Consider the following 56,271-nt stretch of genomic DNA (forward strand, 5'->3'; position numbering starts at 1 on the left):
ATCACATCATCATCAATGACCATTTGATCGCTTTCCGTGGTTGTTGCAACGCTTTCATGGGTGCCCTCAGCAACGATCACAGCGTCCTCTATGACATTAATCATTGTAGGTGCTGGCGGTTCCAGGTGTTCTGGTGCATCCCAATTCGGTGCATCATCCGGCGTTTCCTCTGCGGTAGCTGATTCAGGCGCTGCCTGGTGTATCACTACGTCAGAAATGATATCAGGCTGCACTGTCAGTGCTTCTGGTGGAGTAATGTGCGCATCAGTGATCGGAAACGTGCGGTAAACTTTGGAACGATAACCAGGGTTTTTCTCTTTCGTGATTAGCCCTGCATCTTGCAGCTTCTGAATGAGTTTGCAGGTGTGCTCCCTGGATAAATCGATCACCTTTCCAAGTTCTGTCTGGCTTTCGTAACAGAAATTCCCTGAATTTTCCCATCCCTGAAAATAACAGTACAACTTTTGCGCCTTCGGGCAAAAATCCATGAAACCATTTTCGAGATTGGGAGAATAAATACGTGGAATCTCTCGGAAGTAATGCGGGATGTTGATTGTACGATCTCTTACTTTTCCATCTTTATCGGTGTATTGGTATTTTGGATCTGCCTTAATCTCGGCGAGGGTTTTTGCCATTGTTCTATGCTCCTATGTATGCTCAGTAAATTACGAATGCTCTTCATTTGGGTTTTCTCCGCTTCTCATTCGTGGGGGGATGTAAATGCTGTTTCGTAGTTGTTACGCGCCAGCTTTCGAATATTTAACCGCCAGGTTTTGACACTCTTCAAGAAGTAGTGCGCTTACGCTCATTTTTCGTCGCTTTGCTTCTTTGAACAGAATCTGGAATGTGGCATCCGGGATCATTAACGATGTGGACGGCGGTAGTTTGGTTTTCTTCTCGATCATTCTGGTTTCCTCCTTCTGGTTTATTCGTTGGTGGTCGAAGTGCGGATTTCATCCCAGCGCTTCAATACTTCTGTGAGAAAGGCTTCCCTCTCGTGGTATCCACGAGCGCGGCAAGCGTTGCGTAGTGCTCGGATGCGGTAACGGTTGGTGGTTCCGTCTTTCAATTGTTGAAGTGTGTCTTCAACGTCAAAGTATCTCAGTGTGGCCTCCTATGGTTGGCGTAAATAAAAAGACACCTTGCAGCCTGACGGCTCAAAGTGCATTAAGAGATTATGTGGATAAAGTTTTATGCTATATGGGTATTCTAACCTATTTCTAAACTTTTGTCAACCCCTTAACGGTGATTATTCGAAATTTTTTTGATCATTTTCAATGCGTTGTATTTCTGCTTTGCGATTTGTGCTCTTTATACACAAAATAAACAATGGATGTCAATCTGTTTTTGTGGTAGAACTTGCCACCAGAGAAGACAGCCACAAGAACAACGAAAAACAGCCTGTAACGCTCTCTGCGGCGTTCTGACGCTTTCAGGCTACCATTGCATTCCCTACACTGTTTAAATCGCTCTACGGGCTTCCTGTGCGCCCTCTGGCACTTACCGAAACCAATAGCACAACTACAGAGGGATAACGGTAGTTATCAGGATAGTAGGTGTTGGTATTGGATTGAGGCTGGATGAACTGGAGCTATCAGCGACCAGTGAAGCCTTAGCCACTGACTTACTGAAACCTTGCATGGGTGAACGTTAGTTCATGAATGGATGGTTGAAGTTAGTCAGCTTATCAGATGGACAATCAACGGTAGTTGGTTGGTCAGATGGTAATTCCGCGCACAGCGCAAAGATGAATTACGCCGTGGGCGTAATGTGCATGTGCCTGACTCACGTCAAGGCCAAAGCCTGGCACAATCCCAACTTGTAAAGAGGTGTAGCTTGCGCAGCGCTGTGAGCGGAACGAGGCCAGCCAACGTAGCCCGAAAGGAAGCGAAGTAAGGCTGCTTGCCAGGAGTGACGGCGATAGGCGCCAGGCAAAAGATCTTTGCGACAAGCGCAAAACCATGAAAGATAGTCTTATAGATCTTAGTATTATAGTTAAGTAGTCTTATAGTGTGACATAACGTCACAGATAACGTGCCCCAGGTGTGACATAACGTCACAGATAGGACGATTAGTATGTGTGACGCTCCGTCACATAGTCGGGTTTTTCCTGTATGTCATCATGCAGACATACGGGTTTTTCCCGTATATTACGAGAGTGACAAAACGTCACTTTCAGCCCTTCACCCAACGGTAGATCGTCGCCCTCCTCACTACGAATCGCACATGCAACAATCCTAAGAACAGCCAGAGGAAAATATTAGGTTATACCTATCAAATACATACATTATTAACGTCAAAACCTATCTTAAATGTCAGGTAAAGATTGCCGTTGTTACAGGGATAAAGTTACCATAGCAATTAAGATAGTAACAATTGAAACTATCACTCACTTTGCGTAAAGCCGCACGGCGCAAGGCTTACAGCGGTCATTGTACACAATGAGCACTTCCATATTCGATGCACTGTGCTGAACGAGCTTTCTAAATTGAAACGATGTTTCTTTTTTCATGCCGAAACCCGCCAATTAATTAGCATTCTAAGCATTTCTTGATGCAATCAACTCAGGTGAGAATTATTATCATCTATCGTGCAATATCGCCCCGCTTCGATACACATTAGTAAAGTGTATTCTGTAACTCATTGATTCTATTCAATCAGTACACTTTTCCATCACTTCACCGTGCAAACAGGGGTAACTCCCCGTCATCGAAAATAAATTTCTTGACAGAACTACCGTTTCATGAATCATGTTATTAAATGTATTTTCATCTATTTTTCAATCACTTACTGATATTTGCCAAAATCTGCGCCTGGAATTGGGGAAGTGCCTCGGGCGCTGTTCGATAGGTCAGGCAACCGCGCACACCTTTTGATCATTTCGTGCTCTTCATAAACAAACGTATCGTGCAACATATTGAAAATGATCAATTTCTGATCAATGATGTTTTCAACGAAACGAACAAGAGGAGGGATAAAGAATGGAAGGTATCGCAGTTGCGCTTAAAAGCGCGGAGGACGTGAAAGCAGTGGCGGCAGAGCTACGACGCAATACCAGAACAAACCTGTTCTACTGTGCATGGGTGATGCAGTATGAGAGCGCATTACGTATCTCTGACCTGTTAACCCTCACCTGGTCACAATTCAGTGCAGGGAAAACGCATATCGAGGTGAAACAGCAGAAATCTAAACGAAAGGCAGATCCTAATAAGAAGGTGAAACCGCTCCGTATCAAGATTACTGACACCATGCGGAAAATCGTAGAGATGCGGAGAGAGGAACAATCCACTATGCCTGTGAAGACGGATTTCATCTTTAGCAAAGGCGATCTCCGTAGCAAAGGCAACGCCGTAACCCGTAACACTGTGTTCACTGAGTTCAGCAAGATCGGGCGTAGAGTGGGGTTCTCTAACGTAGGGTGTCATACCCCACGAAAATCAAAAGGGCGAATTTTATTCAGTGCAGGTGTGCCGATTGAACAGATCGCCCTTCTCCTGGGCCATGCTGATCCACGGTCAACGCTCTTTTATATTGGTTACACGCTCGAAGTAGGCGACGAATTGACAGAGGAGTTTAGCCTTGAAATCTAAATATCTTGTGCTGACGCTGACATTATTACCAGCCGTGGCTAATGCCGGACAAATTACGATGACCAACCCACAGGAAGAACAGACGGAGAACGGAAAAACGCTATGCGTGTATGAGAACACCAATTACCTGTTCACATACGTTACGAGCGCTCAGAGTTGCCTGTATGCAAAAACATTCGATACAGAGGATTCAGAAAATTGAAGAAGGAAGAAGAGCCGATCACCAGCTTTATCTGGTGTGGTGCTACGGTGTGCGTTTATACGCAGGTAGTAAAGTTTGCAGGGACGACGATACAGCGTCACCTGTTACCAACAAACCTCAGAAGAGCAGTTGATCAGCAAGTGGCAGGGGCCGCCAACCACCAAGAAGCCAGCCCCCGCCGTATTCAACATTCCCAACGGAGAGAAGGAAATGGAGAACAGCAGCATTATGGCTTTAGCGCTCGCGCTGTGCAACGTCAAAGCCGGAAGACAGGGTGATGGAGAGATAAAACCTCTCCGAGTGCCAGCTATGACAGGAAGCCAGCTTCATTTGCTTATGATATGGCTACGGGCTTTACAGGGATGATACGAGGGGCGCAATGCCCCCTTTACAGCTGTACCTCCCACGGATAAGTTTTCATTTTCCTCATTGGGTACTCTTGACCATTCACGGTGAAGGTGAGTTTCTCTGTATCAATCTCCCCCTCAACCTCCTTGTAGTCGAATGGAAATTTCACTTTGTTATCATCAATCTTGTATAGGCCGCCTGGAATGTTAGCGCCATGCTCAACCTGCAAATAATCCCCCTTGATTGTCCAGCGTCCATCTACCTGGTATCCAATCGCGCTGCCATGTTCATTAAAGTAAATGCTCATGATGATTCCTTACTCTTTGAACTCGATTTCTTGATCGTCAAATTCCCCTTTGCGAGAAATCTTGACTGAAAAACGTTTGAAGGTTTTGAAAAACTCCTCAAGCGTCATTGTGACTTTTTCCCTTCTTAACCCATGTTCATCGTCTGAAACAAATGCTTCAACATCAAAGAAACGCTCTGCTGAGTAGAAGGAAATACCTTTCACAATCTCACCTTCTTTCAATACCCCTTTGTCTCTCAGAAAGTCGCTAAAGTCTTCCTGATCAGCACTGTCTGCTGCAACGCTTCCCTTCCAGTCGTCATACTGAACGTGCGCTTTAAAGTGTTCTTTTTCCATCTTATTTATCCTTTGCTGTGAGTAATCAAAGGTAGCGTAGCGCAAAATTTGGACAATACAAGCCATAAAGCCCCGTTAGTGGTACAAGCAACAAGCGGAGCGTAGCGACTTCATCAGATAGTCAGAGGGATCACACCTTATCAGGGTGCTCGTGTACCGTTAGGAGCGTGAGCGAAGCGCTGGCAGAGCCTGCATGTCGTGTGCAGGTACGTTTACCACTATTCACCTGTTTACGCAGCCACAAGGCTGCACATCGGGCTTAAATGCGTGTGATCAGTCTGTTTTGGTATAGGTTTAGAGACGGCGGCACGTCTTCCAGCTTCAAAGGGAAAAGCGATACGAGGTTGAGCTTGGGAACTACTCGCCACTATGTGCTAACATACCAAAGCCATTAACAAACACAGTGGCTTTTGTACGTGATGAAGAATAGACATTTTCAACTGGTCAATGAGACGGAATTTTCACACTAACTCATTGATTTAAAAGAAAATAAGGTACTGAATGCCGAAGGCCGGACTCGAACCGGCACGTATTTCTACGGTTGATTTTGAATCAACTGCGTCTACCGATTTCGCCACTTCGGCACTGAAGGGGATGCGGAAACGTTGTGGATTATACCTGTCGCGCGCCGCCATGCAAGCGACGACGCGCTAAACCCGCGCTAAGTGCCCAAAAAACCAGCGCTACCGTCAGTCCAGCTCAGACACCGCCAGCCGAATCACCCTCGCTGCCTTCTGCTCCGGCAGCGCCAGCACCTTGGCCCACATCTCCTGCACCATATCGCAGGAGAGCTTCTCTTTGCCCGCTGCCTTCTCCGGCATCTGCAGCAACTGGATGTCCTCGCCGTACTTATCGGCAAGCGCCTTCATAATCGGCCGCACATCCTCGACAGCCGCCTCGCGTTCGGCCGGGGTCACGGTGTGGCGGTTTTTGCCGTAGGCCGCGCGCATCATGTCGGCGTCGGCCTGCATGCGCCGCGTCATCAGGTCTTTATCCAGCATGCGCATCGGGTTCACGCCGCCCTTCACCATCGGGTAGAGGAAGCGGAAGCAGGCGTCGTCGCTCACCTTCTGGATGGCAGCGGTCTGCTCCATGTTGATGGTCATGTAGTTCACCACGTTGGCGTCCGGGGCGTTCTGCAGGCGCGACATCTGCAGATGCAGGATCTGCGGCTGGATGGTGTCGATAATCTGCTGCTCCGGCTCGCCCGCTTTTTGCAGGGCGGCCATCTGGTCGAGGATGCGCTGATGCAGCGCGGGCTCCTGCTCCTTAATCACCTGCCAGGCGGGCATCGCGTTGAGGGTGGTATCAATCTGGTGTTCGGGGGCACGCTGCTTATCGAAGAATACCCAGAACGCCACGGCGGCAGCCGCGACGACGACAATCACAATACGGGTCCACGTTTTATTCATCTCGCATCCTTATCCTTGAGTTATGCCGGTTTACACCGGCACGCCGCTGTGGAAGCGAAACTCGTTGTCCGGTGTCGAGATAAGTGTGGCTTCAATTTCGCCAAAAAGCTTTATACGCGGTGAGATATCGTCGTCGCTCACCTGCTGGGCCAGCGTCAGGTAGTCCTGATAGTGGCGCGCTTCCGAGCGCAGCAGCGAAAGATAGAACTTCTGCAGGTCGTCGTCGAGGAACGGAGCCAGCGCGGCGAAGCGTTCGCAGGAGCGGGCTTCGATGTAGGCGCCGCAGATGAGCTTGTCGATCAGCGTCAGCGGTTCGTGGGTGCGCACGTCCTTCAGCATCCCTCTGGCGTAGCGGCTGGCGGTGATTTTGACATACGGAATGTCGCGGGCCAGCATCGCCTCGCGCACCTGCCAGAAGTGGTGCAGCTCCTCTTTAATCAGCAGCACCATACTGTCGATGAGCGCCTGGCCCCACGGGTCGTCGGTTTTGGGCATCACGCTTTTGCCAATCTGCCTGTGCAGGGCGATGAAGTCCGGCTCCGGGCCGTCGCGGAAGGTGAACTGTTCGTAGGGTTTGAGCCAGTCGAGCAGCGCGTCGGCACCGCTTTCGTCGGCGACGTATTTACGCACGAGTAATAGCGCAGTCTGGGCGGCCTTGAGCTCGCACACCATGTGGTCGGTGAGCAGCAGCGGCAGGTTCGCCGGGTCGCGGGCTTTATCAATCCATGCTTGCGGGGTCGGGCACTGGAGGAAGTTGAGTACGGGGGCGAGTATCTGCGGGTAATCCATGGTTCTGCCTTGAAAAAGCGGTGGCGCGCGCCACCGCCTGAAACGCTTAGTGACGCACGCCGTCGTCGTCTTCGTCGACGTAATCTTCGTCGTCGCCTTCTTCGCCGTCTTCACCGTTCGGATCTTCGAAGTAGGTTCCCCAGCCGTCGTATTCCACGTCAAACTTCTCGGCCAGGTTCATCAGCTGTTCTACCTGCGCGTCGATCAGCTCCGCCTTCAGCGCGCCTTCGCTCAGGATGTCGCAGCAGATGACGGTGTCGCCCTCTTCCACTTCCAGCTCTTCCGGCTCGGTCACTTCGTAACCCAGCTTGAAGGCTTCCACGGCCATTTTTTCCAGCGCGTCGAAATCATCCGCAGAGAAATGGTGCTCGATGGTGTACAGCGCGTCCGGATCGCTACCGTCTTCCAGCAGCTCTTCAATAATCAGACGCGTCTCTTCGCGTTGCTCTTCCAGTAATTCCGGGTTTGCCATGGCTCAATCCTCTTTAAAGTGCGGCAGATACTTCTATTTTCACACACGGACGGGTTTGCCTCCACCTTTGTTGGAAAGATTTGTGAAACGGGGTTGCAAATGAATAATTACACATATAAAGTGAATTTTAATTCAATAAGTGGCGTTCGCCATGTGAGGATAAAATGTCTGATTTGTACAAGAAACACTTTCTGAAATTGCTCGACTTTACCCCTGCACAGTTCACTTCTCTGCTGACCCTTGCCGCACAGCTCAAAGCCGATAAGAAAAATGGCAAGGAAGTACAGAAGCTTACCGGTAAAAACATCGCGCTCATCTTCGAAAAAGACTCGACCCGTACCCGTTGCTCTTTCGAAGTTGCCGCATTTGACCAGGGCGCACGCGTTACCTATTTAGGGCCGAGCGGCAGCCAGATTGGGCATAAAGAGTCAATTAAGGACACCGCGCGCGTGCTCGGGCGGATGTACGACGGCATTCAGTATCGCGGCCATGGCCAGGAAGTCGTCGAAACGCTGGCGCAGTATGCGGGCGTGCCGGTGTGGAACGGGCTGACCAACGAGTTCCACCCGACCCAGCTGCTGGCGGACCTGCTGACCATGCAGGAGCACCTGCCGGGCAAGGCGTTTAACGAGATGACGCTGGTCTACGCGGGCGATGCGCGCAACAACATGGGCAACTCGATGCTGGAAGCGGCGGCGCTGACCGGGCTGGATCTGCGCCTGGTGGCCCCGAAAGCCTGCTGGCCGGAAGAGAGCCTGGTGGCGGAGTGCAGCGCGCTGGCGGAGAAACACGGCGGGAAAATTACCCTGACGGAAAACGTGGCGGCGGGCGTGAAGGGCGCGGACTTTATCTATACCGACGTGTGGGTGTCGATGGGCGAAGCCAAAGAGAAGTGGGCGGAGCGGATTGCACTGTTGCGTGGGTATCAGGTGAACGCGCAGATGATGGCGCTGACCGGCAACCCGGACGTGAAGTTCCTGCACTGTCTGCCGGCGTTCCATGACGACCAGACCACGCTCGGCAAGCAGATGGCGAAAGAGTTCGACCTGCACGGCGGGATGGAAGTGACGGACGAGGTGTTTGAGTCGGCGGCGAGCATCGTGTTCGACCAGGCGGAAAACCGGATGCATACGATTAAGGCGGTGATGGTGGCGACGCTTGGGGAGTGATTGACTCCTCTGCGGTCTGGTGCCCTCACCCCGGCCCTCTCCCACGGGGAGAGGGAGAAAACCCTAAAAACGACAACAGCGTTATCGTCAGGCAGAAAAATTCATTTTAGTGATGCTTTCTCAGATACGCATTAACCATAATAGATATTTATATTTTTATTAACCATTAATTACTGAGTAGATAATGGTTAATATCAGGTCATTATCAATTACAAAACACCGTATATTATCGGCGTAATATTCCCTTATTGCTGCATTTCGTTAATAAGGATTATTTATGTCATGGAATAAGCATGAAGCTGTGTCATACGCCCGTAGCCACGCACTAACCCATACTGGACACGATTGCGCTCGAGCAATCGCCGCCACCATTCGAGCCGGAGGGCTTAAAATCGAAGGGGCAAACCTATCGCCAACTCCAGCCAGCAATAACCTTATACAGGCATTATTAAAATGAATAAACTCATTTTTCTTGTGTTATTCAGCACAGCCGCATTGGGGGCCGAAGATTTTCAGATACCGATGCAGCGCGCCCTTGAATTCAATCGCTGGTACGTCAAACAAGTGAACAACGATCGTTATCCCATCCAACAGGGAAATGAAATCGATGAGTTCGTTACGGCCAGCACCATGAAAAAATTACGTCATGCAGCCGATCCCCGTTATGCCGACGCTGAATTTTACGAGGCTGATTTTTTTATGAAATCGCAATATATCGGCGAGGACTGGGCTGAGAATGTGGCTATTGATTCGTATGATTCAGACCCGGTCTGTGTAAACGTGAATATCACGTTTGGCAAAAAGACCCAGCACACAGTCATTGATTGCATGATTAATGAAGATGGGGTCTGGAAAATCCAGTCTGTCGCCGCTCGGGATAATAATTGATGTCCCCCGCTAACAATAATGTAGCCGCCTTTGTTGCCGGGTGGCGCTGCGGCCTGATGCCCTCACCCCGGCCCTCTCCCACAGGGAGAGGGAGAACATCGGCGCCATTTCATTGATTTTTCACCCCGAAAAAGGTACGTTTTCGCCTTAATTCCAGCGTGGACATACCAGCATTATGCCGATTATTCAGTCTGTTGAACGTGCGTTGCAGATCCTCGACCTGTTCAACGAGCAGGCCACCGAGCTTAAGATCACCGACATCAGCAAACTGATGGGGCTGAGCAAGAGTACCCTCCACTCGCTGCTGAAAACTCTGCAGCTTCACGGCTATATCGATCAGAACCCGGAGAACGGCAAATATCGCCTCGGCATGAAGCTGGTCGAGCGCGGCCATTTTGTCGTGGGCTCCATCGATATTCGCCAGAAGGCGAAGGGCTGGCTGACGGAGCTGTCTCAGCGGACCGGGCAGACCACCCATCTGGGGATCCTGGACGGGAGTGAAGGGGTCTATATCGAGAAGATTGAAGGCAAGCTGGCCGCCATCGCCTATTCGCGCATCGGCCGCCGCCTGCCGGTTCACGCCACCGCCATCGGCAAGGTGTTGATTGCCTGGCTGGGCGAGGCCGAGCTGAACGCCCTGCTGGAGGGCTATCACTACACCACCTACACCCCTTCCACCCTCGCCTCTCGCGAAGCCTTAATGAACGCCCTGACGCAGACCCGCGAGCAGGGCTATGCCCTGGATAGCGAAGAGAACGAGCAGGGCGTGCGCTGCGTGGCGGTGCCGGTGTGGAACCATGAATCCCGCGTGATTGCCGCCCTGAGCCTGTCGACGCTGACCTCGCGCGTGGACGATGCAGAGCTGGCTAATTTCCGCGAGCAGCTTCAGCAGGCCGGGCTCCAGCTGTCACGCGCGCTGGGCTACCCGGCCTGAGCCGTCAGGCCGGCTCGTAGGTGAAGTAGTCGAAGTCCGCGTGACAGCCGTCGCCGCTGATGTCCTCGCAGTGCAGCCCCACAAACGCGCCGGTGAAGAAGCCGCGCCCGCCGATATAGTCATCCGACAGCTTCCACGCCTCATACGTTACCGGCACGGTGTGCCACGTCTCGCCGTCAAACGAGTAGCTGTAGCGGTAAACCAGCCTATCCACATCCATCCGCAGCCAGACGCTCTCGGCCTGTTCCGGCACCGGAATCGGCTGCTCGTGCAGCGGCCATGACGGCACGTTGTGGTCAAGCTGGATCACCTTAATCGTTCTGCCCTGCCCCTCCTCGTAATCCACAAAGCAGTAGCTCCAGTTTTTGCTGTTGTAGTAGCAGGTCAGCCCCGCGCTCTGCTGGAAGTGGACCGGCGAGAACTGCATCCGCGTCTCGGCCCGGAAGGTGAAATGCTGCCACCGGCGCGCCACGGTCGACTGGGTAAAGGTCGAGTTGAGCGAGTCGTTGCCGTACAACCGTAAATAGCCGGGACGGGCGGTGAGCGAGCCGAGGGTGTCGTCGAACGGAATGCGCAGGGTCTGCAATTCAGGGTCAAGCGAACTGGCGTCGAAATCATCCCGCCAGCTGCCCTGAGCGGCGGCGGGCTGCTCCGCCATCTGTGGGCCTTTCACGGTCAGCTGCGCGTGCTTGCCGCCCTCCACGTACGGCCAGCCGTCGCGCCATTCAATGCGGGCGATGCCGGTCTCGCGCCCCAGCGGGCAGTAGCCGCGTCCGCCGGAGGCCAGCAGCGGCACGCCGGGCAGGCGCAGCGGGCGGCTGGTAAGGTAGGCCATATACCACTCCCCGGTGTGGGTTTGCAGCAGCGAGCCGTGGCCGCTCTTTTGCAGCGGGTTCTCCGGCAGGTGCCAGCTGGTCATCATCGTCACGTCCGGGTGCAGCTCGTACGGCCCGTCGATGGTTTTTGCGCGCAGCACCACGACGGCGTGCTCGTAGCTGGTGCCCCCTTCGGCCACCATCAGGTAGTACCATCCCGCGTGGCGATACAGGTGCGCCCCCTCGGTGTAGCAGAGCGGCGTGCCGGTAAACAGGGTTTTGCGCTCGGGCGAGAGCGTGCCAGTCTGCGGGTCAAACGCCTGCATCACGATGGTGTTGTGCGGGTTGCTGTGGTGGCGCGGCCCCCACGGGCGGTAGAGATAATATTTGCGGCCATCGTCGTCGTGGAACAGAGACGGGTCAAACCCGCCGTTGCCCATCGGGATCGGCTCGCTCCATGGCCCTTCGATGGAGGGCGCGGTAACCAGGAAGTTGCGGCCATTTTTCCACGGCGAGTCGACAATCTTCACGTCGGTGTAGAGCAGCCAGAATGTGCCGTCGGCGTAGCTCAGGCACGGCGCCCAGATGCCGCCGGAGTCCGGGTTGCCCTTCATGTCCAGCATCGACACGCGGTCCAGCGGCGTGCTGACCAGCGACCAGTTTTTCAGGTCACGGGAGTGGTAGATGCGCACGCCCGGGAACCACTCGAAGGTCGAAGTGGCGATGTAGTAGTCCTCGCCCTGACGGCACAGGGACGGGTCCGGGTTGAAGCCGGTCAGAATGGGGTTAGTGATTTGCATAGTGCCTCCGGTTAATGGGATGCGGCTGTCGCGGCGTCGGGAACGGCCTCGCCCTGCGCCGCGCGGTGCTTGATCAGCTGCTGGCTGATGGCCTCCACTCGAGCGTCGGTGAGCTTATAAAACGACAGCATGATGAACATGCCCGCGTAGAGCACCACCGGCACCACGCAGAACAGAATTTTGATGGTGGTCAGCACCTCCAACGGCTGCACGCTGCTGCTGGCGGAGTAGTTCACGTACGCGAGGATCCAGCCCACCACCGCCCCGCCAATTGCCAGGCCAATCTTCAGGCTGAACAGGTAGGTGGAGAACACCAAGCCGTCGAGGCGGCGCCCGCTGCGGCTCTCCTCGTAGTCCACCACGTCAGAGGCCATCAGCCACTGCAGCGGCGTGGTGGTGTTAAAGACGAACAGGAACAGGATGTTGAGGGCGAAAATCAGGGCGATATGTTCCGCCGGGGTGACGAAAATCAGCAGGCTGATCAGCGAGTAGGCGACGATGATCCACTTGAAGGCGGTGACGCGGTCGAAGCGCCCCAGCAGTCGGGAGGAGCAGAGCGAGCCAAACATGGTGGCAAGGCTGCCGTAAAGTAAAAACTGGGTTGCCATCTCCGGGTGATCCATCACGTATTTGACGAAGTAGAGCGTCGCCCCGCCGCGCACCACGTTGGAACAGGTCGCCATCATCTTGAACGCGCACATGATCCGCCACTGGCCGTTGCCGAGCAGCAGCCTGAGATCTTTCGCCACCGACGAGCCCGGCTGCACTTCAAAGGTGTAACGCTCTTTGGTGGTAAAGAAGCAGACGTAGAGCAGCACCACGCCAACAAGCCCCAGCACGCACATGGCGCCGAAATAGCCCACCTGCTCATCCCCCTTGCCGATGATGCTCACCAGCGGCAGCGCGATGCCGCTGATGGCGAGCGAGCCCGCCGCCGCCAGGAAGAAGCGCCAGGACTGCAGGGCGTGACGCTCTTTCGGGTCGGCGGTGATGACGCCCGGCATGGCGCAGTAGGGCACGTTAACGAAGGTGTAGACCAGAGTCAGGAGAATGTAGGTCACGCAGGCGTAGATGATTTTGCCCTGCGCGGAGAAGTCCGGCGTGTAGAAGGTCAGCACGCAGACGATGCCAAACGGGATGGCGCCCCACAGCAGGAACGGGCGGAACTGGCCGTGACGCGTGCGGGTGCGGTCCACCAGCAGCCCCATCAGCGGGTCGGTCACGGCATCGAGCACGCGGGAGATTAAAAACAGCGTCCCCATAATGCCCGCCGACAGGCCGAAGACGTCGGTATAGAAGTAGGCCAGCAGGAACATGGTAGCCTGCCAGACGAAGCCGCAGGCGGTGTCACCCAGCCCGTAGCCAATTTTGTCTTTCATGGTTAATTGCGTCATCAGAATTACACCCTTATGTAGTGTGCTGAATTACAACATCGTGTTAATGGAGTGTAATGAGCTGTTCAATTAACTAGCAATGGTCATATCTTATTTCCGAATTACGTTATTTTGCTTTTGTGACGCCAACGATATATCACAACTTATTGTTTAAATTAGCAAATTACAGACATACGAAAACCGTCCGCGGAATATTTCCCGCAGACGGTTTTATCTTAGAAAATAATTAAATGCCGAGCGCTTTTTTACCGGCGTTAATTACCTCGATAATTTTATCGGTGTCATAAATACAGCCTTTCCAGGTGCCGCCGCTCACCGACTGCAGCGCCGCCCACAGCCGGGTATCGTCCGGCAAAAAGTCGTGGGCGTGCAGGTCCGGGTGCGTCTGCCGCATTGCCAGCTCGCGTGCCCCCTCCTCCGGCGTCAGCGGGTTGTCCGCGGTGCCGATAAAGTTCACGCTGCCCGTTAATGTCAGTCGGTCGACGGCTATCTCGATTATGTCGTTATCGCGCAGCTTGCCAATCGGCCCGCCCGCTAGCGCCTCCGGCGACACGTGGCCGAAGCAGGCGCCCGTCGACACGCCCGAGAAGCGCGCATCGGTGATTAACGACACCGTCTTGCCCCACGAGATATGCTTCAGCGCGGAGGTAAGCTGGTAGGTCTCTTCCATGCCGGTGCCGGACGGCCCGCCGCCGATCACCACCATGATATCGCCCTGCTTGATCTCTTCCCGCTTGATGGCCTTGATCGCCTGCGCTTCCGAGACAAACACCCGCGCCCGGCCGGTGTGGCGGTAAACGCCATCTTCACCGACGACCGACGGGTCGATCGCCGTGGCCTTGATTACCGAGCCTTCCGGCGCGATGTTGCCCGTCGGGAAGCAAACCGTTGAGGTCAGCCCTTTCGCTTTTGCCTTCTCCGGCGGCAGGATCACGTCATCCGGATCCACGCCGTCCTGCTCGCGCAGGCACTGGCGGAAGCGCTCACGGCGCTCGGAGGCCTGCCACCAGTCGAGGTTTTCGCCCACCGTCTGGCCGGTCACGGTCATGGCGTCCAGATGCAGAAGGCCAAGATCGCGCAGGTGAAGCATCACCTCCGGCACGCCGCCTGCCAGGAACGCGCGCACGGTCGGGTGATAGTCCGGGCCGTTGGGCAGCACGCTGACCAGGCGCGGCACCTTACGGTTGACGCGCGTCCAGTGCTCTACGTCTGGGATCGTGCAGCCCGCCGCGTGGGCGATGGCCGGGATGTGCAGCAGTAAATTGGTGGAGCCGCCGAACGCCGCGTGGATCACCATGGCGTTTTCGATGGCTTTATCGGTGAGGATGTCGCGCGTGGTGATGCCCCGGTTATCCAGCTCGCTCACCGCACGCGCCGACTGGCGGGCAATTTCCAGCCACACCGCCTGCCCGGACGGCGCCAGCGCGGAGTGCGGCAGCGCCAGCCCCAGCGCTTCGGCCACCACCTGCGAGGTGCCCGCCGTGCCGAGGAACTGGCAGCCGCCGCCCGGCGACGCGCAGGCGCGACAGCCGAGCTCGGCGGCCTCCTGCAAGGAGAGTTCATGGTTGGCGAAGCGCGCGCCGATGGTCTGGACCTTGCCCGCGTCTTCCCCCACGGTCGGCGGCAGCGTCGCCCCGCCCGGTACCAGAATGGTCGGCAGGTCGTGCATGGAGGCCAGCGCGATCATGGTGGCGGGCAGCCCTTTATCGCAGGTTGCCACGCCGATCACCGCCCGGCGCGTCGGCAGGGAGCGGATCAGGCGGCGAAACACGATCGCCGCGTCGTTGCGGTACGGCAGGGAGTCGAACATGCCGTGCGTGCCCTGAGAGCGCCCGTCGCACGGATCGCTGACGAAGGCGGCGAACGGGATCCCGCCGTTGCGGGTGATCTCCTTCGCCGCCGCCTGCATCTGCATGCCGATCTCCCAGTGCCCGGTGTGGTAGCCCAGCGCGACCGGGCGTCCGTCCCCGGCGCGGATCCCGCCCTGGGTGCCGATAATCAGCACCTCTTTGCCGGTCAGCTTGTTGGCATCCCAGCCCATCCCGGCGTTCTGCGTCATGCCGAACAGGTTGCCGCTGGGGGATTCCATCAGCATCTGCGGGGTCAGCGGCAGCGCGCCCTGCGGCCCCGCCGCGTGGGTGATCACCGCATAAAACGCATCGTCCTGTGGGGTAAAAATTTTCTCAATGGTCATCGTTATCGTCCGGCTCAGCAGAGCTTGAGCTGTTGCAGCAGGGTTTTCAGCTGCGCCTTGCGCGGCTCGTCCAGCGGCGAGGCTGGCGGCAGGACGTGCGTGGAAATCGGACGACCGCAGAGCACAATCGCCTCTTTAATAACGTTCACAAACGGCGTATCCAGCTGATACATCTGCGGGATTTGCAGCAGGGTCTGATGATACTCAGCCGCTTTCGCCACGTCTTTATCCCGCCAGGCTTTCAGAAGATTCACCGACACCTGCGGGGCAAAGTTGCCGCTGGCCGAAATCGCCCCGTCGCCGCCGAGCAGCAGGGTATTAAACAGATGATCGTCGTAGCCGCACAGCACGGTGAAGTGCGGATGGGCGCCTTTAACGGTGTGGATCATGCTGCGCAGGTGGGCGACGGAGTCGATGGTGTCTTTGATGCCGACGATGTTGCTGCGCGAGTCGGCCAGGGTTTTGACCAGCGCCGGGGTCAGATCCTGCCCGGTCAGCGCCGGGAAGTTATAGAGCATCACCGGCAGCGTGACGCTGTCCGCCACCTGCTCGAAATAGCGGATCAGGTTCGCTTCCGACACTTTCCAGTAGTAAGGGTTGATCACCACGATGCCGTCCGCCCCTGCCTGCTGCGCGTGCTGGCTCAGCTCAATGGTTTCCCGGGCGTTGGTGCCGCCGGTGCCGATCAGGACCGGTACGCGACGATCGACATGATCGATAGCAAATTGGGCAATGGTTTTACGCTCTTCGGCGCCGAGCTGGGAGAACTCGCCGCCGCTGCCCAGGAAAAACAGGCCGTCGACGCCTGCTTTGATCAGATCGTCGATCAGCGCGGCGGTGCCCTGCTTATCGAGCTGGCCATCGGCGGTAAAAATGGTGGAGACAGGGGGAATGATACCCGTGAACAACGCGGACTGCGGCATGTGATCTCCTTATTGAATCATTTTGTTCTACATTGTAGAACAGTGTTCATTAAATTAACGATCATACTATGACGCAGGAAAAGCGCAGGTAAATGAGAGATGGAGAGGGAGTGCGGGAAGTTTAAGCTGGATCACATTATGCGTGGGTGCGGTCTGGTGCCCTCACCCCGGCCCTCTCCCACGGGGAGAGGGTTAGGGTGAGGGAAAATTACTCCACCAGCATTTTAACAACCACTTTCCTGACCTTAGCAGGTGCCCCCACCGCGCACAGCGGCTTATGCACCTCACCCGGCCAGAACACCACAAAATCCCCTTCGCTCAGCACCACGGTTTTCTCCTGCTCGCCTTCCGGCAGGAACGCGATGTCTTTGTCCGCCAGCCAGTCGGTGTCCGGCGTACCGTGCGGCAGGGTACTGAAGGTCATCCCTTCCTGACCCTTCAGCACAATCTGAATATCCAGATAGCGTGCATGGTATTCAGCACGACGCTCGGCGAACGGCTGGGTCATGTCCTCCGAAACCAGATAAAACAGGCTGTTGCCATTGATGTCGTGCTTACCGGTCGGCGTTGCGTCGGTGACGTGGGCCTTAACGTGCTCAATGGCCTGGCGCAGCTCTTCTGGCAGCCAGGACTGGAGATGATGAATATTGCCAATAATCATGATACAACCCTCAGATTAAAACATTGTTTCATTTTTATGTTTTATACGAGAATTGCCTCTTCCATACCAGCCCTTTTTTGACAAGATTTGCGTCAGCGCATGTTTATCGGGAAATGTGTTAATCCACTGTTAATTGCACACAGGCATTTATGCAGTGGTTATGCATAACCTCATTTCATGCACTTTGCACATAGGGTCTAACTCACTGAATTTAAAACGTAACTCACAAAACCTGTTGGCATATCACACTTTATCACTTTGGTTATTTCCTTTAAAAATCCATAATTATTTATTGATTTATCTTAAGTGAAAAATAGTTAACTGTCATTATTGCATAGCTATTCCCGAATCAACATTTTATCTATTAAAATCAACCATATAACTAAATATTTCAAAACGTGTAATTCTACAAAATAATAACAAACTCAAATATTGCCACCCGTTCCTGCTTAGCTATTCATCCCGTAATAATATGAAATTAATCATTATCTGATACGAATCATGCAATTGAAAACAAACTCATCAATATCGGTTTTCGCGTGAGCAATGTCACAATAACCATTATTTAAGCGCCTACTATAACTCACGAAATCTATTGAGCTTAGCCGCCATGAAATTAAACACCTCACATGGCGCATGCCCTTTTTATTCTGAAAAAAGTTAAAGGAATAATTATGGAAAAGCATTACGTCGGTTCTGAAATTGGTCAATTGCGTAGCGTTATGCTGCACCGTCCTAATTTAAGTCTGAAACGGTTAACCCCCTCAAACTGTCAGGAGCTGTTATTTGATGACGTGCTCTCGGTTGAACGGGCGGGTGAAGAGCATGACATCTTCGCAAACACGCTGCGCGAGCAGGGTGTGGAAGTCCTCCTGTTGACCGACCTTCTTACGCAAACGCTTGATATTGCGGAAGCAAAAGCCTGGCTTCTTGAAACACAAATCTCCGACTATCGCCTGGGGCCAACCTTCGCCGCCGACGTACGCGGCTGGCTGGCGGATATGCCGCACCGCGAACTGGCGCGCAGGTTAAGCGGCGGATTAACCTACGGTGAAATTCCGGCGGCCATTAAAAATATGGTGGTCGATACCCACACGGCAAATGATTTTATTATGAAGCCGCTGCCGAACCACTTATTTACCCGCGATACCTCCTGCTGGATATATAACGGCGTCTCCATTAATCCGATGGCGAAACCCGCCCGCCAGCGTGAAACGAATAACCTGCGGGCAATATATCGCTGGCATCCCGCATTTGCCGACGGCGAGTTTATTAAGTATTTCGGCGACGAGAATATTAATTACGACCACGCCACTTTAGAAGGCGGCGACGTATTAGTCATTGGTCGCGGGGCGGTATTGATCGGCATGTCCGAACGCACCACCCCGCAGGGCGTGGAGTTCCTCGCTAACAGCCTGTTTAAACACCGCCAGGCCGAGCGCGTGATTGCCGTTGAGCTGCCAAAACACCGCTCCTGCATGCACCTCGACACCGTCATGACCCACATCGACGTGGATACCTTCTCCGTCTACCCGGAAGTGGTGCGCAAAGACGCCCAGTGCTGGACGCTCACCCCGGACGGCCGCGGCGGCCTGCTGCGCACCCAGGAAACCGACCTGCTGCACGCCATCGAGAAAGCGCTCGGCATTAACCAGGTACGTCTGATCACCACCGGCGGCGATGCCTTTGAAGCCGAACGCGAGCAGTGGAACGACGCTAACAACGTCCTGACCATCCGCCCGGGCGTGGTGATCGGCTACGAGCGCAACGTCTGGACCAACGAGAAGTACGACAAGGCGGGCATCACCGTGCTGCCGATCCCGGGCGACGAGCTGGGACGCGGTCGCGGCGGCGCACGCTGCATGAGCTGCCCACTGGAACGCGACGGAATTTAAAGGAGCCATCATGGAACGAAAACCCACTCTGGTTGTGGCCCTTGGCGGCAACGCGCTGCTCAAGCGCGGCGAACCGCTTGAAGCGGACATCCAGCACCAGAACATCGAGCAGGCCGCCCGCACCATCGCCGGCTTAACGGAGCAGTGGCGCGTGGTGCTGGTGCACGGCAACGGCCCGCAGGTCGGACTGCTGGCGCTGCAAAACAGCGCCTACGACAAAGTCACGCCCTACCCGCTGGACGTTCTCGGCGCCGAAAGCCAGGGGATGATCGGCTACATGCTCCAGCAGGCGCTGAAAAACAATCTGCCCCAGCGCGAGGTCAGCGTCCTGCTCACGCAGGTGGAAGTGGACGCCGCCGACCCGGCCTTCAGTAACCCGACCAAGTACATCGGCCCGGTCTACAGCGAAGCCCAGGCAAAAACGCTGGCCGCGGAGAAAGGCTGGGTGTTTAAGGCCGACGGCAGCTACTTCCGCCGCGTGGTGCCCTCTCCGCAGCCGAAGCGCATTGTCGAGAGCGACGCCATCACGGCGCTTATCCAGCGCGACCATCTGGTGATCTGCAACGGCGGCGGCGGCGTGCCGGTGGTGGAAAACGCCAACGGCTATCGCGGCATTGAGGCGGTGATCGACAAAGACCTCTCCGCCGCCCTGCTGGCGCGCCAGATCGAGGCCGACGCCCTGCTGATCCTCACCGATGCCGACGCGGTGTACCTCGACTGGGGCAAGCCAACCCAACGTCCGCTGGCGCAGGTGACGCCGGAGCTGCTCAGAGGCATGCAGTTCGACGCCGGATCGATGGGGCCGAAAGTAGCCGCCTGCCGCGAGTTTGTTGAGGCCTGCGGCGGCATTGCCGGGATCGGCGCGCTGAATGACGGCGCGGAGATCCTGGCGGGCGAGAAAGGCACGTTGATTCGTAACTAAACCCCTCCCCTCACCCTAACCCTCTCCCGGAGGGAGAGGGAATGTAAGCCCCCCTCTCCCCGTGGGAGAGGGCCGGGGTGAGGGCATCAGACAGCTAACAATTTAAAAAGGATTTCCCCATGACCATTAACCTGAAAAACCGCAACTTCCTGAAACTGCTGGACTACACCCCGGCGGAGATCCAGTACCTGATTGACCTCGCCATCGAGCTCAAGGCCGCCAAAAAAGCCGGGCGCGAGAAGCAAACCCTGGTCGGGAAAAACATCGCCCTGATCTTTGAAAAAACCTCCACCCGCACCCGCTGCGCCTTCGAAGTGGGCGCGTTCGACCAGGGCGCGCAGGTCACCTATCTCGGCCCAAGCGGCTCGCAGATTGGCCATAAAGAGTCGATGAAAGACACCGCCCGCGTGCTGGGCCGCATGTATGACGGCATCGAATATCGCGGCTACGGCCAGGCCATCGTTGAAGAGCTGGGCGAGTACGCGGGGGTGCCGGTGTGGAACGGCCTAACCGACGAGTTCCACCCAACGCAAATTCTCGCCGATCTGATGACCATGCTGGAACACTCCCCAGGCAAAACCCTGCCGGAGCTGAGCTTTGCCTATCTCGGCGACGCGCGCAACAACATGGGCAACTCGCTGATGGTCGGTGCGGCCAAGATGGGGATGGATATCCGCCTCGTGGCGCCGAAATCCTTCTGGCCGGAGGCAGGCCTGGTTGAGCAGTGCCGCGCCATTGCGAAAGAGACGGGCGCGCGCATCACCCTCACCGACGACGTGGAAGAAGGCGTGCAGGGGACCGATTTCCTCTACACCGACGTGTGGGTCTCCATGGGCGAGCCGAAGGAGGCCTGGGCCGAGCGCGTCAGCCTGATGAAGCCGTATCAGATAAACGCGCAGGTGATGAAGGCCACCGGTAACCCGAACGTCAAGTTCATGCACTGCCTGCCAGCGTTCCACAACGAGCACACCAAAGTGGGCCGCGAAATCGAAATGGCGTACGGCCTGAAGGGGCTGGAAGTGACGGAAGAGGTCTTCGAATCACCGAACTCCATCGTCTTCGACGAAGCAGAGAACCGCATGCACACCATTAAAGCGGTCATGGTGGCGACACTCGGCGACTAATCACCGCCCGGCGCGCCGCGGGGTGCGCCGGGTTCAGGAGAACATCATGGGCAAGTTCAAGTTTCCCTCCGCTTACACCATTCTCTTTTTTCTGATTGCCGTGGTTGCCGTGCTGACGTGGATTGTTCCGGCCGGGCAGTACCATATGGCAATGAACGAGGCGCTCGGTAAAGACGTCCCCGTTGCAGGCACCTACGCGCACGTGGCAGCGCACCCGCAAGGTCTGGTCTCCGTGCTGATGGCGCCGATTGCCGGGCTGTACGATCCGGAATCCGGCCAGGCAGGAGCCATCGACGTGGCGCTGTTTATTCTGATCATCGGCGGATTCCTCGGGATCGTTACCAAAACCGGGGCGATAGACGCCGGGATCGAGCGCGTCACCACCCGACTGCGCGGCCGCGAAGAGTGGATGATCCCGATCCTGATGGCGCTGTTTGCCGCGGGCGGCACGATTTACGGCATGGCAGAAGAGTCGCTGCCCTTCTATACCTTACTGGTGCCGGTGATGCTGGCGGCGCGGTTCGATCCGGTGGTTGCGGCCTCTACCGTGCTGCTCGGCGCGGGGATCGGCACCCTCGGCTCCACCATCAACCCGTTCGCCACGGTGATCGCCGCCAACGCCGCCGGGATCCCCTTCACCAACGGCATCATGTTGCGCATCGCGCTGCTGGTGATCGGCTGGATCATCTGCGTGGCGTGGGTAATGCGTTACGCCCGTAAGGTGCGCAAGGATCCGTCGCTGTCGATCGTGGCGGATAAGCAGGAAGAGAACCGCGCCCACTTCCTCGGCAACAAGGGCGAGCAGTCGCTGAAGTTTACCCCGGTGCGCAAACTCATCCTGGTGATCTTCGCCCTCGCCTTTGCGGTGATGATCTACGGCGTGGCGGTGCTGGGCTGGTGGATGGCGGAGATCTCGGCGGTGTTCCTCGCCAGCGCCATTATCGTCGGGCTGATCGCCCGCATGAGCGAAGAGGAGCTGACCTCAACCTTTATCAACGGCGCGCGAGATTTGCTGGGCGTCGCGCTGATTATCGGCATCGCGCGCGGTATCGTAGTGATCATGGATAAGGGCATGATTACCCACACCATTTTGCACAGCGCCGAGGGAATGGTCACCGGATTGTCGACGGTGGCGTTCATCAACGTGATGTACTGGCTGGAAGTGGTGCTGTCGTTTCTTGTGCCTTCTTCGTCCGGCCTGGCCGTTCTGACGATGCCGATCATGGCGCCCCTTGCCGATTTCGCTAACGTCAACCGCGACCTGGTGGTTACGGCTTACCAGTCGGCGTCCGGCATCGTTAACCTGATCACTCCCACCTCTGCCGTCGTGATGGGCGGGCTGGCTATCGCCCGCGTGCCCTACGTGCGTTATCTGAAATGGGTCGCGCCGCTGCTGGGGATTTTAACGGTGGTGATTATGGTGGCGTTAAGCCTGGGCGCTTTGTTGTGATTTGCCGGATGGCGCTGCGCTTATCCGGCCTACGGATCGGTGCGGTGCCACCGGTTATTTCGGGAACTGATATGGGAACTATGATGGATTACGAAGAGTACTCTCCCAAAGAGCAACTACAGCTAACGGTCTGCCAGCGTCTGATCGCGGAAAAGAGCTATCTCTCCCAGGAAGAGATCCGCCGCGACTTACAGGAGCGGGGTTTTGAGACCATCAGCCAGTCCACCGTTTCACGTCTGCTCAAGTTGCTTGGTGTCATAAAAATTCGCAATGCCAAAGGGCTAAAGATTTATTCGCTGAATCCCCAGCTGCGCCCGGCCCCCGATGCGGCGCGTACCGTCTCTGAAATGGTGGTGAGCGTGGAGCACAACAGCGAATTTATCCTTATCCATACCGTCGCCGGATATGGCCGCGCGGTGGCGCGTATTCTGGATTATCACCAGTTACCGGAAATTTTAGGCGTGGTGGCCGGAAGCAGTATTGTCTGGGTCGCGCCCCGCGTAGTGAAGCGCACCGCGCTGGTGCATAAGCAAATTAATTATTTACTCAGAACGCATTAATATTCACAAAGAACCGTTTGCATTGAGTAAAGCGTGCATTAAATCGCTTGATCCCAAAAGCGAGCTGCGTATAATGCCCGACAATTTGCCGGGAGGAAGCATGGTCAAGCGTGTACGACACAACGTCTTACCGCGTCTGAAATCAGACGCTGGCCTGCCGTTTTTCTTCCCGTTGCTAAACCTATTCCCAGAGCCCCTCATTTGAGGGGTTTTTTTTGCCCGGCGTCAGGAGATAAACATGAATCCGCTTTATCAAAAACACATCATTTCCATAAACGACCTCAGCCGCGAAGAGCTGGAACTGGTTCTGGAAACCGCGGCAAAACTGAAGGCCAATCCGCAACCGGAGCTGTTGAAGCACAAGGTGATTGCGAGCTGCTTCTTTGAAGCCTCGACCCGCACCCGCCTCTCCTTCGAAACCTCCATGCACCGTCTGGGCGCGAGCGTGGTGGGCTTCTCAGACAGCAGCAACACGTCGCTGGGTAAAAAAGGCGAGACCCTGGCGGATACCATTTCGGTTATCAGCACCTACGTCGACGCGATTGTGATGCGCCACCCGCAGGAGGGCGCGGCGCGTCTGGCGACCGAGTTTTCCGGCGGCATTCCGGTGCTGAACGCCGGTGACGGTGCCAACCAGCACCCGACACAGACCCTGCTGGATCTGTTCACCATTCAGGAGACGCAGGGCACGCTTGAGAACCTGAACATCGCCATGGTCGGCGACCTGAAGTATGGCCGCACCGTCCACTCCCTGACCCAGGCGCTGGCGAAATTTAACGGCAACCGCTTCTTCTTCATCGCGCCGGACGCGCTGGCGATGCCGCAGTACATTCTCGATATGCTGGACGAAAAAGGCATCGCGTGGAGCCTGCATGCCAGCATCGAAGAGGTGATGGGCAACGTGGATATTCTCTACATGACCCGCGTGCAGAAAGAGCGTCTTGATCCATCCGAGTACGCCAACGTGAAGGCGCAGTTCGTACTGCGCGCCAGCGACCTCGAGGGCGCGCGCGACAACATGAAGGTGCTGCACCCGCTGCCGCGCATCGATGAGATCACCACAGACGTGGATAAAACGCCGCACGCCTGGTACTTCCAGCAGGCCGGAAACGGCATCTTCGCCCGCCAGGCGTTACTGGCACTGGTTCTGAATCGCGAATTAGCTCTGTAAGGGGAGACGACCATGACACACGATAACAAACTCCAGGTTGAAGCCATCAAGCGTGGCACCGTGATTGACCACATCCCTGCGCAGGTGGGCTTTAAGCTGCTGACGCTGTTCAAACTGACCGAAACCGACCAGCGCATCACCATCGGCCTGAACCTGCCGTCCGGCGAAATGGGCCGCAAAGACCTGATCAAGATCGAGAACACTTTCCTGACCGACGAGCAGGTTAACCAGCTGTCGCTGTACGCGCCGGACGCCACGGTTAACCGCATCGACGATTACGACGTCGTGGGCAAATCCCGCCCAAGCCTGCCGGATCGCATCGAAAGCGTGCTGGTCTGCCCGAACAGCAACTGCATCAGTCATGCTGAGCCGGTTTCCTCCAGTTTCGCAGTGAAAAAGCGCGCCAATGACATCGCACTCAAATGCAAATACTGCGAAAAAGAGTTTTCTCATTATGTGGTGCTGGCCAACTAATTGAGGTTGGTAATGAAATCCCGGCTGTTATAATGGCCGGGAACATTCTTAACGCTGTAATTCTGGAGAAAAAATGAGCAAAGTACTCGCGACGGAAAATGCACCAGCGGCTATCGGCCCATACGTTCAGGGCGTTGATCTGGGCAGCATGATCATCACTTCTGGCCAGATCCCGGTGAACCCAAAAACCGGTGAAGTACCTGCCGACGTAGCGGCGCAGGCGCGTCAGTCGCTGGAAAACGTGCAGGCGATCGTCGAATCTGCCGGTCTGAAAGTGGGCGATATCGTCAAAACCACCGTGTTCGTGAAAGATCTTAATGATTTTGCGACCGTTAACGCCACTTACGAAGCGTTCTTCACCGAGCACAACGCCACCTTCCCGGCGCGCTCCTGTGTGGAAGTGGCGCGTCTGCCAAAAGACGTGAAAATTGAAATTGAAGCGATTGCCGTACGTCGCTAATTTATTTCAAGAAAGAGAAGGCAGCTCTGGCTGCCTTTTTTTATTTCGACCATTTTTACTCTCTCCGGGAAATGACGCATCCGCCACTCCATTAATAGACTGACGCTGCCTTGCTCTATTCTAATTAATGGATGATGAATGAAACTCTCTAAAATTGCGCTGGCGGTAACCACATTAACGGTTGCGTCTTCCGCACTTGCACACGGATATATAGAATCCCCTGCCAGCCGCGCTTATATGTGTAAGCTCGGCCAGAATATTGACTGTGGCTCTGTACAATATGAACCGCAGAGCGTAGAAAAGACCTCCGGCTTCCCGACGGGTGCGATGCCGCCTGACGGCCAGCTTGCCAGCGCCGGTATTGCCAGCTACTCCCAGCTTGATAAGCAGAGCCTGAACGCCTGGACCAAAAATCCCATGACGGCAGGCCCGCATGAATTTATCTGGCACCATACCGCGCCGCATAAAACCACCAACTGGCGTTATTACATTACCAAACAAAACTGGGACCCCAATAAACCGCTGACCCGTGACCAGTTCGAATTAACGCCGTTCTGTACTATTAACGGAAATGGTCAGGCACCGGCGATGACAAAATCCATGACCTGTAATGTCCCGGAACGTACGGGCTACCAGGTTATTTATGGCGTGTGGGAAATTGCGGATACCGCAAACAGTTTCTATCAGGCCATTGACGTTGATTTCGGTAACGGCGGCAACGTCACGCCGGACGACACCCCAGCGGTGATATCCCAGTGGAGTAAAACCCTGAGCGGACAGATTGCCGGGAATAACCTGAACACGGGCGATAAAGTGATTGCACGCTTCTTCGACGCCAACGGGGAAGTTGCCGCCCTGCGTACCGAGCTGACCATCGGCTCCGTTGCCCAGGGGGATGCGAACCAGTGGTCCTACGATCTGGCGCAGAAGATCAACGCCGCGTACAGCGATGTGCGTGTCGGGGTGAAGGATGAAGCGGGCGAAATTAGCCCGGTTCACGGCGCGAACAGCGTCTTCGTCAAAGACGGCAGCGCCCTCCAGTCCGTTGCGATTTCGTACGAAGAGCAGAAGGCGGAAGTGAATGAAACCATCGCTGTATCTAACCTGCACTACAGCAAAATCGAGAATGGCAAGGCATCCGTCACCTTCCACGTGAACACCAAAGGCGACGTGAACGTTGAAGCGCACGTGATGAACCACAGCGGTGCGGAAAAGGGCTATCTGAAGCAGGAGATGAATAACGCCAGCCAGGACGTGACCATGACCCTGACTGACGTCACGGCGGGGCACCATATGCTGAAATACTACGCCACCAACAAAGACGGCACCCTGTTCGCGCAGGACGTGCTGGATCTGATGCTGGAAAGCGACGCGGCGGACAGCAACGGCCCGCATGACTTTATCTTCCCGCATAACGTCGCGTCCTACAAAGCGGGCACCGTAGTGCTACAGCCGAAAGACGGTAAGACCTACGAATGCAGGCCTGTCCCGTTCAGCGGCTACTGCGTGCAGTACAGCCCAACCGCAAACCAGTTTGAACCAGGCGTGGGCGCGCACTGGAGAGAGGCATGGGTGTTGAAGGACTGAGTGATCTGATTCCCTCACCCTAACCCTCTCCCAAAGGGAGAGGGAATTTATACACCCTCTCCCTTTGGGAAAGGGCTGGGGTGAGGGTTCTTTACTACTGATTCCGCGTCGCGCGCAGCAGCGTTTCCAGCGGGTACACCGCCGCAATCACCACCTCGTCCTGAACCTTCGCCGCGTTATCCAGTTCGCTCTGGATCGACGCAATCTCTTTATCATCCAGCGTGCCCTGGCGCGCCACCAGATCCGTCAGCCTCAGGCCAATCGCGGCCAGCTTATCCACCTCCTGGATCACCGGCTTAATGGCCTTCAACTGATAGCTGTTTTCGCTTAGCGCCAGCGCGTCGCTGGTGTTGTTCTGCCAGCGGTTAAAGACGTGGCGCAGCGCGTCGGCGCTTTCCGTGTCTTCCGCGTCGCTCACCAGACGGTCCGCCCATTTATTCATCTGACGCCCGGTCGCACTTTCCGGGTTTAGCGCATCAGCGAGCCGGTTGAGCGGCTCAAACTGATGATAGTTTCCAGCCTGGAACTTAAGATGCTGGCGGGTGTAATACTGCGCCGGTTCAAGCGCCTGGGCGAGAATTTGCAGCGGCAGGGTATCCGCATTGTTGGCGAGGCGCGTGAACTGCACCTGCTGCTGGGTATGCTGCTGTAGTCCAACCGACACCGTCGACCAGCTGTCCATCGCCTGGAGCCGGGTATACATGTTGTCGATGTCGTTGACGTCCTTCGCCGACCATAGCCGCTCCGCCACCGCAAAGGCGCGCGGCCACAGACGGATATCCAGCACCGGCGCGACCACGTTTTCCGCCCACAGCGCGGCTTCACCGCCGAGCAGATTGGCCTCGTTCGCCGGGTCCGGCACCACCGGCGGTATGCCTTTTGGGACCGCGTCCAGACGCGTGCCGCTAATCGGGTAGCGGGCGTTACCCACCAGGAAATAGCCGCTGAGCTTATCGTTCTCAACAGAAACGACCGGACGCGTTTCACCCATCCAGGTATCAACGGTAAACGTTACCTGATTGTCGTCCCGCCATTGAATGTTATCCACCGCCCGACGCGATTTCCCGGCAAAATCAATAAATCCGCGCCAGCCAGCATCGCCTTTCACCAGCGTAAAGCTACCTTCCACCGGCTTGCCCTTCAGGCGCGGCATGGAGAAAGCCCAGCTCTGGACGCTGTCGGTGTCCGCTATCACATCCACGCCGTTCAGCCCCTGCGGCACAATTTCATTGCGGTAGTGGTAGGCGGTGGATTGCGGCTGATCGAGGTAGAAACCGGTTGAGAGAATGCCCTTATAGCCGTTCTGCGCCACCTGCCCCAGCGCGTCCTGTCCCTGCCAGGACTGGATTAGAATGCTTTTCGGCAGATCGGGATGGTAGATCTCATCCCAGCCAACCATCTGCCGGTGGTGCTTCTCAAGGATCGTCTCCAGCTTGCGGTTGAAATACGCCTGCAACGCGTGGCTGTCCGCCAGTTTATTGTCGCGCATGAATCTCTGGATCGCAGCGTTCGCTTTCCACTGGCTGTCGTCAACCTCATCGCCGCCAATATGCAGATATGGATCCGGGAAGATCGCCGCCAGTTCGCTGACCATCGCGTCGGCAAAGGTATAAGTTGCCTCTTTGGTGGGATCCAGCACTGGCTTCAGCACGCCCCAGTGGCGCTCCATGGCGTACGGCCCCGGCGCGCTCATCAGCTCCGGGTAGGCGACGGCAATCGCCGAGGCGTGGCCCGGCATATCAATTTCCGGCACCACGCGTATGCCGCGCTCGGCAGCGTAACGCACAATCTCGCGCATCTGCTCAGGGGTGTAGAACAGCCCGTCGCTGGCAAGCTGGGTCAGCTTAGGGTAGCGCTTTGAGCTGAAGCGCCAGCCCTGATCGTCGGTCAAATGCCAGTGCAGCACGTTGAGCTTCGCCGCGGCCATGCCGTCGATCTGGCGTTTAATATCCGGAATCGGGAGGAAGTGGCGCGCCGAATCGAGCAGCAGCCCGCGCCACGGGAAGCGCGGCGAATCTTCAATGGTCACCCACGGGATCGAGGTGTTTTCGGCGCCGTTCTGCATCAGCTGAAGCAAGGTTTCCATGGCGCGCAGCGCGCCGAAGCGGGTATTGGCGGAGATATTTACGCCGTTGGCGTCCACCGTGAGTTTATAGCTCTCATCGCTGTCCGGCAGCGGCTGCGGCTTCACCTTTTTGGCGATGGCGATGCGGATGGTCGGCTTGTCAGGTTTTTCGGCCTGCGGCTGTAGCGTCCAGCCGGTTTGAAGGGCGATGCGCTGGCGCAGGCGGTTGACCGCATCCCCCAGATCGTCGCCACTTACGCTCACGGTGAGTTGATTGTTAAGCTCCAGCGCGCCCTGAGTGGTCGGGCGTTCAACCTTCGCAGGCCAGGGCATTAAGGGAAGGTCGCCTGCCGGTGCGGCAAAGGCGGAGGCGCCGAGCATGAGCCCGGCGGTTAAGAGACTGTACCGTAACATGAATGTTCCTTATCTGACGGGCCAAATACAGGCAAAACATTCTGTTAACATGCGCTCAAATTGTCGTCAAGCGAATGCGCCGACGGAGATCACAGGTTGTTGAATTTGGGAGGAAAGCCAGCTGCCGGGTGGCGGCTTCGCCTTACCCGGCCTACGTTCGGATCGTAGGCCGGGTAAGCGCAGCGCCACCGGGCTTGCCGTTACTGCCACCCATACCGACGGCTATAGAACCCCTTCACCATCTGCGTCAGCACCATGTAACCCGCGAGGATCGCCACCAGCCATGGGAAGTAGCTCAGCGGTAGCGCCTGCAGTTGCAGGTAGCTTGCCAGCGGCGAGAACGGCAGCGCGATCCCGAGCGCCATCACAATGCCCGTCATCACAATCAGCGGCCACGCGGCACGGCTCTGAATGAACGGAATGCGGCGGGTGCGGATCATGTGCACAATCAGCGTCTGGGACAGCAGCCCCACCACGAACCAGCCGGACTGGAACAGCGTCTGGTGTTCCGGGGTGTTGGCGTGGAACACAAACCACATCAGGCAGAAGGTCAGAATGTCGAAGATGGAGCTGATCGGCCCAAAGAACAGCATAAAGCGCCCCAGATCGGCGGGGTTCCAGCGCTGCGGCTTCTGGATCTGCTCGTCGTCGACGTTATCAAACGGGATGGCGACCTGAGAGACATCGTACATCAGGTTCTGGATCAGCAGATGCAGCGGCAGCATCGGCAGAAACGGCAGAAACGCGCTCGCCACCAGCACGCTGAAGACGTTGCCGAAGTTCGAGCTGGCGGTCATTTTGATGTATTTGAGCATATTGGCGAAGGTGCGACGCCCTTCGATGACGCCCTCCTCCAGCACCATCAGGCTCTTTTCCAGCAGAATGATATCCGCTGCTTCGCGGGCAATATCCACCGCGCCGTCTACGGAGATACCGATATCCGCCGCACGCAGGGCTGGCGCATCGTTGATGCCGTCGCCCATAAAGCCCACTACATGCCCTTCGCGACGCAGCAGAGTGACGATGCGTTCTTTATGCATCGGCGTCAGGCGGGCAAACAGCGTGGTGCGTTGGGCAAGGTCGGCCAGCTCATCGTCAGACAGGAGCTCAATGTCGCTCCCCACGACGACGTCGCCCGCGTCCAGGCCGACTTCGTGGCACACTTTGGCCGCCACCAGCTCGCTGTCGCCGGTGAGAATTTTGACGGTGATACCGCTCGCTTTCAGCGCTTTCAGCGCAGGTGCGGTGGTCTCTTTCGGCGGATCGAGGAATGCGATGTAACCCTCGAGGATCAAATCAGATTCATCGATACGCTGGTAGTCCCCTTCCCGCGCGGGCAGGAACTTGCTGGCTACCGCCACCACGCGCAGCCCCTGGCGGTTCAGGTTATCGGTGACGCGTTTGATGCGGCGCAGCATGGTCTCATCCAGCGGCACGATCTCGCCGTTATGGCGCACCTGCGTGGAAACATTCAGGATCTCCTGCAATGCCCCTTTGCAGATCAGCTGATGCACGTCCGGCTGCTCGCTGACCACCACCGACATGCGGCGGCGCTCGAAGTCGAACGGAATTTCGTCCACCTTCTGCCAGCGCCCGGAGAGCATGCGGGCAGACTCTTCATCCACACCTTCCAGCACCGCCACGTCGAGCAGGTTTTTCAGCCCGGTCTGGTAGTGGCTGTTCAGCCACGCGCTGTACAGCACCCGTTCGCTGGTCTTTCCGGCGATATCGGTGTGGTTCTCCAGCACGATTTTGTCCTGGGTGAGGGTGCCGGTTTTATCGGTGCAAAGAATGTCCATCGCGCCAAAGTTCTGGATGGCGTCGAGGTGTTTAACAATCACCTTTTGTTTAGAGAGTTTGACCGCCCCGCGCGCCAGCGTGGAGGTGACAATCATCGGCAGCATTTCCGGCGTTAAGCCCACAGCCACGGAGAGCGCGAACAGCGCCGCTTCCCACCAGTCGCCTTTGGTGTAGCCGTTGATCAGCAGGACAATCGGCGTCATGACCATCATAAAGCGGATCAGCAGCATGCTGACGCGGCCAATGCCTTTCTGGAACGCATTCGGCTCGCTCTCCTGCTCGCTGACGCGTCCGGCAAGCTGTCCAAACCAGGTATTGCCGCCGGTGGCGGTGACAATCGCCTGCGCGGTGCCACTAACCACCGTGGTGCCCATAAAGCACAGGGTGTCGCACTCCAGCGGGTTCATCTGCTGCGGATCGCGGGTCCGCGCTACCTTCTCTACGGGCAGGGACTCACCGGTGAGTGACGCCTGCGCGACAAACAGATCCCGCGCCTGGATGATACGTAAATCCGCCGGGATCATGTCCCCCGCCGCCAGCTTCACCAGATCGCCCGGCACCAGCTGGTCAATGGGAAGCTCAATCCAGGCGTTTTCGCCGAGGTCGTTAATCACGCGCGACACGGTGGCGGTGTTGCTGACCATCGCTTTCAGCGCATCCGCCGCTTTGGTGGAGCGCGCTTCCTGAATAAAGTTCAGCAGCGTGGAGATCCCTACCATCAGGGCAATCACGCCTGCGGCAAACAGATCTTCAGTGGCGTAAGAGATAATCCCGAGCACCGTCAGCAGCAGGTTGAACGGATTGCGGTAGCAGAGCCACAGGTGGACCCACCAGGGAGAGGGTTTCTGCGCCGGGATCTGGTTATCGCCATGTTCCGCGCGGATTTTTGACACTTCTTGCGCGTTCAGCCCTTCCGGGTGGCCGCCAAAGGCGCGCCAGACTTCGTTTTCATCCATCGCCGCCACGTTCAGGCAGCGCTCGGTCAGGGAGGTGGGGATTGCCGCTCCCGCCATGGTGTTGGCATTTGGCAGCGGATCGCGCGCAATCAGGCGATGTGGCAGGTGACGGCTCAGCAGCGCTTGCAGCTGCCGGGTGATATTTTTCAGCATAGTCATTCCCCCGCATCCGCAAAGGCGGACGCAGTCTTTCCCGCAGGCGTGGCAAAGCCGTACCTGTCAGGCACTTAATTTATCAAGCAGGAACGTATGAACGTTGCTGCCTCACGCCGGTGAGACAGCAAAAAGCTGGCTTACCGGTAAGAAGGTTTTCTCCGGGTCAGGAGAGGTGTGGGATCGGGATCCATGTGGCCTCCGGTAAGTAAAAAGTTGGGTATCGGCGCGCAGTATAGAGATTTATCCATACCGTTTGTGACTAATCGGGCGGTATTATAACGCCCTGCAAATAAACCGAACGTAAACCAGACTTTGCCCATAGCGAATTCGCAGGATAGCATTAGGCTCAATTGATTATTTTATCGTTGTTACAGGGAATACAGCATGCAGAACCGCCTTACGATTAAAGACATCGCGCGTTTAAGCGGCGTGGGGAAATCGACTGTCTCACGCGTGCTGAACAACGAAAGCGGTGTCAGCGAGCGCACACGCGAGCGCGTCGAGGCGGTGATGAATCAGCACGGTTTTTCCCCTTCCCGCTCCGCGCGCGCCATGCGCGGGCAGAGCGATAAAGTGGTCGCCATTATCGTCTCGCGTCTGGATTCCCTCTCCGAAAACCTCGCCGTACAGACGATGCTGCCCGCGTTCTACGAGCAGGGCTACGATCCGATCATGATGGAGAGCAAGTTCTCCGCGCAAATGGTGGAGGAGCATCTCGGTATGCTTCAGCGCCGTAATATTGATGGGGTGGTGCTGTTCGGATTTACCGGCCTAAAAGAGGACGTGCTTAAACCCTGGCAGCCGTCACTGGTGCTGCTGGCGCGCGACGCAAGCGGGTTTGCCTCTGTCTGTTACGATGACGAAGGGGCGATCGTGATCCTGATGCAGCGCCTGTATGAACAGGGCCATCGGCATATTAGCTATCTCGGCGTGCCGCATGCCGACATCACCACCGGCAAGCGTCGCCATGAAGCGTACCTGGCGTTTTGTAAAAAACACAATCTCCCCGCCGTGGCCGCGCTGCCTGGTCTGGGTATGAAACAGGGATATGAACAGGTCGCCAGCGTGCTGACGCCACAAACCACCGCCCTGGTATGCGCCACGGATACCCTTGCATTGGGTGCGAGCAAATATTTGCAGGAGCAGCGCATCGGGGAGCTGCAATTAGCGAGCGTGGGAAGCACGCCGCTGATGAAGTTCTTACACCCGGAGATTATCAGCGTTGATCCGGGTTACGCCGAATCTGGCCGGCAGGCTGCCGCGCAGCTGATAGAGCAGATCAACGGGCGCGCTGAGCCGCGTCAGATCGTTATTCCTGCCCGTCTCTCATAGTCCTTTCGCTTTCATGCGCAACAGCGATCGTTCCATGAATCACGGTACAGGATATTGCCTTCGGTATACTTCCAGGTAATTGCCTCATAGCGCAGCTCCAGCGTTTCCAGGTGGGTACTGGTCATACTGCCGGGGGAGAGATACGGCGCTACCGTTGTGAACTTGACGTTTTCCAGAATAATATTGAAATACTCAGCCTCAATCCCAGACTCAAGAATACGGTACATTTTAATTGTCGCCTTCTTCATGGTTCGCCCTTCGCAAACTGCCCGGTAAAGAAGCGGCGTTGTCTGATCAAATTCTTTGACTATTGTTATAGGCCGATGTACGCGTGTACCAGTGAGTTTTCCCCAGCTTGGGTCAACCGGAATAGTTACGCCATGGGAAAAGGATTTTAATTCAATAGATCCAAGACGCAGTGGCATTGCACAACAACCGACAATCGGCGAGCCATTCTCATCTTCAAGCCATAAATGTGCGGGAGCAGACATAGAAATACCTTATTAGTGGTTATCTGTATTGAAATGTTTGGCCTTTTACCATTTCACATAGCAGCCAAAAACAATCATGACCACAATGAAGAAAAGCCCAATTGGCCAGACAGGACTGCCGGGGAAGAAATGGGCCTGTATCAGGGCAAACAGGATTGTTAACGCGGCCGGGCCGTAGACCGAAAATATAATTCGCCCCTGCCAACGTAAAAAACGTTTGATGTAATTCATCATTGTTATCTGATCAACCTGGTGATGATATCCGCAATGTCGTCATCAGATGCCCATTGCGCACGTGTCGCGTCCGTCCTGCGAAACACAGGCTCAATGAGAAAATAAAGCATTTCAAGCCCTTGAGCATAAAGTGCCGAGTACCAGGCGGGAAATTCAACGTACAGACGATGCGCGCTATCGGCGGCTTGCTGTACTACCCCATACAGCCCAATAAAAGCAATACCTCGGGAAGCCCATCTTCCGGTAATGGCGCTTAATTCGAGGCTGATATTTAATCCAAGGCGAACGCAGGCGGCAACGGCTAATGTAAACCCGGCACCGGTAAGGCTAACCGCAGCGATGTGGACATTTACAGCCATTAGCCGCTGTTTAATATACTCTAACTGTTTAGGATTTTTGTATTTGAAAACTTCCTCAAAATACAGTCTAAGCATTTCATAGACTACATCCACACCGCTTACTAATTTATAAACGGCATCTCTGAAGCGTAGGTCTTCGCTCTTCTGTCTCAGGCAAACATCATTGTATTCATCAGTGAAACATGAGGCGTAATACAACAGCCGAGTGGCGCCTTTCCCTATCATATTCACCTGTGTTTTGACGTTCTGGCCGACCGCAGTAACAGCATGGTCGAGTTTAAGCGCAAGTATTTTATTGGCCTGTAAATAACTGACGATCTCGTTGTTCCCGTACATTATTGCTCTACGTTTATTTCAGTATATGAAGACAAGCTTATGCCTGAAACCGACTGTAAAGTTCCGGCCAGATCATGTTTAAGATCTTCCCTGTATTTTTAAGATATTGACCTGATATTTTTTAAACACTCTTGAGAAGAAATTCATAAAAACTGCGAGTGAAATGCAATCCAGTGTGCCCTCACACAGCGGATTATTGTGATCTTCGCCCGATTTCGGGAACGTTCCCATTTTCGCCGTCACGTTGAAGGAGTAGGCTTGCGCACAGGTCATAACCCCTATCACCATCTGTCATGAGGTTTCATGATGAGTAAAGTCAAACAAACAGATATCGATCAGCTGATCGTCCTGGTCGGCGGACGCGACAACATCGCCACCGTCAGCCATTGCATTACCCGCCTGCGCTTCGTGCTGAACGATCCGGCCAAAGCCAACCCGAAGGCCATTGAAGAGCTTTCCATGGTTAAAGGCTGCTTCACCAATGCCGGGCAGTTCCAGGTGGTGATTGGTACCGAAGTGGGCGATTACTATCAGGCTCTGCTGGCGACTACCGGGCACTCTTCCGCAGATAAAGAGCAGGCGAAGAAGGCCGCGCGTCAGAATATGAAATGGCATGAGCAGCTGATTTCCCATTTTGCGGAGATCTTCTTCCCGCTGCTGCCAGCGCTGATCAGCGGGGGCTTAATTCTGGGCTTCCGTAACGTCATCGGCGATGTGCCAATGAGCGACGGCAAAACCCTGGCGCAGATGTACCCGGCGCTGCAAAGTATCTATGACTTCCTGTGGCTGATTGGCGAAGCGATCTTCTTCTATCTGCCGGTCGGAATCTGCTGGTCCGCGGTGCGCAAGATGGGCGGAACGCCAATTCTCGGTATCGTGCTCGGCGTGACGCTGGTCTCTCCGCAGTTAATGAACGCTTACTTACTTGGTCAGCAAACGCCAGAGGTGTGGAACTTCGGCCTGTTTACCATCGCCAAAGTGGGCTATCAGGCGCAGGTGATCCCGGCATTGCTGGCGGGTCTGGCGCTGGGCTTTATTGAGACGCGCCTGAAGCGCATCGTGCCGGATTACCTGTATCTGGTGGTGGTCCCGGTCTGCTCGCTGATCCTGGCGGTGTTCCTGGCGCACGCCTTTATCGGTCCGTTTGGCCGCATGATTGGCGACGGCGTGGCCTTCGCGGTCCGTCACCTGATGACCGGCAGCTTCGCGCCAATCGGTGCCGCGCTGTTTGGCTTCCTCTACGCTCCGCTGGTGATCACCGGCGTGCACCAGACCACGCTGGCGATCGATATGCAAATGATCCAGAGCCTCGGCGGTACGCCTGTCTGGCCGATCATCGCCCTGTCTAACATTGCGCAGGCCTCGGCGGTAACCGGCATCATCATCGTCAGCCGTAAGCACAACGAGCGTGAGATCTCCGTTCCGGCTGCTATCTCCGCTTACCTCGGCGTCACTGAACCGGCGATGTACGGTATCAACCTGAAATACCGCTTCCCGATGCTCTGCGCGATGATCGGCTCCGGTCTGGCGGGCTTGCTGTGCGGCCTGAACGGCGTGATGGCAAACGGGATTGGCGTCGGCGGCCTGCCGGGGATCCTCTCCATTCAGCCCGCTTTCTGGCAGGTATTTGCGCTGGCGATGGCGGTGGCGATTATCATCCCAATGGCGCTGACTACCGTGGTTTATCAGCGTAAGTTCCGTCAGGGCACGTTGCAGATTGTTTAATTCTCTCTTTCGGGGCGCAGTTGCGCCCCTTCGCATTTGCAGGAACGCACTATGAATACCCTTCCTCACTGGTGGCAGAACGGCGTCATCTATCAGATTTACCCAAAGAGTTTCCAGGATACCACCGGCAGCGGCACGGGCGATCTACGCGGCGTAACGCAGCGCCTGGACTACCTGAAAACCCTCGGCATTGACGCTATCTGGCTGACGCCGTTTTATATCTCGCCGCAGGTGGATAACGGTTACGACGTGGCGAACTACACTGCCATTGACCCGACCTACGGCACGCTGGACGACTTTGACGAACTGGTTGCCCGGGCGCATGAACGCGGCATCCGCATCGTGCTGGATATGGTCTTTAACCACACGTCCACGCAGCACGCCTGGTTCCGCGAGTCGCTGGATAAAGCGAGTCCGTACCGCCAGTTCTATATCTGGCGGGACGGTACGCCGGATACGCTTCCCAACAACTTGCGCTCCAAATTTGGCGGCAACGCCTGGCGCTGGCACGCCGAAAGCGAACAGTATTATCTGCACCTGTTCGCACCGGAGCAGGCGGATCTCAACTGGGAAAACCCGGCGGTGCGCGCCGAGCTGAAAAAAGTGTGCGAGTTCTGGGCCGATCGCGGCGTGGACGGCTTGCGTCTGGACGTCATCAACCTGGTTTCAAAAGATCAGGATTTCCCGGACGATACCCTCGGCGACGGTCGCCGCTTCTACACTGACGGGCCGCGCATCCATGAATATCTTCAGGAGATGAGCCGGGACGTCTTTACCCCGCGTAACCTGATGACGGTGGGCGAGATGTCCTCCACCTCGCTGGAGAACTGCCAGCAGTACGCGTCTCTTGATGGCCGCGAGCTGTCGATGACCTTTAACTTTCACCACCTCAAGGTGGACTACCCCGGCGGCGAAAAATGGACGAAGGCAAAGCCGGACTTCGTGGCGCTGAAAACCCTTTTCCGCCACTGGCAGCAGGGGATGCACAACAAAGCCTGGAACGCGCTGTTCTGGTGTAACCATGACCAGCCGCGCATCGTGTCGCGCTTTGGTGACGAAGGGGAACACCGCGTGGCGGCGGCGAAAATGCTCGGCATGGTGCTGCACGGGATGCAGGGCACGCCGTATATCTACCAGGGTGAAGAGCTGGGTATGACCAACCCGCATTTCAGCCGTATCACCGACTACCGCGACGTGGAAAGTCTGAACATGTTCGCCGAACAGCGGGCTAACGGACGCGATACCGATGAACTACTGGCGATTCTGGCGAGTAAGTCACGCGATAATGGCCGCACGCCGATGCAGTGGGACGCCTCGCATAATGCGGGCTTTACCGAGGCCGAGCCGTGGATTGGCGTTTGCGACAACTACGAAACCGTGAATGTCCGCGCGGCGCTGGACGACCCCGATTCGGTGTTCTACACCTACCAGTCGCTGATTCGCCTGCGCAAAACCCTGCCGGTACTGACGTGGGGGGATTATGAGGATCTCCTGCCTGACCACCCTTCCCTGTGGTGCTATCGCCGCCAGTGGCAGGGGCAAACGCTGATGGTGGTGGCGAACCTGAGCCATTTGCCTCAGGAATGGCAAGCGGACGCTCTCAGCGGTGAGTCGCAGGTGGTGATAAGCAACTACCCCGCCCCTCAAACCTCAATGCTTCGTCCGTTTGAAGCCGTGTGGTGGCTAAAGCAGTAATTCCTCCGCCGGGCACGATGCCGTGTCCGGCTTACTTTGCTGTTTTTGTTGAATAATTAATCAGATTTTTCCTTCGCGTCTTTACAATTGCCCCAGCGCCCGCCGTTTGTACTCTCGTCTTTTTACTTTGTCCTGCATCAAAAAAATCGCAAACATGTTTGATGCAAATCACTATATGTAGCACTTAAAATGCACGCCGACCCAATATCTTGTATTTATCGTCTACTATTCCAACAACAAGACGGCGCTTACGCTGGCCGGAATTGTGGATAACACGGGCTGGGCACGCGGGAAGTCTTTGCCGCGGCGAGGAATACGCCCGGTGAATACTTCTCCACCTCTGTGGATAACCTGTTTTTAAAATGGAGTGATCATGACACCGCATGTGATGAAACGTGATGGCTGTAAAGTGCCGTTTAAATCAGAGCGCATCAAAGAAGCCATTCTGCGTGCAGCTAAAGCAGCGGGAGTCGATGACGCAGATTACTGCGCCACCGTCGCAGAAGTCGTTAGCAGCCAAATGCACGAACGCAGCCAGGTGGATATCAACGAGATCCAGACCGCGGTTGAAAACCAGCTGATGTCTGGTCCGTACAAGCAGCTGGCGCGCGCCTACATTGAGTATCGTCACGACCGTGACGTCCAGCGTGAGAAACGCGGTCGCCTGAACCAGGAGATCCGCGGCCTGGTAGAGCAAACCAACTCGTCGCTGCTCAATGAAAATGCCAATAAAGACAGCAAAGTGATCCCGACCCAGCGCGACCTGCTGGCCGGTATCGTCGCCAAGCACTATGCCCGTCAGCATCTGCTGCCGCGCGATGTAGTCTCGGCGCACGAGCGCGGTGAGATCCACTATCACGATCTCGACTACTCGCCGTTCTTCCCGATGTTTAACTGCATGCTGATCGACCTGAAAGGCATGCTGACCCACGGTTTTAAAATGGGTAACGCCGAGATTGAGCCGCCGAAATCCATCTCCACCGCGACGGCGGTCACGGCGCAGATCATCGCCCAGGTGGCGAGCCACATCTATGGCGGCACCACCATTAACCGCATTGATGAAGTGCTGGCCCCGTTCGTGACCGAGAGCTTCAACAAACACCGTAAAACGGCGGAAGAGTGGCAGATCCCGAATGCTGACGGTTACGCCCGTTCCCGCACCGAGAAAGAGTGCTACGACGCCTTCCAGTCGCTGGAATATGAGGTAAACACGCTGCACACCGCCAACGGCCAGACGCCGTTTGTGACCTTCGGGTTTGGCCTCGGCACCAGCTGGGAATCACGCCTGATCCAGCAGTCTATTCTGCGCAACCGTATCTCCGGCCTCGGTAAAAACCGTAAAACGGCGGTGTTCCCGAAACTGGTGTTCGCCATTCGCGACGGCCTGAACCACAAGTTTGGCGATCCGAACTACGACATCAAACAGCTGGCGCTGGAGTGCGCGAGCAAGCGTATGTACCCGGATATCCTCAACTACGACCAGGTGGTAAAAGTCACGGGTTCGTTTAAAACGCCAATGGGCTGCCGCAGCTTCCTCGGCGTGTACGAAGATGAGAACGGCGAGCAGATCCACGACGGGCGCAACAACCTGGGCGTCATCAGCCTGAACCTGCCGCGCATCGCGCTGGAAGCCAAAGGGAATGAAGCGGCCTTCTGGACGCTGCTGGATGAACGTTTACAGCTGGCACGTAAGGCGCTGATGACCCGCATCGCCCGTCTTGAAGGGGTGAAAGCCCGCGTCGCGCCAATTCTCTATATGGAAGGAGCCTGCGGCGTGCGCCTGAAAGCGGACGATGATGTGTCGGAGATCTTCAAAAACGGTCGCGCGTCGATCTCTCTTGGCTATATCGGCATTCACGAAACGATTAACGCGCTGTTTGGCGACAAGCATATCTATGACAACGACGCCCTGCGTGAGAAGGGTATCGCGATTGTGCAGCGCCTGCGCGATGCGGTAGACCAGTGGAAAGAGGAAACTGGTTACGGTTTCAGCCTGTACAGCACGCCGAGTGAAAACCTCTGCGATCGCTTCTGCCGTCTGGACACCGCCGAATTCGGCATCGTGGAAGGCGTGACCGACAAAGGTTACTACACCAACAGCTTCCACCTCGATGTGGAGAAGAAGGTGAACCCGTACGACAAGATCGACTTCGAAGCGGCTTATCCGCCCATCGCGAACGGCGGTTTTATCTGCTATGGCGAGTACCCGAACATTCAGCACAACCTGAAGGCGCTGGAAGACGTGTGGGATTACAGCTATCAGCACGTGCCGTACTACGGAACCAACACGCCAATTGACGAGTGCTACGAGTGCGGCTTTACCGGTGAGTTCGAGTGCACCAGCAAAGGCTTCACCTGTCCGAAATGCGGTAACCACGATGCAGCCCGCGTCTCCGTGACCCGCCGCGTGTGCGGCTACCTCGGCAGCCCGGATGCCCGTCCGTTTAACGCCGGTAAGCAGGAAGAGGTGAAGCGCAGGGTGAAACATCTGGGGAATGGGCAGATCGGGTAAGTTCTGCGCAGGGTGTCCCCCCCACCCTACCCCTCTCCCTCAAGGGAGAGGGAACCGATCGAGCACATTGTTATTCCGGCCACCGGTTTTCTCCCTCTCCCTGTGGGAGAGGGCCGGGGTGAGGGCATCAGGTTAACGCTATGAATTATCACCAGTACTACCCCGTCGACATCGTCAACGGCCCCGGCACCCGCTGTACCCTGTTTGTATCAGGCTGCGTTCACGAGTGCCCCGGCTGCTACAACAAAAGCACCTGGCGCCTGAACTCGGGTATGCCGTTTACCGCTGAGATGGAAGACCGCATCATCAACGACCTGAACGACACGCGCATCAAACGCCAGGGGATCTCGCTCTCCGGCGGCGACCCGCTCCATCCGCAAAACGTGCCGGAGATCCTGAAGCTGGTAAAACGCATCCACCACGAGTGCGCGGGAAAAGACATCTGGGTCTGGACGGGCTATAAGCTGGATGAACTGAATGCGCAGCAGATGGAAGTGGTGGATCTAATTAACGTCCTGGTCGACGGCAAGTTCATGCAGGATCTAAAAGATCCTATGCTTATCTGGCGCGGCAGCAGCAACCAGGTTGTGCATCATCTGCGTTGAATGAAGGCGGATATCCTCTGTCCGCCTGAACGTCAAAACCGACTCAAACTCTCCATCGCCACAGCCTTAAACGCCGCAAAATTCTCGCACTGGCACAGGCGCGCCATCGCGCGTTCACGCAGGAAAGTGACAAAGATGTCGTAAATCGCCATTGCCTCTTCGTACTCGCTTTTGCTGATGGCGAGCAGGAAGATGACATGGGCGGTTTCATCTCCCCACTGAATGCCCTGCGGCGCCAGCACGGTGTAGACCACCGTTTTTTGCGCCAGCAGGCCGAGGGAGTGCGGCAGCGCAATGCCGTCGCCGAGCATGGTGCTGACGATGGCTTCACGCTCGATAACCGAATCCAGAAACTCCGCACCGACAAAGCCCTCTGCTTCAAGCTGTTCACACAGCTCGCGGAACAGCGTTTGCTGGTCGACAGGCTTGTCGATAATGCGGAAATGGGCCGCGTCGAAGTATTTTTCCAGCATCCACGGCCGGGTGCGGTCCACCAGCACCAGCTTGCCGATCTGCTCTAACTGATAATCGGTCGGGAACGGGGCGATCATCACCACCGGTTTGGATTTTTCGCTCACGCGGGCGGTGGAGATCACAAAGTCTTCGCCAATGGCATCGGCAAGCTCGTACTCGCGAAGGGTGAGCGTGCGCGTCACCTCAATCTGCGGGTATTTACGCTGAAGTACCGCCTCGATCATGCGCACCATCGCGTTACCTGCGTCGCATACCAGCAGCACCCGCGGCTGGCGCTGGTAGCCGATGTTGTAGTGGCGCTCCAGCCCGACGCCGATATGCAGCACCAGAAAACCAATTTCGTTTTCGCTGATCACATACGGGGTGTATTTTCCCCAGCTCGACACCGCCGCGAGGGTCATATCCCACGCCATCGGGTAGTGCTGCTTGATGTTATCCAGCAACGGATTGGGGATCATGATTTGATACCGCACGCGGGTAATCATGGTTTTTATGTGCGTGAGCAGATCTGCATGCAGTTGCTCGTCGCTCAACAGGTTGTAGTTATAGTGGGTGTTGATGTAGCGCAGAATGTAGTTGACCAGGGCTTCGTCGTCGTCAGCATTAATGGCGCTCGGGGCGATCTCCTGGATCTGCCGCGCCGCAATGTGCACGCACAGCCAGCTCTCTTCTGACGGCGACAGCGCTTTGCCCGCCAGCTCCTGGATAGCCACCGCGATATCTTTCGCCGCCTCATGCACGTTCTCTTCCACGTCTTCCGCGTGGAATTCCGGCAGCGGATACCCTTCGCTGATGCGCCGCACCGACACCGCGCAGTACAGGCGCAGGAACAGCTCGCCTTCGTCGGTCAGGCGAATGTGATGGCGCGTCAGCGCATCGTGCAGCACCGGCACCATCTTTTCCGCCACGCCCGCGTTCAGCGCCACGTCGGTCACCAGCGGGTTCAGGCTGTCCTGCTGCGCCAGCTCCCACAGGAGGTCGGTCAGGCAGGCGCGGATCGCCATCTCGCTGCCAAACAGCTTCATGCCGTGGCGAGGGCGGGTTTCCAGCGTCAGGTTGTAACGGTGAAACCACTCGCGCACTTCCACCATGTCGCTCTGCAACGTGGCCCGGCTGACGAACCACTCATCGGCCAGATCCTCCAGCTTGATGGAAAAGGCTGACGTCAGAAAACGCACCACCAGATAGTGCACGCGCTCAGGTCCGGTTCGCGGAATACGTAGCGCGCGCGGGTGGGACGCCTGCAATTGTTGATAGCGCGCCACATCATTAATTTTGAGCTGATAGCCGTTGCCCCGGCTCAAAATGAACTGCGCGCCGTGGCTGGCCAGCAGCGCGTTCAGGGCGGTGATATCCGCCCGGACGGTTCGCGTGGAAACCGACAGCCGCTGCGCCAGCTCGTCCTGCGGCAGCGTCTCGTTTTGCAACAGATCGAAAAGTTGCGCTAAACGTTGGTTCGGAAATCGCACGTCGTTGTCCTCTTACGGCTTAAGGTGAAATGACCATCTGGGATGGGCTGCCGACCGGGGTATAGTCTGGCTCGGCGCTCAGCTTGCCGTCCGGCGCCACGCGGAAACGGGTAATGTTGTCGCTGCGCTGGTTCATGACGTACAGCCAGCGACCCTGCTTATCGAGCGTCAGGGTGCGCGGATAGTCGCCGCGCGTCCAGACATCATCCTGATGCGTCAGCGTACCCTCTGCCGTTACGGTAAAGTGCCCGATGCTGTTATGCAAACGGTTAGCGACATACAGCTGTTTCCCGTCGGCACTTAGCGCCAGCCCGGCAGCAAAACTGGTGCCTTTATAACCGTCCGGCAGGGCTGAAACCGTTTTACCCTCTTTCAGCCTGCCATTACTGTCCAGCGCATAATGGGTGAGCGTAGACGCCTCTTCGTTAATCAGCCACAGGGCATCACCTTTCGGCGTAAAGACGAAGTGGCGCGGCCCGGCCCCTTTTGAGGAGGCGCTGATAAACGGCGGATCGTTCGGAGTCAGCTTCCCGGTTTGATCGTCAAAACGGTACTGATAGATGCTATCCAGCCCCAGATCGGTGGAAAAAACGTATTTCCCGCTCGGATCGGCGGCGATCATGTGCGCATGCGGGCCGTTATGATCGCTGATGGCGAAACTGCCCTCGACGGCAGCTTCCGGCTTCGCCGCGCCCGGTTCGCCTTTGTCCTGATGGGTGTCCGTAGCATCGCTCAGGCTGCCGTCTGCGTTAACGGGCAGCACCGCGACAGTTCCGCTGATGTAGTTTGCCACCAGCAGATGTTTACCGTTCGGCGTCAGGGAAAGATATACCGGCCCCGCGCCGCCGGAGGCCACCTGATTCAGCTCGCTCAGCGTGCCGTTATCGCCGATGCGCAGCGCCTGCACCACGCCCTGCTCCACTTCGCTTGCCAGATAGAGCGTTTTGCCGTCGTGTGAGACGGTTAACTGCGCGGCGTTCGGCAGCTTGCTCACCAGCGTTTTATCGTTCAGCGCACCGGTTTGCGGGTCGACGGTAAAGCGGTACAGCCCTTCGCCGTTCGGATTATAGGTACCCACCCAGGCGTATTGCGTCTGGGCGACAGCGGCGGTGGCGAGCATTGAGAGTGAAGCGACAAGCAGGGTTCGGGTGTGCATGGTGGCTCCTTCGGGTGTGTGCGGTTTGTTTCCCCTCACCCTAACCCTCTCCCCAAAGGGGAGAGGGGACGATTACACCCTCTCCCCTTTGGGGAAAGGGCTGGGGTGAGGGGCAGGTTCTACTTAACCAGCTTCTTCGTCATCGCCAGCAGCGTACGCACATCTTCCGGACGCGTATCACCGCTGGCTTTATCGATAATCGAGCTGTAGATATGCGGGATGATTTTGCTCACGCCCGCATCCAGGGCGATCTGCAAGATCGTCTCGAAGTTCTCCAGATCGATTCCCCCGGTCGGCTCCAGCCAGAAGTCGTGACGGGCGCAGGCTTCCGCCACCGCCTGGTATTCGTCACGGCACTTCAGGCCGCCCATCGGGAAATATTTGATGGAGCTGCCGCCGAAATCTTTCAGCAGGGCGATGGCGGTTTCAACCGGCACAATGCCGTCCGGCGCGTTACTGCTCAGCGGGCCGGTGGAGATTTTCACCATCCCGACGGTACCGGTCGGAGAGACCAGACCGTTGACTACGGAGTCATTTTGCCCCAGCAGCGCGCGGCTGGTGGCCACGCCGGTAAAGACCTGGTTAACGTGCTGCGGCTGCACCTGGCGGGAGATTTCACTCACCATCGCCGACTGGTTCGGATCGCCCGCGCCCAGGCCAACGGAGAGCGCGTTATCAATCAGCTTCGCGTATTCACGCATATCCGCGACCGCGCTCGCCACGTCCGGGTAATTTTTGGAGAGCACGCCCACCAGCACGTGGCCTTCCGCCGCCTCATAGATGGCGCTGGCGTTGGCCTTTGAGCCAGCCAGCACGTTCAGACAGACGCGGTCACGGTAAAAGTTGGGGGTCAGTTTCATGCGTTTTTCTCCTGTCCTAATACTTCACTAATGCGGCGGTACACAATGTTCAGCTGGTCAGCGTTTACGCTGCGCACGTCCGCTTCGATAATCCCTTCGTTGGCTTTATAGCCACGGAAGTAAATGGCGTATTCGCCCTGCTTCAGCTTCGCCACCAGGTCACCCGTGCCGACGCCGGTGGTGGCTTCGTCGAACTTAATTTCGGTGCGGGCGATGTCGCGTCCGGCGCTGTCCCAGACCACGCGCGCGGTCACACCGTTCAGGGTGTTGAGCGCCTCGATAAACGGCGTCATTTTCGCCACCATCTCGGCGCCGCTCTCCTTGGTGGCCGTCAGGTAGTGTTCGATGGCGCAGGTCAGGCCAAGAATGCCCTCTTTGCCCACCTTCATCGCGCGGCCAATGCCCGCCGTCTGGCGCTTCACCCACTCAACGTACTGGGTTTTGCCAATCACCAGGCCGCTGGTTGGGCCTTCGATCGCCTTCGCGCCGCTGTAGATCACCAGATCGGCGCCGGATCGGTAATAGGTATGCAGATCTTCTTCCGCCGCGGCATCAACGATCAGCGGCAAGTCGTGTTTACGCGCGACAACCGCCGCCTGCTCGACGCTGAGCATGCTTTTCTGCACGCAGTGGTGCGATTTAATGTAGAGGATAGCCGCCGTGCGCGGGGTGATCGCCGCCGCCAGCTGATCGGCGGAACATTCGTTGGCGTAGCCCGCTTCCACCAGCTTGCCGCCGCCAAGCGCCACCATGGTGCCCACCGGCGCGCCAAAATTCACGTTGTGGCCTTTCGGCAGGACGATCTCGTTATTTTCAATCGGTGTGACGTGCAGGTTTTCCAGCAGCCAGTCGCTGTCTTTCACCAGCACAGCCGCCACGGACTGGGCAATGCCCGCCGACGCGCAGGAGACCACCGTCGCCCCTTCCACCTCCAGCAGCTTCGCGATGTATTCCCCGGTTTTATTGACCAGATCCTTCATCTCGAAATAGTGATTCATGCCGTCCATCGCCGCCTGCACCACTTCCGGGCGCGGCGTGGAGACACCCAGCGCCGTCATGCGGCCAGAGGTGTTGATAACCTGCTTTAAGTTGTACTTCTCATAAATCGAAGGCATGTTCCGTGCTCCCTTGTTCGGTCATGTAGCCCTTGCCCGCGCGGATCGCGGCAAGCGGCACCAGAATGTGTTCAGCCTGCAGGCTGTCGTTTTCGGCATCCGTCAGCACCGTCGGCTGGCGCTTGAGGGTAAACAGCGTCAGATCGGCGTCGAGGCCAGGCTGAATGCGGCCTTTGCGCGTCAGGCGCAGGCCGTCGGCGGCGTTGGCGGTGACGCAGTCAATCACCTGCGGCAATGACATGCCGATGGCGAGGAATTTCGACATCACGCTTGCCAGCGAGCCGACCGGGCCGTTGATGCGGTTGCGGCAGTAAATATCCGAGCTGATGGTGTGCGGCAGAATGCCCATCGCAATAGCGCGCTTCGCCACTTCAAAGCTGAAGCTCGCCGTACCGTGGCCAACGTCCAGACGCACGCCGCGCTTCAGGGCGGAGGTAATGGAGGCACGCAGCTCGCCGGAGGGCGTCAGGATGCGGTTTGGCTTGCCGTTGTAGCAGTGGGTAATGATGTCGCCGGAGCTCAGCAGCTCGGCGATTTCGTCGAGGTTCGGCGGGTTGTTGCCAATGTGCACCATCAGCGGCAGGTCGCCGTTCTCTTTCTGGATCGCTTTCGCGCGCGCCAGCGGGGTGATGCCGTTTTCACCGACCACGCTGCTGCTCATGCGCGCCTTCAGGCCGACGATAAAATCAGGGTGGCGCTTCACCGCCTGCTTCACCGCATCGGCGTCAATGTTTGCCATGTTGGCCAGTTCGTTCTGGGCAATCAGCCCCACGCGGGAGATATTCAACAGGGCAAAGACATCGGTGGAGGCTTTGCGGGTGATGGTGTAGAAATCGTCCACGTCGTCGGCCCCGGTGCTGCCCGCGTCCACCACGGTGGTGACGCCGGTGGCAATGCCCACGCTGTCCGGCCCGTCGTGGTAAATCGGGGAGTTCGGGTAGCAGTGGACGTGGGAGTCAATCCAGCCCGCGCTGACGAACACATCACCGTTAAGCTCAACCGTTTTGCGGGCGGGAGCGTTAATGTCGCCTGTCGCGGCGATCTTCCCGTCCTGAATGGCGATATCGGTCAGGGTATCGTCGGCGAGGCGCGCACGGCGCAGGAGTAGATCAAACATGGGGTTCTCCTGATAAGGCGGGCACCGAAGCGCCCGCGGGTATTAAAGGGCGACCGGGAACAGCCAGCCCAAAATCATTGCGCCGAGGATGGCGCCACCGGTTATCGGCTTCTGCCAGATGTAGAACAGCAACGCGCCTACCAGGGAACCGACGCCGATTGGAATGGAAGCGGTCATGGCGCTGAGGATAATCAACGGCCCGAGGAAGCGGCCGGAGGCGTTACCCGCGCCCATCATCACGTCTGCGCCGTAGGTGGAGTTGCTCTGGTTGATGGTGAACTTACGCGCCAGGATGATGACGTAGCCAATCGCCAGACCAATCACCAGGCCGGTAATCAGCGAGGCAATGAAGTTGGTCACCGGGAACATGATCCCCGCGCCCAGCAGCAGCGCCGGTACGCCGAGGCCCACGCCGGTCTGGATCGCCCCGCCGATATCAAGAATACCTACCAGCGACCCTTCGATAATTCGGGCGAACAGGAAGCTCGCGCCAAATGCCGCCACCGCGCCGTAAACGCCGGTATCAATGCCCGCTTTCAGCATCGCCACGAAGGCCACTTCGTTAAACGCGCCGATGCCGTAGAGGTAGTACATGTGCGTCCCGGCAAACACGCCGGAGGAGAGCAGGCCAACGAAGATCGGGAACGACCAGTCGGCATACCAAAAACCTTTATTCTGTTCCATTTAGAGGCTCCTGTTATTTACCGCTGAGCGAGTTGTGGATCATGTCGAGCCAGTTCGGCACGGTCAGATGGAAGGATTCGATCATCTTCATGTCGAAGCCGCGGAAGAAGCCGCTCAGCACGAAGAGCAGAACGATCGCCGCCATCATCACTTTGGTGACGTGGTTCCAGCCGCTCTCCTCCACGCCTTTACCGATCAGAATACCCAGTACCAGACCCGGTACGGCGTTGCCCATAATCAGCTGCGCCGCGCCGCCAAAGATGGTGGCCCAGAAGCCCGATTTTTTACCCGCGTCGATGGCCGCCAGCCAGAAGATCACCGGCATGACGGTGTTGACCAGCAGGTTAGCCGCCGGTACAAGCACCTTCACGGCGGTGACCTGAAGCGCTGCGGGCACGGAGGAGGCGGTCAGGTTAAGGAAGGTCACGACAATCATGCCGATGATGCCGCAGGCAATCGCCATTTTGCGCGGGTCATGCAGCGTTTCACCGACGTTACGGTTTTTGATCATCAGCGCGGCAGCACCCCAGTTTGGGATGATGCGGTGGTCAACGTCCTGTGTGAAGGCACCTGCGGCCACGGAAGAGGCCCAGGCGTTAAAGAAGAAACCTAACCCAAAGGAGAAGTGGGACGCCGGATCCCCTTCGCAGGAGTTCAGTTCCCCCAACGTACGAAACGCGCCCATACCCTGAGTGGTAGGCGCATGAAACATGCGTGCAGCCCCGGCCCCGACACCGACGCCTACCAGGCCGCCGATGATGAGCGATTTTATTAATATAATTAAGAACATCAGTCTGCCCTTTTATGAATAATCAGCGTTGCGTGACGAAATCCACCTGGTCGAGATTGATGGCTGTCACGTTGACGGTCACATCCAGCTCCACGCTGTAGGTGCGTCTTTCCCGGCGCAGAAAGAAGAACAGAAACGCTTCTTTTCGCACCGCTTCTTGCGCCTGAACGACCTGCACATCCTGTGGCTCAATACGCAGTAAGATATGCGGTGAGGCTTTCATCACCGCGGCCTGAACGTGGTTGAGCGCGTCGGCAAAGGCGCGCGCTTTGGCGTCGCCCTTCCCCTTCACTCTCACCGTGGTTGTGAACTGTTCTTTCATGCTTACGCGCCGTATTTCTTCTGCCACGCCTGTACCAGACGCTCGCCCAGCTCTTCTTTATCCATAAAGCCAAAGCCCAGCACGTTGCAGCCTTCGTTGATGGCGGTCACACCCTCATCCACGGAGCGCATCCCGTATTTGGCCTTGTAGCCATATTTGGTCTGAGCGGTGATGGCGCCCGCGCCGCCGCTGCCGCAGAAGGAGATCCCGAAGGTGGCGTTTTCTGCTTTCATCACGTCACCGAGCTTCATATCCGCTGCCATGCCCGGTACGACAACCGCGCGTCCGCCGGCTTTTTCCACACCCGCAGCCACTTTCTGCCCTTTACCCAGGCGATCGCCAATCACGACTGTAATCTGTTCCATGTGTTGCTCCTTAAAGGTTGTCTTTCGCGACTTCGAAGTGAACGGAGAGCAGCCAGGCCTCTTCATCAGGAAGGTTGCCGAACTGCGCTACCACTTCACGGGCAAGTTGCATTGAATCTGGTGAAATTTCGTCGAACAGCTCTGCTTCAACCTCCGGCAGCGGCTCGCCGGTCACGGACCGGTGCGCCATTGCGCGAACGTGGGAGGTCAGCATCTGCTCCTGTACCGCGTTGGGGATGATGTTGTGCCGGGCCAGCAGGGCGTAGACCTGCTGAAGCATGGTGTTCGCGAGCTGTTCTGTTTGCACCGCCTGTTCCCCAACGTCGTTCATTACCGCTCCGTTAATCACTCGTCTTACCCCGTTAATGGCTCTGGAATAAAACTAACGTCGAGGGGGAATTGTTTGTAGCGAGTTGTTTTCCACTTCGAAGTGGAAAGGCGAGCAGCGGCAGTGATCTGTGCCACATAAATGCGGTGAATCTGTATAAATCGCTGGATTTACGTGATGAATATCACGCTATTACGCGGTATTAGACTGATAAGCGGAGTGAAAAAGATTACGAGCAGGCTCGTAGAAATGTGACGTGGATAAGGTTTTCTTATGGAGATTCGCTAGAGTGGCGGCGGGTGCTTGAGACTGACCGTCTCAGGCATGGGACGGAAAGTGGAAAGCCCCGCCTGATAAAAAATCAGGGCGGGGGCTCGAAACGACACGTCACACCGTGGAGTTCGCTACCTCGCCCGCTTTAAAGCAAGGAGGCATCCATGAAACGCAGAAACCCAAGTATCGGGGTTTTGATGATTATTTCTTTGACAATAATCATCTTAACGCTGGTAACGAGGAAAACACTGTGCGAGATCCGTTTTCGTAATGGCTCGCTTGAAGTGACAGCGCGGATGGATTGTCGCTCCGGCAAGTAGGGAGCAACGATGCGGGGGCGCATCATGCGCCTCCGCATACGGAGAGAGGACGTACAGCTCAGGCACCCAATTAACGATACTTCTTGTGATACGCGTTGCGGGTCGCCGCAAACTGGTCGGCTGCCGCCTGGGCTTCCTTCACTTTGCCTTCGTTCGCCAGCTTCAGCGCGCCGTCAATCTGGCCGACCAGCACGTCAAAGCCGTGGCGGTAGTCTTTCATCTCGGCGCTGTCTGCCGCTTTGCTTTCCAGCTTCGGCGGCGTCGCTTTTTGCGCATCCAGCGCAGCTTCACGCATCTTCGTCAGTGCGTCTTTCATTTCCGCCGCATTGTCGGTTTTCTGCACCACCTTCAGATTTTGACTGAGGATGTCCATGTTGTCTTCGAGATCGGCAGCAAACGCAGATGAGCCAAGAACCAGCGTTGAAGCCGCGACGATCGCTAACAGGTGTTTACGCATTGCTCACTTCCTTTTTTATTATTAATCACGCTTTTACGGGGATTATTGCCCGGCGATTTTCATCTCAGGCAGTAATACAGAACCACACTGAATATTGCTGCGTGTTTCAATATCGTTACCGACCGTAACAATATTGCGCCACATGTCCTTGAGGTTGCCGGCGATGGTGATTTCGCTCACCGGATACTGAATTTCACCGTTTTCGACCCAGAAGCCCGCTGCACCGCGAGAGTAATCGCCGGTGATACCGCTCACGCCCTGCCCCATCAACTCGGTGACCACCAGGCCGGTGCCCATCTCTTTCAGCATCTGTTCAAAATTCAGGCCCTGTCCGGCAATGCGCCAGTTGTGGATGCCACCCGCGTGCCCGGTGCTTTTCAGCCCCAGCTTACGCGCAGAGTAGTTGGTCAGCAGCCACTGGGTCAGAATGCCGTCTTTCACGATATCCCGGCGTTCCGTGCGTACGCCTTCGCTGTCGAACGGCGTGGAGGCCAGCCCTTTCAGCAGGTGTGGGTGCTCTTCGATGGTCAGCCATTCCGGCAGGATCTGCTTGCCCAGCGAGTCGAGCAGGAAGGTCGATTTACGGTACACCGAACCGCCCGCGATAGCGCCTACCAGATGGCCAAACAGACCGGTCGCCACTTCGTTGGCAAAAATCACCGGGGCTTTCATGGTGGAGAGCTTGCGCGGCGACAGGCGAGACAGCGTGCGTTCGGCGCACGCTTTACCCACCCACTCCGGAGACTGCAAATCCCCCAGCGCGCGGCCAATGGTATAGGCGTAATCGCGCTCCATGTCGCCGTTTTCTTCGGCGATGACGCAACTGGAAAGCGAGTGGCGGGTTGAGCAGTACCCCTGCAACATTCCATGGGAGTTACCAAACACTTTAATGCCGTAGTGGCTGTTAAAGCTGCCGCCTTCGGTATTGGTGATGCGTTTGTCAGCCTGCAAAGAAGCCTGCTCGGCTCGCGCGGCCAGCTCAATGGCTTCGTCCGGCGTCACTTCCGCGGGATGGAACAGATCGAGATCCGGCGCGTCAAACGCCAGCAGCTCTTTATCGGCCACGCCAGCGTAAGGATCCGGGGAGGTGTAACGCGCGATATCCAGCGCCGCCTGCACCGTTCGGGCGATGGCATCCGGGCTGAGATCGGTAGACGACGCGCTGCCTTTGCGATTCTGGTGATACACGGTGATCCCCAGCGCGCCATCGCTATTAAATTCTACATTCTCCACTTCGCCATAGCGGGTGCTCACGCTAATGCCGGTGGTTTTGCTGACCGCCACTTCGGCGCCATCTGATTTACCTGAAGCGAGCGTCAGCGCGGTGGAGACGGCTTCTTCCAGAATCTTACGCTGCGCTTCAACTTGTGAGGTTACTTTCATCGCAAATGCCATACTGTAAGAGAGAGTTAAGTGAAGTCTAACAGAGAACCGTTTTTCAGTGCGCGTCTTAACTGGTAACATTAGCCTCTTTTTTTAAGGAGCCTGACATGACTAAGCAGCCCGAAGACTGGCTCGACGACGTTCCCGGTGATGACATCGAAGACGAAGATGATGAGATCATCTGGGTCAGTAAAAGTGAAATTAAACGTGACGCCGAAGAGTTAAAACAGCTTGGCGCAGAAATGGTAGAACTGGGTAAAAACGCGCTGGATAAGATCCCGCTCGACCAGGATCTGCGTGATGCCATTGAACTGGCACAGAAAATCAAGAAAGAAGGGCGTCGCCGCCAGCTTCAGCTTATCGGGAAACTGCTGCGTCAGCGCGACGTGGAGCCGATCCGTCAGGCGCTGGACAAACTGAAAAACCGCCACAACCAGCAGGTTGCGCTGTTCCATAAGCTGGAGCAGATCCGCGATCGTTTGATCGAGCAAGGTGATGACGCGGTACCTGAAGTGCTGAACCTGTGGCCGAATGCCGACCGCCAGCAGCTGCGTTCTTTGATCCGTAACGCGAAGAAAGAGAAAGAAGGGAATAAGCCGCCGAAGTCAGCGCGTCTGATTTTCCAGTATCTGCGCGAGCTGTCTGAGAACGAAGAGTAAACCCCTCACCCCAGCCCTCTCTCCAAAGGGGAGAGGGAGAAGAGATAATGTAGGCCCGGTAAGCGCTAGCGCCACCGGGTCTTTTTTTACTCTGCGGCCGCGGCTTTCTTCGCCAGACCGTCCAGCAGCTTCTGATGGATCCCGCCAAACCCGCCGTTGCTCATCACCAGAATGTGATCGCCAGGCTGTGCGGCTTTCACCACCATATCCGCTAAGACATCCACGTCCGCACTCCAGTGCGCCGGCTGAATGCAGGCGTCGGCCACTTCGGCCACCTGCCACGGAATATGCTGCGGTTGCAGCAGGAAGACTTCGTCGGCACGCCCTAAGGACGGCGCGAGATCGTCTTTGCAGATGCCCATTTTCATGGTGTTCGAACGCGGTTCCAGTACGGCCAGAATGCGCGCGGTGCCGCCAACTTTGCCACGCAATGCGGCAAGCGTCGCCAGAATGGCCGTTGGGTGGTGCGCGAAATCGTCATACACCGTCACACCGTGGGCTTCGCCACGCAGCTCCAGACGGCGACGGGCGTTGATAAACGTGCCCAGCGCATTGGCGGCATCCGCAGGCAGTACGCCAACGTGACGCGCCGCGGCGATCGCCATCAGGCCGTTGTGCATGTTGTGCTCGCCCACCAGGCCCCACTTCACCTCGCCCACTTTCTCACCGTCGAGCAGCACTTCCCATTCGGAGGCATCCGCGTTGAGCTTTTTCGCCTGCCAGTGCCCCTGCTCGCCCACCAGCTCCTGCTCGCTCCAGCACCCCATCGCCATAGTCTGCTTCAGGTTGATGTCGTTCTCCGGCAGGATAATGCGGCCCTGACCCGGAACAATGCGCACCAGATGGTGGAACTGTTTCTGAATCGCTTTCAGGTCGTCAAAGATATCCGCGTGATCGAACTCAAGGTTGTTGAGGATCAGCGTGCGTGGGCAGTAATGCACGAACTTGGAGCGCTTGTCGAAGAACGCGCAGTCGTATTCATCCGCTTCAATCACAAAGAACGGGCTGTCGCCCAGACGTGCGGAGACGTCGAAATTGCCCGGCACGCCGCCGATCACAAAGCCCGGCTTGTAGCCGCAGGCTTCGAGGATCCAGGTCGCCATACCGGCGGTGGTGGTTTTGCCATGCGTCCCGGCAACGGCGACAACCCAGCGGTCGCGCAGGACAAAATCATGCAGCCACTGCGGGCCAGACATGTACGGGATATTGCGCTCCAGCACCGCTTCAACGCATGGATTCCCACGGGTCATGGCGTTACCCACGATCACCAGATCCGGCTGCGGCTCCAGCTGGCTGGCGTCGTATCCCTGAATCAGAGAAATTCCCTGCTTCTCGAGCAGCGTGCTCATCGGCGGATACACATTGGCGTCCGAACCTGTCACTTCATGGCCCAGCGAGCGCGCCAGCATTGCCAGTCCGCCCATGAAAGTGCCACAAATCCCCAATATATGAATGCGCATACGTCACTATCCTTCTTCAATGTGGCGCACATTTTACTCACATGTCAGCGGCTGTGAAACGCATTTCAGGTAAATCCGTATTTTGCTGGCGCGATTCACCTCTGCGCTAATATTTGAATGTTTGTTAAGATTGTTGGACATCAACCGCTTTACTCAACATAAGATGCAGGGAAAGTGTTATGAAAACGTTAGGTGAATTTATTGTCGAAAAGCAGCACGAGTTCTCTCATGCTACGGGTGAGCTCACTGCTTTGCTGTCGGCAATAAAGCTGGGCGCTAAGATCATCCACCGCGATATCAACAAGGCCGGTCTGGTCGATATCCTGGGTGCCAGCGGTGCCGAGAACGTTCAGGGTGAGGTTCAGCAGAAACTCGACCTGTTCGCCAATGAAAAACTGAAAGCAGCACTGCGCGCGCGCGACATCGTTGCGGGTATCGCCTCTGAAGAAGAAGATGAGATCGTCGTATTCGAAGGGTGTGAACACGCGAAATACGTTGTTCTGATGGATCCGCTGGACGGCTCCTCCAACATCGACGTTAACGTTTCTGTCGGTACCATTTTCTCCATCTACCGTCGCGTAACGCCGGTTGGCACGCCGGTGACGGAAGAAGACTTCCTGCAACCGGGCAGTAAACAGGTTGCTGCCGGTTATGTGGTGTATGGCTCGTCCACCATGCTGGTGTACACCACCGGCTGCGGCGTACACGCCTTTACCTACGATCCGTCCCTGGGCGTGTTCTGCCTGTGCCAGGAGCGTATGCGCTTCCCGGAGAAGGGCAACACCTACTCCATCAACGAAGGCAACTACATCAAATTCCCGAACGGCGTGAAGAAGTACATCAAATTCTGCCAGGAAGAGGATAAAGCCACCCAGCGCCCGTACACCTCACGCTATATCGGCTCGCTGGTGGCGGATTTCCACCGTAACCTGCTGAAGGGCGGTATTTACCTCTACCCAAGCACCGCCAGCCACCCGGACGGAAAACTGCGTCTGCTGTACGAGTGCAACCCAATGGCATTCCTGGCCGAACAGGCAGGCGGCAAGGCGAGCGACGGTAAAGAGCGTATTCTGGATATCGTGCCAGAAAGCCTGCACCAGCGCCGTTCGTTCTTCGTCGGCAACCGCCATATGGTGGATGACGTTGAACGCATGATCCGCGAATTCCCGGACGCGTAACGCACGAAAAGGGGAGCCCGTCAGGCTCCCCTTTTTTTCGTCATGCCGTTTGCGTCGTCAATTTGAAGGAGGCCATCGCTTCCATCAGCTCGCGAGACTGCTCCTCCAGGGAACGTGTTGCCGCAGATGATTGCTGGACCAGCGCCGCATTTTGCTGCGCCGTTTCATCCATCTGATTGACAGCGATATTCACCTGCTCAATACCGCGGCTTTGCTCCTGAGAGGCCGTCGCAATTTCACGCATCAGTTTGGTCATACGCAGTACTTCGGTGGCGATCTCGTCCATCGTCTCACCGGCCTGCTG

General features: G+C 56.6%; 55 protein-coding genes, 1 tRNA gene and 1 pseudogene (1 of these 57 only partly in view). 24 read left to right on the forward strand and 33 right to left on the reverse strand.

Annotation, left to right across the window (positions count from 1 at the left end; genetic code table 11):
• Together ACOTXL_RS16305 and ACOTXL_RS16310 are read right to left on the reverse strand one after the other, a co-directional pair.
• Positions 1 to 635, reverse strand: a 635-nt coding sequence (locus tag ACOTXL_RS16305) for a helix-turn-helix domain-containing protein (protein WP_410026664.1), incomplete at its 3' end; no start/stop codon positions are given.
• Positions 636 to 737: 102 nt separating this feature from the next.
• On the reverse strand, positions 738 to 905 hold the full coding sequence (locus ACOTXL_RS16310) for a hypothetical protein (RefSeq protein ID WP_022649293.1): 168 nt from the start codon (positions 903 to 905) through the stop codon (positions 738 to 740).
• A 2,076-nt stretch (positions 906 to 2,981) separates the two neighbouring features.
• Between ACOTXL_RS16310 and ACOTXL_RS16315 the strand changes: the two genes are divergently transcribed.
• A complete protein-coding gene (locus tag ACOTXL_RS16315) occupies positions 2,982 to 3,590 on the forward strand; it encodes a tyrosine-type recombinase/integrase (protein ID WP_045338937.1) in 609 nt (202 codons plus the stop codon).
• Positions 3,580 to 3,792: a hypothetical protein gene (locus ACOTXL_RS16320; RefSeq protein ID WP_039271884.1), complete on the forward strand. Its 213-nt coding sequence runs from the start codon at positions 3,580 to 3,582 to the stop codon at positions 3,790 to 3,792. The genes ACOTXL_RS16315 and ACOTXL_RS16320 overlap by 11 nt, the downstream gene beginning before the upstream one ends.
• Positions 3,793 to 4,180: 388 nt before the next feature.
• On the opposite strand, the gene ACOTXL_RS16325 is transcribed toward ACOTXL_RS16320, so the two are convergent.
• From ACOTXL_RS16325 to rraB, 6 genes are all read right to left on the reverse strand, one after another.
• The gene (locus ACOTXL_RS16325; RefSeq protein ID WP_039271888.1) at positions 4,181 to 4,447 is read right to left on the reverse strand and encodes a hypothetical protein; all 267 of its coding nucleotides are present in this window, start codon (positions 4,445 to 4,447) and stop codon (positions 4,181 to 4,183) included.
• Between the two features lie 9 nt (positions 4,448 to 4,456).
• Positions 4,457 to 4,783, reverse strand: coding sequence for a hypothetical protein (locus ACOTXL_RS16330; protein ID WP_039271889.1), 327 nt, complete (start codon positions 4,781 to 4,783; stop codon positions 4,457 to 4,459).
• A gap of 502 nt (positions 4,784 to 5,285) precedes the next feature.
• Positions 5,286 to 5,367: transfer RNA gene (locus ACOTXL_RS16335), tRNA-Leu, on the reverse strand.
• Between the two features lie 105 nt (positions 5,368 to 5,472).
• Positions 5,473 to 6,195, reverse strand: a complete 723-nt coding sequence (locus tag ACOTXL_RS16340; RefSeq protein WP_045350682.1) for a hypothetical protein — start codon at positions 6,193 to 6,195, stop codon at positions 5,473 to 5,475.
• Between the two features lie 30 nt (positions 6,196 to 6,225).
• Entirely contained in the window at positions 6,226 to 6,984 is a 759-nt protein-coding gene (gene miaE, locus ACOTXL_RS16345; protein ID WP_045350681.1) for a tRNA isopentenyl-2-thiomethyl-A-37 hydroxylase MiaE, read from the reverse strand.
• 46 nt (positions 6,985 to 7,030) lie between these two features.
• Complete coding sequence (gene rraB, locus ACOTXL_RS16350) at positions 7,031 to 7,456, reverse strand: ribonuclease E inhibitor RraB (protein WP_008501374.1); 426 nt, start codon at positions 7,454 to 7,456, stop codon at positions 7,031 to 7,033.
• 99 nt (positions 7,457 to 7,555) lie between these two features.
• Between rraB and argL the strand changes: the two genes are divergently transcribed.
• From argL to xynR, 4 genes are all read left to right on the forward strand, one after another.
• Entirely contained in the window at positions 7,556 to 7,651 is a 96-nt protein-coding gene (gene argL / locus ACOTXL_RS16355; RefSeq protein ID WP_213014347.1) for a putative translational regulatory protein ArgL, read from the forward strand.
• Complete coding sequence (gene argF, locus ACOTXL_RS16360; protein ID WP_045350680.1) at positions 7,621 to 8,625, forward strand: ornithine carbamoyltransferase; 1,005 nt, start codon at positions 7,621 to 7,623, stop codon at positions 8,623 to 8,625. Before argL ends, argF (ACOTXL_RS16360) begins: the two co-directional genes overlap by 31 nt.
• Before the next feature lie 453 nt (positions 8,626 to 9,078).
• Positions 9,079 to 9,513, forward strand: coding sequence for a DUF3828 domain-containing protein (locus ACOTXL_RS16365; protein ID WP_045350679.1), 435 nt, complete (start codon positions 9,079 to 9,081; stop codon positions 9,511 to 9,513).
• Between the two features lie 175 nt (positions 9,514 to 9,688).
• A complete protein-coding gene (gene xynR / locus ACOTXL_RS16370) occupies positions 9,689 to 10,447 on the forward strand; it encodes a DNA-binding transcriptional repressor XynR (RefSeq protein ID WP_045350678.1) in 759 nt (252 codons plus the stop codon).
• A gap of 4 nt (positions 10,448 to 10,451) precedes the next feature.
• On the opposite strand, the gene ACOTXL_RS16375 is transcribed toward xynR, so the two are convergent.
• From ACOTXL_RS16375 to ACOTXL_RS16395, 5 genes are all read right to left on the reverse strand, one after another.
• Complete coding sequence (locus tag ACOTXL_RS16375; RefSeq protein ID WP_045350677.1) at positions 10,452 to 12,062, reverse strand: glycoside hydrolase family 43 protein; 1,611 nt, start codon at positions 12,060 to 12,062, stop codon at positions 10,452 to 10,454.
• Positions 12,063 to 12,073: 11 nt separating this feature from the next.
• The gene (locus tag ACOTXL_RS16380) at positions 12,074 to 13,456 is read right to left on the reverse strand and encodes an MFS transporter (RefSeq protein WP_045350676.1); all 1,383 of its coding nucleotides are present in this window, start codon (positions 13,454 to 13,456) and stop codon (positions 12,074 to 12,076) included.
• A gap of 226 nt (positions 13,457 to 13,682) precedes the next feature.
• On the reverse strand, positions 13,683 to 15,650 hold the full coding sequence (gene yagF, locus ACOTXL_RS16385; protein ID WP_045350675.1) for a xylonate dehydratase YagF: 1,968 nt from the start codon (positions 15,648 to 15,650) through the stop codon (positions 13,683 to 13,685).
• Between the two features lie 14 nt (positions 15,651 to 15,664).
• Entirely contained in the window at positions 15,665 to 16,573 is a 909-nt protein-coding gene (yagE, locus tag ACOTXL_RS16390) for a 2-keto-3-deoxygluconate aldolase (RefSeq protein ID WP_045350674.1), read from the reverse strand.
• A gap of 208 nt (positions 16,574 to 16,781) precedes the next feature.
• On the reverse strand, positions 16,782 to 17,234 hold the full coding sequence (locus ACOTXL_RS16395) for a YhcH/YjgK/YiaL family protein (protein ID WP_023315297.1): 453 nt from the start codon (positions 17,232 to 17,234) through the stop codon (positions 16,782 to 16,784).
• A gap of 674 nt (positions 17,235 to 17,908) precedes the next feature.
• Here ACOTXL_RS16395 and arcA point away from each other — a divergent pair.
• The 5 genes from arcA to ACOTXL_RS16420 all read left to right on the forward strand — a co-directional run bounded on the left by arcA (position 17,909) and on the right by ACOTXL_RS16420 (position 23,185).
• On the forward strand, positions 17,909 to 19,129 hold the full coding sequence (gene arcA / locus ACOTXL_RS16400; RefSeq protein WP_023305333.1) for an arginine deiminase: 1,221 nt from the start codon (positions 17,909 to 17,911) through the stop codon (positions 19,127 to 19,129).
• A gap of 10 nt (positions 19,130 to 19,139) precedes the next feature.
• The gene (locus ACOTXL_RS16405) at positions 19,140 to 20,051 is read left to right on the forward strand and encodes a carbamate kinase (RefSeq protein WP_045350673.1); all 912 of its coding nucleotides are present in this window, start codon (positions 19,140 to 19,142) and stop codon (positions 20,049 to 20,051) included.
• A gap of 119 nt (positions 20,052 to 20,170) precedes the next feature.
• On the forward strand, positions 20,171 to 21,175 hold the full coding sequence (gene argF, locus ACOTXL_RS16410) for an ornithine carbamoyltransferase (RefSeq protein WP_008501386.1): 1,005 nt from the start codon (positions 20,171 to 20,173) through the stop codon (positions 21,173 to 21,175).
• A 46-nt stretch (positions 21,176 to 21,221) separates the two neighbouring features.
• A complete protein-coding gene (locus ACOTXL_RS16415) occupies positions 21,222 to 22,625 on the forward strand; it encodes a YfcC family protein (protein WP_045345905.1) in 1,404 nt (467 codons plus the stop codon).
• Between the two features lie 80 nt (positions 22,626 to 22,705).
• Complete coding sequence (locus ACOTXL_RS16420; RefSeq protein WP_003863366.1) at positions 22,706 to 23,185, forward strand: arginine repressor; 480 nt, start codon at positions 22,706 to 22,708, stop codon at positions 23,183 to 23,185.
• Between the two features lie 3 nt (positions 23,186 to 23,188).
• On the opposite strand, the pseudogene ACOTXL_RS16425 reads toward ACOTXL_RS16420, so the two are convergent.
• Positions 23,189 to 23,306, reverse strand: a pseudogene (locus ACOTXL_RS16425) (hypothetical protein).
• Between ACOTXL_RS16425 and ACOTXL_RS16430 the strand changes: the two are divergent.
• From ACOTXL_RS16430 to gbpA, 5 genes are all read left to right on the forward strand, one after another.
• The gene (locus tag ACOTXL_RS16430; protein WP_022646880.1) at positions 23,286 to 23,390 is read left to right on the forward strand and encodes a pyrBI operon leader peptide; all 105 of its coding nucleotides are present in this window, start codon (positions 23,286 to 23,288) and stop codon (positions 23,388 to 23,390) included. The pseudogene ACOTXL_RS16425 and the gene ACOTXL_RS16430 sit on opposite strands and share 21 nt — an antisense overlap.
• 33 nt (positions 23,391 to 23,423) lie before the next feature.
• Entirely contained in the window at positions 23,424 to 24,356 is a 933-nt protein-coding gene (gene pyrB / locus ACOTXL_RS16435; protein WP_003863368.1) for an aspartate carbamoyltransferase, read from the forward strand.
• Between the two features lie 12 nt (positions 24,357 to 24,368).
• On the forward strand, positions 24,369 to 24,830 hold the full coding sequence (gene pyrI / locus ACOTXL_RS16440) for an aspartate carbamoyltransferase regulatory subunit (RefSeq protein WP_003863370.1): 462 nt from the start codon (positions 24,369 to 24,371) through the stop codon (positions 24,828 to 24,830).
• Between the two features lie 73 nt (positions 24,831 to 24,903).
• Positions 24,904 to 25,290, forward strand: coding sequence for a 2-iminobutanoate/2-iminopropanoate deaminase (gene ridA / locus ACOTXL_RS16445; RefSeq protein ID WP_003863373.1), 387 nt, complete (start codon positions 24,904 to 24,906; stop codon positions 25,288 to 25,290).
• Between the two features lie 138 nt (positions 25,291 to 25,428).
• Positions 25,429 to 26,877 carry an N-acetylglucosamine-binding protein GbpA gene (gbpA, locus tag ACOTXL_RS16450; protein ID WP_045350672.1) on the forward strand — a complete coding sequence of 483 codons (1,449 nt, stop codon included), beginning with the start codon at positions 25,429 to 25,431 and terminating at the stop codon, positions 26,875 to 26,877.
• A gap of 94 nt (positions 26,878 to 26,971) precedes the next feature.
• Here the strand turns inward: gbpA and ACOTXL_RS16455 are convergent, their stop codons facing one another.
• Entirely contained in the window at positions 26,972 to 29,356 is a 2,385-nt protein-coding gene (locus ACOTXL_RS16455; protein ID WP_045350670.1) for a beta-N-acetylhexosaminidase, read from the reverse strand.
• A 200-nt stretch (positions 29,357 to 29,556) separates the two neighbouring features.
• Positions 29,557 to 32,265 (reverse strand): magnesium-translocating P-type ATPase, encoded by a 2,709-nt coding sequence (mgtA, locus tag ACOTXL_RS16460; protein ID WP_045350684.1) that lies wholly within the window; start codon positions 32,263 to 32,265, stop codon positions 29,557 to 29,559.
• Positions 32,266 to 32,652: 387 nt separating this feature from the next.
• Between mgtA and treR the strand changes: the two genes are divergently transcribed.
• The gene (gene treR / locus ACOTXL_RS16465; protein WP_032608379.1) at positions 32,653 to 33,600 is read left to right on the forward strand and encodes a trehalose operon repressor TreR; all 948 of its coding nucleotides are present in this window, start codon (positions 32,653 to 32,655) and stop codon (positions 33,598 to 33,600) included.
• Positions 33,601 to 33,611: 11 nt separating this feature from the next.
• Here treR and ACOTXL_RS16470 read toward each other — a convergent pair whose 3' ends face one another.
• The 3 genes from ACOTXL_RS16470 to ACOTXL_RS16480 are packed head-to-tail and all read right to left on the reverse strand — an operon-like array spanning position 33,612 to position 35,020.
• A complete protein-coding gene (locus ACOTXL_RS16470) occupies positions 33,612 to 34,091 on the reverse strand; it encodes an Hcp family type VI secretion system effector (protein ID WP_003863398.1) in 480 nt (159 codons plus the stop codon).
• Positions 34,092 to 34,136: 45 nt separating this feature from the next.
• Entirely contained in the window at positions 34,137 to 34,325 is a 189-nt protein-coding gene (locus ACOTXL_RS16475) for a hypothetical protein (RefSeq protein ID WP_003863399.1), read from the reverse strand.
• Between the two features lie 2 nt (positions 34,326 to 34,327).
• Complete coding sequence (locus ACOTXL_RS16480) at positions 34,328 to 35,020, reverse strand: hypothetical protein (RefSeq protein ID WP_003863400.1); 693 nt, start codon at positions 35,018 to 35,020, stop codon at positions 34,328 to 34,330.
• Between the two features lie 306 nt (positions 35,021 to 35,326).
• On the opposite strand from ACOTXL_RS16480, the gene treB reads away from it, so the two are divergent.
• The 4 genes from treB (at position 35,327) to nrdG (ending at position 41,557) form a co-directional block, all read left to right on the forward strand.
• Positions 35,327 to 36,745 (forward strand): PTS trehalose transporter subunit IIBC, encoded by a 1,419-nt coding sequence (gene treB / locus ACOTXL_RS16485; RefSeq protein WP_003863402.1) that lies wholly within the window; start codon positions 35,327 to 35,329, stop codon positions 36,743 to 36,745.
• Between the two features lie 51 nt (positions 36,746 to 36,796).
• On the forward strand, positions 36,797 to 38,440 hold the full coding sequence (gene treC, locus ACOTXL_RS16490) for an alpha,alpha-phosphotrehalase (RefSeq protein WP_045350669.1): 1,644 nt from the start codon (positions 36,797 to 36,799) through the stop codon (positions 38,438 to 38,440).
• 373 nt (positions 38,441 to 38,813) lie between these two features.
• Positions 38,814 to 40,952 (forward strand): anaerobic ribonucleoside-triphosphate reductase, encoded by a 2,139-nt coding sequence (nrdD, locus tag ACOTXL_RS16495; protein ID WP_003863406.1) that lies wholly within the window; start codon positions 38,814 to 38,816, stop codon positions 40,950 to 40,952.
• A gap of 140 nt (positions 40,953 to 41,092) precedes the next feature.
• The gene (gene nrdG / locus ACOTXL_RS16500) at positions 41,093 to 41,557 is read left to right on the forward strand and encodes an anaerobic ribonucleoside-triphosphate reductase-activating protein (protein WP_003856093.1); all 465 of its coding nucleotides are present in this window, start codon (positions 41,093 to 41,095) and stop codon (positions 41,555 to 41,557) included.
• A 32-nt stretch (positions 41,558 to 41,589) separates the two neighbouring features.
• On the opposite strand, the gene ACOTXL_RS16505 is transcribed toward nrdG, so the two are convergent.
• From ACOTXL_RS16505 to ACOTXL_RS16550, 10 genes are all read right to left on the reverse strand, one after another.
• On the reverse strand, positions 41,590 to 43,500 hold the full coding sequence (locus ACOTXL_RS16505; protein WP_032608374.1) for a BglG family transcription antiterminator: 1,911 nt from the start codon (positions 43,498 to 43,500) through the stop codon (positions 41,590 to 41,592).
• A 19-nt stretch (positions 43,501 to 43,519) separates the two neighbouring features.
• Positions 43,520 to 44,656, reverse strand: a complete 1,137-nt coding sequence (locus ACOTXL_RS16510; RefSeq protein ID WP_045350668.1) for a lactonase family protein — start codon at positions 44,654 to 44,656, stop codon at positions 43,520 to 43,522.
• Positions 44,657 to 44,775: 119 nt separating this feature from the next.
• Positions 44,776 to 45,516, reverse strand: a complete 741-nt coding sequence (dagF, locus tag ACOTXL_RS16515) for a 2-dehydro-3-deoxy-phosphogluconate aldolase (RefSeq protein ID WP_045350667.1) — start codon at positions 45,514 to 45,516, stop codon at positions 44,776 to 44,778.
• Positions 45,513 to 46,631 (reverse strand): DgaE family pyridoxal phosphate-dependent ammonia lyase, encoded by a 1,119-nt coding sequence (locus ACOTXL_RS16520; RefSeq protein WP_045336786.1) that lies wholly within the window; start codon positions 46,629 to 46,631, stop codon positions 45,513 to 45,515. Before ACOTXL_RS16520 ends, dagF begins: the two co-directional genes overlap by 4 nt.
• On the reverse strand, positions 46,615 to 47,748 hold the full coding sequence (locus ACOTXL_RS16525) for an amidohydrolase/deacetylase family metallohydrolase (RefSeq protein ID WP_045350666.1): 1,134 nt from the start codon (positions 47,746 to 47,748) through the stop codon (positions 46,615 to 46,617). The genes ACOTXL_RS16520 and ACOTXL_RS16525 overlap by 17 nt, the downstream gene beginning before the upstream one ends.
• A gap of 42 nt (positions 47,749 to 47,790) precedes the next feature.
• The gene (locus tag ACOTXL_RS16530; RefSeq protein WP_003856081.1) at positions 47,791 to 48,432 is read right to left on the reverse strand and encodes a DUF4310 family protein; all 642 of its coding nucleotides are present in this window, start codon (positions 48,430 to 48,432) and stop codon (positions 47,791 to 47,793) included.
• 13 nt (positions 48,433 to 48,445) lie between these two features.
• Positions 48,446 to 49,222 carry a DUF4311 domain-containing protein gene (locus ACOTXL_RS16535; RefSeq protein ID WP_006810337.1) on the reverse strand — a complete coding sequence of 259 codons (777 nt, stop codon included), beginning with the start codon at positions 49,220 to 49,222 and terminating at the stop codon, positions 48,446 to 48,448.
• A 22-nt stretch (positions 49,223 to 49,244) separates the two neighbouring features.
• The gene (locus ACOTXL_RS16540; protein WP_006810338.1) at positions 49,245 to 49,544 is read right to left on the reverse strand and encodes a DUF4312 family protein; all 300 of its coding nucleotides are present in this window, start codon (positions 49,542 to 49,544) and stop codon (positions 49,245 to 49,247) included.
• Between the two features lie 2 nt (positions 49,545 to 49,546).
• Positions 49,547 to 49,909 (reverse strand): SFCGS family glycine-rich protein, encoded by a 363-nt coding sequence (locus ACOTXL_RS16545; RefSeq protein WP_006810339.1) that lies wholly within the window; start codon positions 49,907 to 49,909, stop codon positions 49,547 to 49,549.
• Positions 49,910 to 49,919: 10 nt separating this feature from the next.
• A complete protein-coding gene (locus ACOTXL_RS16550; protein ID WP_026080657.1) occupies positions 49,920 to 50,258 on the reverse strand; it encodes a PRD domain-containing protein in 339 nt (112 codons plus the stop codon).
• A gap of 449 nt (positions 50,259 to 50,707) precedes the next feature.
• On the opposite strand from ACOTXL_RS16550, the gene ACOTXL_RS16555 reads away from it, so the two are divergent.
• A complete protein-coding gene (locus ACOTXL_RS16555; protein WP_227011084.1) occupies positions 50,708 to 50,830 on the forward strand; it encodes a Hok/Gef family protein in 123 nt (40 codons plus the stop codon).
• Between the two features lie 70 nt (positions 50,831 to 50,900).
• On the opposite strand, the gene cybC is transcribed toward ACOTXL_RS16555, so the two are convergent.
• Together cybC and pmbA are read right to left on the reverse strand one after the other, a co-directional pair.
• Positions 50,901 to 51,287 carry a cytochrome b562 gene (gene cybC / locus ACOTXL_RS16560; RefSeq protein ID WP_022650280.1) on the reverse strand — a complete coding sequence of 129 codons (387 nt, stop codon included), beginning with the start codon at positions 51,285 to 51,287 and terminating at the stop codon, positions 50,901 to 50,903.
• Between the two features lie 42 nt (positions 51,288 to 51,329).
• On the reverse strand, positions 51,330 to 52,682 hold the full coding sequence (gene pmbA / locus ACOTXL_RS16565) for a metalloprotease PmbA (protein WP_015572506.1): 1,353 nt from the start codon (positions 52,680 to 52,682) through the stop codon (positions 51,330 to 51,332).
• Between the two features lie 95 nt (positions 52,683 to 52,777).
• Between pmbA and yjgA the strand changes: the two genes are divergently transcribed.
• Positions 52,778 to 53,329 carry a ribosome biogenesis factor YjgA gene (gene yjgA / locus ACOTXL_RS16570; protein ID WP_003856072.1) on the forward strand — a complete coding sequence of 184 codons (552 nt, stop codon included), beginning with the start codon at positions 52,778 to 52,780 and terminating at the stop codon, positions 53,327 to 53,329.
• Between the two features lie 86 nt (positions 53,330 to 53,415).
• On the opposite strand, the gene mpl is transcribed toward yjgA, so the two are convergent.
• Positions 53,416 to 54,789 (reverse strand): UDP-N-acetylmuramate:L-alanyl-gamma-D-glutamyl-meso-diaminopimelate ligase, encoded by a 1,374-nt coding sequence (gene mpl / locus ACOTXL_RS16575; protein ID WP_032608369.1) that lies wholly within the window; start codon positions 54,787 to 54,789, stop codon positions 53,416 to 53,418.
• A gap of 179 nt (positions 54,790 to 54,968) precedes the next feature.
• On the opposite strand from mpl, the gene fbp reads away from it, so the two are divergent.
• Positions 54,969 to 55,967, forward strand: a complete 999-nt coding sequence (gene fbp, locus ACOTXL_RS16580; protein WP_003856070.1) for a class 1 fructose-bisphosphatase — start codon at positions 54,969 to 54,971, stop codon at positions 55,965 to 55,967.
• A gap of 40 nt (positions 55,968 to 56,007) precedes the next feature.
• Here fbp and ACOTXL_RS16585 read toward each other — a convergent pair whose 3' ends face one another.
• A protein-coding gene (locus ACOTXL_RS16585) for a methyl-accepting chemotaxis protein (RefSeq protein WP_045350665.1) crosses the window boundary here: on the reverse strand, positions 56,008 to 56,271 show its end. Its footprint extends 1,305 nt past the window's final position; only the last 264 of its 1,569 coding nucleotides appear in the window; the start codon falls outside the window, past its right edge; the stop codon is at positions 56,008 to 56,010.

Source organism: Enterobacter cloacae complex sp. IR5402, assembly GCF_049238125.1.
In the GTDB taxonomy this organism is placed as follows: domain Bacteria; phylum Pseudomonadota; class Gammaproteobacteria; order Enterobacterales; family Enterobacteriaceae; genus Enterobacter; species Enterobacter hormaechei_C.

Excerpts from the sequence above, each read along its gene's own strand:
- ACOTXL_RS16310 (WP_022649293.1), bottom strand. The coding sequence starts at position 905 with ATGATCGAGAAGAAAACCAAACTACCGCCGTCCACATCGTTAATGATC.
- ACOTXL_RS16315 (WP_045338937.1), top strand. The coding sequence starts at position 2,982 with ATGGAAGGTATCGCAGTTGCGCTTAAAAGCGCGGAGGACGTGAAAGCA.
- ACOTXL_RS16325 (WP_039271888.1), bottom strand. The coding sequence starts at position 4,447 with ATGAGCATTTACTTTAATGAACATGGCAGCGCGATTGGATACCAGGTA.
- ACOTXL_RS16330 (WP_039271889.1), bottom strand. The coding sequence starts at position 4,783 with ATGGAAAAAGAACACTTTAAAGCGCACGTTCAGTATGACGACTGGAAG.
- ACOTXL_RS16340 (WP_045350682.1), bottom strand. The coding sequence starts at position 6,195 with ATGAATAAAACGTGGACCCGTATTGTGATTGTCGTCGTCGCGGCTGCC.
- miaE (WP_045350681.1), bottom strand. The coding sequence starts at position 6,984 with ATGGATTACCCGCAGATACTCGCCCCCGTACTCAACTTCCTCCAGTGC.
- rraB (WP_008501374.1), bottom strand. The coding sequence starts at position 7,456 with ATGGCAAACCCGGAATTACTGGAAGAGCAACGCGAAGAGACGCGTCTG.
- argL (WP_213014347.1), top strand. The coding sequence starts at position 7,556 with ATGAATAATTACACATATAAAGTGAATTTTAATTCAATAAGTGGCGTT.
- argF (WP_045350680.1), top strand. The coding sequence starts at position 7,621 with ATGTCTGATTTGTACAAGAAACACTTTCTGAAATTGCTCGACTTTACC.
- ACOTXL_RS16365 (WP_045350679.1), top strand. The coding sequence starts at position 9,079 with ATGAATAAACTCATTTTTCTTGTGTTATTCAGCACAGCCGCATTGGGG.
- xynR (WP_045350678.1), top strand. The coding sequence starts at position 9,689 with ATGCCGATTATTCAGTCTGTTGAACGTGCGTTGCAGATCCTCGACCTG.
- ACOTXL_RS16375 (WP_045350677.1), bottom strand. The coding sequence starts at position 12,062 with ATGCAAATCACTAACCCCATTCTGACCGGCTTCAACCCGGACCCGTCC.
- ACOTXL_RS16380 (WP_045350676.1), bottom strand. The coding sequence starts at position 13,456 with ATGACGCAATTAACCATGAAAGACAAAATTGGCTACGGGCTGGGTGAC.
- yagF (WP_045350675.1), bottom strand. The coding sequence starts at position 15,650 with ATGACCATTGAGAAAATTTTTACCCCACAGGACGATGCGTTTTATGCG.
- yagE (WP_045350674.1), bottom strand. The coding sequence starts at position 16,573 with ATGCCGCAGTCCGCGTTGTTCACGGGTATCATTCCCCCTGTCTCCACC.
- ACOTXL_RS16395 (WP_023315297.1), bottom strand. The coding sequence starts at position 17,234 with ATGATTATTGGCAATATTCATCATCTCCAGTCCTGGCTGCCAGAAGAG.
- arcA (WP_023305333.1), top strand. The coding sequence starts at position 17,909 with ATGGAAAAGCATTACGTCGGTTCTGAAATTGGTCAATTGCGTAGCGTT.
- ACOTXL_RS16405 (WP_045350673.1), top strand. The coding sequence starts at position 19,140 with ATGGAACGAAAACCCACTCTGGTTGTGGCCCTTGGCGGCAACGCGCTG.
- argF (WP_008501386.1), top strand. The coding sequence starts at position 20,171 with ATGACCATTAACCTGAAAAACCGCAACTTCCTGAAACTGCTGGACTAC.
- ACOTXL_RS16415 (WP_045345905.1), top strand. The coding sequence starts at position 21,222 with ATGGGCAAGTTCAAGTTTCCCTCCGCTTACACCATTCTCTTTTTTCTG.
- ACOTXL_RS16420 (WP_003863366.1), top strand. The coding sequence starts at position 22,706 with ATGATGGATTACGAAGAGTACTCTCCCAAAGAGCAACTACAGCTAACG.
- ACOTXL_RS16430 (WP_022646880.1), top strand. The coding sequence starts at position 23,286 with ATGGTCAAGCGTGTACGACACAACGTCTTACCGCGTCTGAAATCAGAC.
- pyrB (WP_003863368.1), top strand. The coding sequence starts at position 23,424 with ATGAATCCGCTTTATCAAAAACACATCATTTCCATAAACGACCTCAGC.
- pyrI (WP_003863370.1), top strand. The coding sequence starts at position 24,369 with ATGACACACGATAACAAACTCCAGGTTGAAGCCATCAAGCGTGGCACC.
- ridA (WP_003863373.1), top strand. The coding sequence starts at position 24,904 with ATGAGCAAAGTACTCGCGACGGAAAATGCACCAGCGGCTATCGGCCCA.
- gbpA (WP_045350672.1), top strand. The coding sequence starts at position 25,429 with ATGAAACTCTCTAAAATTGCGCTGGCGGTAACCACATTAACGGTTGCG.
- ACOTXL_RS16455 (WP_045350670.1), bottom strand. The coding sequence starts at position 29,356 with ATGTTACGGTACAGTCTCTTAACCGCCGGGCTCATGCTCGGCGCCTCC.
- mgtA (WP_045350684.1), bottom strand. The coding sequence starts at position 32,265 with ATGCTGAAAAATATCACCCGGCAGCTGCAAGCGCTGCTGAGCCGTCAC.
- treR (WP_032608379.1), top strand. The coding sequence starts at position 32,653 with ATGCAGAACCGCCTTACGATTAAAGACATCGCGCGTTTAAGCGGCGTG.
- ACOTXL_RS16470 (WP_003863398.1), bottom strand. The coding sequence starts at position 34,091 with ATGTCTGCTCCCGCACATTTATGGCTTGAAGATGAGAATGGCTCGCCG.
- ACOTXL_RS16475 (WP_003863399.1), bottom strand. The coding sequence starts at position 34,325 with ATGATGAATTACATCAAACGTTTTTTACGTTGGCAGGGGCGAATTATA.
- ACOTXL_RS16480 (WP_003863400.1), bottom strand. The coding sequence starts at position 35,020 with ATGTACGGGAACAACGAGATCGTCAGTTATTTACAGGCCAATAAAATA.
- treB (WP_003863402.1), top strand. The coding sequence starts at position 35,327 with ATGAGTAAAGTCAAACAAACAGATATCGATCAGCTGATCGTCCTGGTC.
- treC (WP_045350669.1), top strand. The coding sequence starts at position 36,797 with ATGAATACCCTTCCTCACTGGTGGCAGAACGGCGTCATCTATCAGATT.
- nrdD (WP_003863406.1), top strand. The coding sequence starts at position 38,814 with ATGACACCGCATGTGATGAAACGTGATGGCTGTAAAGTGCCGTTTAAA.
- nrdG (WP_003856093.1), top strand. The coding sequence starts at position 41,093 with ATGAATTATCACCAGTACTACCCCGTCGACATCGTCAACGGCCCCGGC.
- ACOTXL_RS16510 (WP_045350668.1), bottom strand. The coding sequence starts at position 44,656 with ATGCACACCCGAACCCTGCTTGTCGCTTCACTCTCAATGCTCGCCACC.
- dagF (WP_045350667.1), bottom strand. The coding sequence starts at position 45,516 with ATGAAACTGACCCCCAACTTTTACCGTGACCGCGTCTGTCTGAACGTG.
- ACOTXL_RS16520 (WP_045336786.1), bottom strand. The coding sequence starts at position 46,631 with ATGCCTTCGATTTATGAGAAGTACAACTTAAAGCAGGTTATCAACACC.
- ACOTXL_RS16525 (WP_045350666.1), bottom strand. The coding sequence starts at position 47,748 with ATGTTTGATCTACTCCTGCGCCGTGCGCGCCTCGCCGACGATACCCTG.
- ACOTXL_RS16530 (WP_003856081.1), bottom strand. The coding sequence starts at position 48,432 with ATGGAACAGAATAAAGGTTTTTGGTATGCCGACTGGTCGTTCCCGATC.
- ACOTXL_RS16535 (WP_006810337.1), bottom strand. The coding sequence starts at position 49,222 with ATGTTCTTAATTATATTAATAAAATCGCTCATCATCGGCGGCCTGGTA.
- ACOTXL_RS16540 (WP_006810338.1), bottom strand. The coding sequence starts at position 49,544 with ATGAAAGAACAGTTCACAACCACGGTGAGAGTGAAGGGGAAGGGCGAC.
- ACOTXL_RS16545 (WP_006810339.1), bottom strand. The coding sequence starts at position 49,909 with ATGGAACAGATTACAGTCGTGATTGGCGATCGCCTGGGTAAAGGGCAG.
- ACOTXL_RS16555 (WP_227011084.1), top strand. The coding sequence starts at position 50,708 with ATGATTATTTCTTTGACAATAATCATCTTAACGCTGGTAACGAGGAAA.
- cybC (WP_022650280.1), bottom strand. The coding sequence starts at position 51,287 with ATGCGTAAACACCTGTTAGCGATCGTCGCGGCTTCAACGCTGGTTCTT.
- pmbA (WP_015572506.1), bottom strand. The coding sequence starts at position 52,682 with ATGGCATTTGCGATGAAAGTAACCTCACAAGTTGAAGCGCAGCGTAAG.
- yjgA (WP_003856072.1), top strand. The coding sequence starts at position 52,778 with ATGACTAAGCAGCCCGAAGACTGGCTCGACGACGTTCCCGGTGATGAC.
- mpl (WP_032608369.1), bottom strand. The coding sequence starts at position 54,789 with ATGCGCATTCATATATTGGGGATTTGTGGCACTTTCATGGGCGGACTG.
- fbp (WP_003856070.1), top strand. The coding sequence starts at position 54,969 with ATGAAAACGTTAGGTGAATTTATTGTCGAAAAGCAGCACGAGTTCTCT.